52 protein-coding genes, 3 tRNA genes and 1 riboswitch (2 of these 56 only partly in view) are annotated in these 56248 nt (G+C 66.5%); of the genes, 29 read left to right on the forward strand and 26 right to left on the reverse strand.

Annotated elements, in window-relative coordinates:
- From CA2_RS00785 to CA2_RS00815, 7 genes are all read left to right on the forward strand, one after another.
- Positions 1-2338 carry the 3' portion of an AAA family ATPase gene (locus tag CA2_RS00785; protein WP_042411495.1) on the forward strand. 1118 nt of this gene lie to the left of the window's left edge, so 2338 of the gene's 3456 nt are visible here — the last part of the coding sequence; its start codon lies off the left edge, out of view; its stop codon occupies positions 2336-2338.
- A gap of 153 nt (positions 2339-2491) precedes the next feature.
- Positions 2492-4273: an NAD(P)/FAD-dependent oxidoreductase gene (locus CA2_RS00790; protein ID WP_042411496.1), complete on the forward strand. Its 1782-nt coding sequence runs from the start codon at positions 2492-2494 to the stop codon at positions 4271-4273.
- 24 nt (positions 4274-4297) lie between these two features.
- Positions 4298-4846, forward strand: coding sequence for a VUT family protein (locus tag CA2_RS00795; RefSeq protein ID WP_042411498.1), 549 nt, complete (start codon positions 4298-4300; stop codon positions 4844-4846).
- Positions 4847-5054: 208 nt separating this feature from the next.
- Positions 5055-5972, forward strand: coding sequence for an NAD(P)-dependent oxidoreductase (locus tag CA2_RS00800; protein WP_042411501.1), 918 nt, complete (start codon positions 5055-5057; stop codon positions 5970-5972).
- Between the two features lie 83 nt (positions 5973-6055).
- Positions 6056-6131: transfer RNA gene (locus tag CA2_RS00805), tRNA-Lys, on the forward strand.
- Positions 6132-6167: 36 nt separating this feature from the next.
- Positions 6168-6243, forward strand: a tRNA-Lys gene (locus CA2_RS00810).
- 45 nt (positions 6244-6288) lie between these two features.
- Positions 6289-6364, forward strand: a tRNA-Lys gene (locus CA2_RS00815).
- 256 nt (positions 6365-6620) lie between these two features.
- Here CA2_RS00815 and CA2_RS00820 read toward each other — a convergent pair.
- Both CA2_RS00820 and orn read right to left on the reverse strand, forming a co-directional pair.
- Positions 6621-8642 carry a DEAD/DEAH box helicase gene (locus CA2_RS00820; RefSeq protein ID WP_042411504.1) on the reverse strand — a complete coding sequence of 674 codons (2022 nt, stop codon included), beginning with the start codon at positions 8640-8642 and terminating at the stop codon, positions 6621-6623.
- Positions 8643-8959: 317 nt separating this feature from the next.
- The gene (orn, locus tag CA2_RS00825) at positions 8960-9574 is read right to left on the reverse strand and encodes an oligoribonuclease (protein WP_042411506.1); all 615 of its coding nucleotides are present in this window, start codon (positions 9572-9574) and stop codon (positions 8960-8962) included.
- Positions 9575-9603: 29 nt separating this feature from the next.
- Between orn and CA2_RS00830 the strand changes: the two genes are divergently transcribed.
- A complete protein-coding gene (locus CA2_RS00830; RefSeq protein WP_042411507.1) occupies positions 9604-10926 on the forward strand; it encodes a M48 family metallopeptidase in 1323 nt (440 codons plus the stop codon).
- Positions 10923-11903 carry a ribosome small subunit-dependent GTPase A gene (rsgA, locus tag CA2_RS00835; RefSeq protein WP_042411509.1) on the forward strand — a complete coding sequence of 327 codons (981 nt, stop codon included), beginning with the start codon at positions 10923-10925 and terminating at the stop codon, positions 11901-11903. Before CA2_RS00830 ends, rsgA begins: the two co-directional genes overlap by 4 nt.
- A 107-nt stretch (positions 11904-12010) precedes the next feature.
- Here the strand turns inward: rsgA and CA2_RS00840 are convergent, their stop codons facing one another.
- From CA2_RS00840 to rpsP, 6 genes are all read right to left on the reverse strand, one after another.
- Positions 12011-12997 carry a CobD/CbiB family protein gene (locus CA2_RS00840; protein ID WP_042411511.1) on the reverse strand — a complete coding sequence of 329 codons (987 nt, stop codon included), beginning with the start codon at positions 12995-12997 and terminating at the stop codon, positions 12011-12013.
- A 57-nt stretch (positions 12998-13054) separates the two neighbouring features.
- Positions 13055-13768, reverse strand: a complete 714-nt coding sequence (locus CA2_RS00845) for a CoA pyrophosphatase (protein WP_042411514.1) — start codon at positions 13766-13768, stop codon at positions 13055-13057.
- A gap of 74 nt (positions 13769-13842) precedes the next feature.
- Positions 13843-14232: a 50S ribosomal protein L19 gene (rplS, locus tag CA2_RS00850; protein WP_042411516.1), complete on the reverse strand. Its 390-nt coding sequence runs from the start codon at positions 14230-14232 to the stop codon at positions 13843-13845.
- Positions 14233-14343: 111 nt separating this feature from the next.
- On the reverse strand, positions 14344-15114 hold the full coding sequence (gene trmD, locus CA2_RS00855) for a tRNA (guanosine(37)-N1)-methyltransferase TrmD (protein WP_042411518.1): 771 nt from the start codon (positions 15112-15114) through the stop codon (positions 14344-14346).
- 13 nt (positions 15115-15127) lie between these two features.
- A complete protein-coding gene (rimM, locus tag CA2_RS00860) occupies positions 15128-15697 on the reverse strand; it encodes a ribosome maturation factor RimM (RefSeq protein ID WP_042411678.1) in 570 nt (189 codons plus the stop codon).
- Between the two features lie 81 nt (positions 15698-15778).
- Positions 15779-16033, reverse strand: a complete 255-nt coding sequence (gene rpsP, locus CA2_RS00865; protein ID WP_042411519.1) for a 30S ribosomal protein S16 — start codon at positions 16031-16033, stop codon at positions 15779-15781.
- A gap of 126 nt (positions 16034-16159) precedes the next feature.
- Here rpsP and CA2_RS00870 point away from each other — a divergent pair, with 126 nt between their 5' ends.
- A complete protein-coding gene (locus tag CA2_RS00870) occupies positions 16160-16684 on the forward strand; it encodes a GNAT family N-acetyltransferase (protein ID WP_042411521.1) in 525 nt (174 codons plus the stop codon).
- A gap of 7 nt (positions 16685-16691) precedes the next feature.
- Positions 16692-17138, forward strand: a complete 447-nt coding sequence (locus CA2_RS00875) for a TM2 domain-containing protein (protein ID WP_042411524.1) — start codon at positions 16692-16694, stop codon at positions 17136-17138.
- A gap of 104 nt (positions 17139-17242) precedes the next feature.
- On the opposite strand, the gene CA2_RS00880 is transcribed toward CA2_RS00875, so the two are convergent.
- The 3 genes from CA2_RS00880 to CA2_RS00890 form a co-directional block, all read right to left on the reverse strand.
- Complete coding sequence (locus tag CA2_RS00880) at positions 17243-18253, reverse strand: inorganic phosphate transporter (RefSeq protein WP_042411527.1); 1011 nt, start codon at positions 18251-18253, stop codon at positions 17243-17245.
- Positions 18254-18278: 25 nt separating this feature from the next.
- The gene (locus tag CA2_RS00885) at positions 18279-18926 is read right to left on the reverse strand and encodes a DUF47 domain-containing protein (RefSeq protein WP_042411531.1); all 648 of its coding nucleotides are present in this window, start codon (positions 18924-18926) and stop codon (positions 18279-18281) included.
- A 362-nt stretch (positions 18927-19288) separates the two neighbouring features.
- Positions 19289-20617: a replication-associated recombination protein A gene (locus tag CA2_RS00890; RefSeq protein ID WP_042411534.1), complete on the reverse strand. Its 1329-nt coding sequence runs from the start codon at positions 20615-20617 to the stop codon at positions 19289-19291.
- 339 nt (positions 20618-20956) lie between these two features.
- Between CA2_RS00890 and brnQ the strand changes: the two genes are divergently transcribed.
- A complete protein-coding gene (brnQ, locus tag CA2_RS00895) occupies positions 20957-22279 on the forward strand; it encodes a branched-chain amino acid transport system II carrier protein (RefSeq protein ID WP_042411537.1) in 1323 nt (440 codons plus the stop codon).
- 170 nt (positions 22280-22449) lie between these two features.
- Here the strand turns inward: brnQ and lolA are convergent, their stop codons facing one another.
- Together lolA and CA2_RS00905 are read right to left on the reverse strand one after the other, a co-directional pair.
- Positions 22450-23085 (reverse strand): outer membrane lipoprotein periplasmic chaperone LolA, encoded by a 636-nt coding sequence (lolA, locus tag CA2_RS00900; protein ID WP_042411539.1) that lies wholly within the window; start codon positions 23083-23085, stop codon positions 22450-22452.
- Positions 23086-23127: 42 nt separating this feature from the next.
- The gene (locus tag CA2_RS00905) at positions 23128-25452 is read right to left on the reverse strand and encodes a DNA translocase FtsK (RefSeq protein WP_042411541.1); all 2325 of its coding nucleotides are present in this window, start codon (positions 25450-25452) and stop codon (positions 23128-23130) included.
- A 308-nt stretch (positions 25453-25760) separates the two neighbouring features.
- Between CA2_RS00905 and trxB the strand changes: the two genes are divergently transcribed.
- From trxB to rpmG, 3 genes are all read left to right on the forward strand, one after another.
- Positions 25761-26708, forward strand: coding sequence for a thioredoxin-disulfide reductase (gene trxB / locus CA2_RS00910; protein ID WP_042411544.1), 948 nt, complete (start codon positions 25761-25763; stop codon positions 26706-26708).
- A 233-nt stretch (positions 26709-26941) separates the two neighbouring features.
- Positions 26942-27175, forward strand: coding sequence for a 50S ribosomal protein L28 (gene rpmB, locus CA2_RS00915; protein ID WP_003058229.1), 234 nt, complete (start codon positions 26942-26944; stop codon positions 27173-27175).
- Between the two features lie 20 nt (positions 27176-27195).
- Positions 27196-27366 (forward strand): 50S ribosomal protein L33, encoded by a 171-nt coding sequence (gene rpmG, locus CA2_RS00920; RefSeq protein ID WP_042411550.1) that lies wholly within the window; start codon positions 27196-27198, stop codon positions 27364-27366.
- Positions 27367-27540: 174 nt separating this feature from the next.
- On the opposite strand, the gene CA2_RS00925 is transcribed toward rpmG, so the two are convergent.
- A complete protein-coding gene (locus CA2_RS00925; protein WP_042411552.1) occupies positions 27541-29037 on the reverse strand; it encodes an aminotransferase-like domain-containing protein in 1497 nt (498 codons plus the stop codon).
- Positions 29038-29243: 206 nt separating this feature from the next.
- On the opposite strand from CA2_RS00925, the gene CA2_RS00930 reads away from it, so the two are divergent.
- Both CA2_RS00930 and CA2_RS00935 read left to right on the forward strand, forming a co-directional pair.
- Positions 29244-29669 carry a hypothetical protein gene (locus CA2_RS00930; RefSeq protein ID WP_042411555.1) on the forward strand — a complete coding sequence of 142 codons (426 nt, stop codon included), beginning with the start codon at positions 29244-29246 and terminating at the stop codon, positions 29667-29669.
- A gap of 60 nt (positions 29670-29729) precedes the next feature.
- A riboswitch (FMN riboswitch) is annotated at positions 29730-29884 on the forward strand.
- Positions 29885-30002: 118 nt separating this feature from the next.
- Positions 30003-30518 carry a 6,7-dimethyl-8-ribityllumazine synthase gene (locus tag CA2_RS00935; protein WP_042411557.1) on the forward strand — a complete coding sequence of 172 codons (516 nt, stop codon included), beginning with the start codon at positions 30003-30005 and terminating at the stop codon, positions 30516-30518.
- Positions 30519-31104: 586 nt separating this feature from the next.
- Here CA2_RS00935 and CA2_RS00940 read toward each other — a convergent pair.
- The gene (locus CA2_RS00940; RefSeq protein ID WP_156105922.1) at positions 31105-31470 is read right to left on the reverse strand and encodes a hypothetical protein; all 366 of its coding nucleotides are present in this window, start codon (positions 31468-31470) and stop codon (positions 31105-31107) included.
- Positions 31471-31642: 172 nt separating this feature from the next.
- Positions 31643-32413 carry an SOS response-associated peptidase gene (locus tag CA2_RS00945; RefSeq protein WP_042411561.1) on the reverse strand — a complete coding sequence of 257 codons (771 nt, stop codon included), beginning with the start codon at positions 32411-32413 and terminating at the stop codon, positions 31643-31645.
- 257 nt (positions 32414-32670) lie between these two features.
- Between CA2_RS00945 and CA2_RS00950 the strand changes: the two genes are divergently transcribed.
- Both CA2_RS00950 and CA2_RS00955 read left to right on the forward strand, forming a co-directional pair.
- Positions 32671-33162, forward strand: coding sequence for a helix-turn-helix domain-containing protein (locus CA2_RS00950; protein ID WP_042411563.1), 492 nt, complete (start codon positions 32671-32673; stop codon positions 33160-33162).
- A 119-nt stretch (positions 33163-33281) separates the two neighbouring features.
- On the forward strand, positions 33282-33611 hold the full coding sequence (locus CA2_RS00955; RefSeq protein WP_042411565.1) for a DHCW motif cupin fold protein: 330 nt from the start codon (positions 33282-33284) through the stop codon (positions 33609-33611).
- Positions 33612-33705: 94 nt separating this feature from the next.
- Here the strand turns inward: CA2_RS00955 and CA2_RS00960 are convergent, their stop codons facing one another.
- Complete coding sequence (locus CA2_RS00960; RefSeq protein WP_042411568.1) at positions 33706-34977, reverse strand: RsmB/NOP family class I SAM-dependent RNA methyltransferase; 1272 nt, start codon at positions 34975-34977, stop codon at positions 33706-33708.
- Between the two features lie 161 nt (positions 34978-35138).
- Between CA2_RS00960 and CA2_RS00965 the strand changes: the two genes are divergently transcribed.
- A complete protein-coding gene (locus CA2_RS00965; protein ID WP_042411571.1) occupies positions 35139-35438 on the forward strand; it encodes a DUF1653 domain-containing protein in 300 nt (99 codons plus the stop codon).
- Positions 35439-35463: 25 nt separating this feature from the next.
- On the forward strand, positions 35464-36102 hold the full coding sequence (locus CA2_RS00970) for an FMN-binding negative transcriptional regulator (protein ID WP_042411573.1): 639 nt from the start codon (positions 35464-35466) through the stop codon (positions 36100-36102).
- Here the strand turns inward: CA2_RS00970 and purN are convergent, their stop codons facing one another.
- Positions 36103-36684, reverse strand: a complete 582-nt coding sequence (purN, locus tag CA2_RS00975; protein WP_042411576.1) for a phosphoribosylglycinamide formyltransferase — start codon at positions 36682-36684, stop codon at positions 36103-36105.
- Positions 36685-36705: 21 nt separating this feature from the next.
- Between purN and CA2_RS00980 the strand changes: the two genes are divergently transcribed.
- The 3 genes from CA2_RS00980 (at position 36706) to CA2_RS00990 (ending at position 39915) form a co-directional block, all read left to right on the forward strand.
- On the forward strand, positions 36706-37383 hold the full coding sequence (locus tag CA2_RS00980) for a YceH family protein (RefSeq protein WP_042411577.1): 678 nt from the start codon (positions 36706-36708) through the stop codon (positions 37381-37383).
- 126 nt (positions 37384-37509) lie between these two features.
- On the forward strand, positions 37510-38691 hold the full coding sequence (locus tag CA2_RS00985; protein WP_042411580.1) for an acyl-CoA dehydrogenase family protein: 1182 nt from the start codon (positions 37510-37512) through the stop codon (positions 38689-38691).
- A gap of 105 nt (positions 38692-38796) precedes the next feature.
- Positions 38797-39915 carry an acyl-CoA dehydrogenase family protein gene (locus tag CA2_RS00990; RefSeq protein ID WP_042411582.1) on the forward strand — a complete coding sequence of 373 codons (1119 nt, stop codon included), beginning with the start codon at positions 38797-38799 and terminating at the stop codon, positions 39913-39915.
- Positions 39916-40000: 85 nt separating this feature from the next.
- Here the strand turns inward: CA2_RS00990 and CA2_RS00995 are convergent, their stop codons facing one another.
- Entirely contained in the window at positions 40001-40948 is a 948-nt protein-coding gene (locus tag CA2_RS00995) for a bestrophin family protein (RefSeq protein ID WP_042411585.1), read from the reverse strand.
- Between the two features lie 54 nt (positions 40949-41002).
- The gene (locus CA2_RS01000; protein ID WP_042411587.1) at positions 41003-41602 is read right to left on the reverse strand and encodes an HNH endonuclease; all 600 of its coding nucleotides are present in this window, start codon (positions 41600-41602) and stop codon (positions 41003-41005) included.
- Between the two features lie 159 nt (positions 41603-41761).
- Here CA2_RS01000 and CA2_RS01005 point away from each other — a divergent pair, with 159 nt between their 5' ends.
- The 4 genes from CA2_RS01005 (at position 41762) to CA2_RS01020 (ending at position 48301) form a co-directional block, all read left to right on the forward strand.
- The gene (locus CA2_RS01005) at positions 41762-42796 is read left to right on the forward strand and encodes a bifunctional riboflavin kinase/FAD synthetase (RefSeq protein WP_042411589.1); all 1035 of its coding nucleotides are present in this window, start codon (positions 41762-41764) and stop codon (positions 42794-42796) included.
- 102 nt (positions 42797-42898) lie between these two features.
- Positions 42899-45754 (forward strand): isoleucine--tRNA ligase, encoded by a 2856-nt coding sequence (gene ileS, locus CA2_RS01010; protein WP_042411593.1) that lies wholly within the window; start codon positions 42899-42901, stop codon positions 45752-45754.
- A 139-nt stretch (positions 45755-45893) separates the two neighbouring features.
- Complete coding sequence (lspA, locus tag CA2_RS01015; RefSeq protein ID WP_042411595.1) at positions 45894-46415, forward strand: signal peptidase II; 522 nt, start codon at positions 45894-45896, stop codon at positions 46413-46415.
- A gap of 230 nt (positions 46416-46645) precedes the next feature.
- Positions 46646-48301, forward strand: a complete 1656-nt coding sequence (locus CA2_RS01020) for a Na/Pi cotransporter family protein (protein WP_042411598.1) — start codon at positions 46646-46648, stop codon at positions 48299-48301.
- 70 nt (positions 48302-48371) lie between these two features.
- Here CA2_RS01020 and CA2_RS01025 read toward each other — a convergent pair whose 3' ends face one another.
- Both CA2_RS01025 and CA2_RS01030 read right to left on the reverse strand, forming a co-directional pair.
- Positions 48372-49175, reverse strand: coding sequence for an NUDIX hydrolase (locus CA2_RS01025; RefSeq protein WP_231907170.1), 804 nt, complete (start codon positions 49173-49175; stop codon positions 48372-48374).
- A 37-nt stretch (positions 49176-49212) separates the two neighbouring features.
- Positions 49213-50205: a quinone oxidoreductase family protein gene (locus CA2_RS01030; protein ID WP_042411604.1), complete on the reverse strand. Its 993-nt coding sequence runs from the start codon at positions 50203-50205 to the stop codon at positions 49213-49215.
- 98 nt (positions 50206-50303) lie between these two features.
- On the opposite strand from CA2_RS01030, the gene CA2_RS01035 reads away from it, so the two are divergent.
- Positions 50304-51215, forward strand: coding sequence for a DMT family transporter (locus CA2_RS01035; RefSeq protein ID WP_042411606.1), 912 nt, complete (start codon positions 50304-50306; stop codon positions 51213-51215).
- 76 nt (positions 51216-51291) lie between these two features.
- Here CA2_RS01035 and CA2_RS01040 read toward each other — a convergent pair whose 3' ends face one another.
- The 4 genes from CA2_RS01040 to CA2_RS18700 form a co-directional block, all read right to left on the reverse strand.
- On the reverse strand, positions 51292-52116 hold the full coding sequence (locus CA2_RS01040; RefSeq protein WP_042411609.1) for an SDR family oxidoreductase: 825 nt from the start codon (positions 52114-52116) through the stop codon (positions 51292-51294).
- A 20-nt stretch (positions 52117-52136) separates the two neighbouring features.
- Positions 52137-53072, reverse strand: coding sequence for a DMT family transporter (locus CA2_RS01045; protein ID WP_042411612.1), 936 nt, complete (start codon positions 53070-53072; stop codon positions 52137-52139).
- Between the two features lie 56 nt (positions 53073-53128).
- Positions 53129-54442: a DUF3422 family protein gene (locus tag CA2_RS01050; protein WP_042411615.1), complete on the reverse strand. Its 1314-nt coding sequence runs from the start codon at positions 54440-54442 to the stop codon at positions 53129-53131.
- Positions 54443-54565: 123 nt separating this feature from the next.
- A protein-coding gene (locus CA2_RS18700; RefSeq protein WP_042411617.1) for a methyl-accepting chemotaxis protein crosses the window boundary here: on the reverse strand, positions 54566-56248 show its 3' portion. The gene runs 57 nt beyond the window's last position; the window shows 1683 of its 1740 coding nt (coding positions 58-1740); the start codon falls outside the window, past its right edge — the gene reads right to left on this strand; the stop codon is at positions 54566-54568.

The following is a 56248-nucleotide window of genomic DNA, read 5'->3' on the forward strand; positions in this document are numbered from 1 at the left end:
TGCCCAGCTGGGCGAACACCTGGGCGGCTGGCGCGCCCAGGTGCAGCAGCGCCAGCATGCCCTGCAACAGCTGGCCGCGCAGCAGCGCAGCGCCGCGCAGCATGGCGCCGACGTGGACCAACTGCAGCGCACGTTGGCGGCGCAAGCGGCCCAGCTGCACACCGCCGCGCAGGCGGAAACTGCCGCCAGCGACGCCCTGCAGGCCGCCACGGCGGCGCTGCACCAGTTGCTGGCCCAGCACGACAGCGCCAGCCTGGCCGAGCTGCGTGCACGCTGGCAAGCCGCGCTGCAGGCGGTCGCCCAGGCCGAACAGCGCCAGGCGTTGGCCGCCACCCGGCGCGAACACGCCCAGCACCAGGCGCAGCTGGAGACCGCCCTCGCGGCCGGCACGGCCGAGCTCGACAAACAGACGGCCGCCCTGGCCGACCTGCGCCAGCGCTACGCCGCCCAGCGCGACGTGGTGGCCGACAAGCGCCAGTTGCTGGAGCAGGAGCGCCGCATCCAAAGCCTGGAGGCACACCGCCAGGCCCTGCAGCCCGGCCACGCCTGCCCCCTGTGCGGCGCACTGGAGCACCCGGCCGTGGCGGCCTACCAGGCGCTGGATGTCTCGGTCACGCAGACCGCGCTGAGCGCTGCCGAGGCGGCGCTGGAACAGTGCAAGGAACAGGGCGAAGCCGCCAAAGCCGCCCTGGCCGCCGCACAGCAACGCCAGTCGGGGCTGCACGACCAGCTCCAGCAACTGCACACCGCCAGCGCGCGCAGCGCCGCAGCCTGGCAGGCCCTGCCACCGCCCGAGGGCCCGACCGGCGACTGGCAGCAGCCCGGCCCGTGGGCCGAGGCACTGGCCCAGGCGCACCGCCAGGCCCACGCGGTACAGCACGCGCTGCAACAGGCCGAGGACGGCGAGCGGGCACTGCACACCGCCACGGCCGCCCACTACCAGGCGACCCAGGCACGGCACGACGCGGCCCACCAGCACGACGGCCTGCAACAGCGCCTGCACGCAGCGCAGCAGCGTGTGCAGCAGGCACAGCAGGCCGTGCAGCAGCAGGCCGACGCACTGGCCACGCTGGAGGCGCAGTTGGAAGCCAGCCTGGCAGACCACGGCCAGCACCTGCCCGATCCGGCCGCCACCGCCGCCTGGCTGGACGCCCTGCAGCACGCCTGGCAGCGCTGGCAGGACAGCGGGCAACAACTGCAGCAACTGAGCCCGCACTGGGTGCTGCTGCAGCAGGCCTGTGCCCAGGCCGAGGCCACCGCGGCCCAGTGGCAGGCGCTCAGCGCCGCGTGCCCCATGCCCACGGCCCTGGCATCGCCAGCGCCAGACCCGGCCACGCTGCCCGCCACCCTGGCCGATTGCGCCCCGGCGATTGCCGCGCAGGCCCAGCACCTGGCCCAGCTGCAAGGCCGGATCACCCAGACCCAGAGCGCCGTGGAGGCCGAGCAGGCCGCCGTGGCCCAGGCCCACAGCGCCTGGCTGCAGGCCCTGCAGGCCAGCCCGTTTGCCGATGTGCAGGCCTTCCAGCAGGCCTGCCTGCCCGAGGCCGAACGCCTGCGCCTGCAGCAGTGGCAGCGCACGCTGGCGGACGCCGTGCAAGCGGCGGCCACCTGGCGGGCCCAAGCGCTGGCGCAGCAGGCGCAACTGCAGGCCCAGGCCCTGACGGACCAGCCGCCCGAGGCCGTGCTGAACCAGCTGGAGGCCCTGGAGCTGCAACGCCGCGCCCAGACCGAGCAGCTCGGCGCCACGCGCGCGCGCCTGGAAGACGATGACCGTTACCGCGAGAACCAGCAGGCCCTGCTGGCGCAGATCGCCACCCAGGCGCAGGACAGCGAGCTGTGGCAGCGCCTGAACGCGCTGATCGGTTCGGCCCAGGGCGACAAGTTCCGCAAGTTTGCGCAGGGGCTGACGCTGGACCACCTGCTGCAGCTGGCCAACCAGCACCTGGCGCGCCTGCACGAGCGCTATGTGCTGCGGCGCAAGCCCACGGGCGAGCTGGAGCTGGACATCGTGGACCGCTGGCAGGGCGATGTGGCGCGCGACACGCGCACGCTGTCCGGCGGCGAATCGTTCCTGGTCAGCCTGTCGCTGGCCCTCGCGCTGTCGGATCTGGTGAGCCACAAGGTCTCGATCGACTCGCTGTTCCTGGACGAAGGTTTTGGCACGCTGGATGGCGACACGCTGGAGACCGCGCTGGCGGCCTTGGACGTGCTGAATGCCCGCGGCAAGATGATCGGCATCATCAGCCACGTCGAGGCGCTCAAGGAACGCATTCCCACGCAAATCCATGTCGAGAAGGGCGGTGGCGTGGGCCATTCCCGCCTGAGCATTCGCAGCTAAAAAGCCCGCCAGCGCTTGCCCTGCCTGCGCTGGCAGCTATGCATTTGTGCGATGCAGATTCCCAGCGCACTGCCCGGCCAAGCCGGGCGGGCGGGATGCGGGGGCGCGCTTTGCACTACCATGCCTGCCCTTGCTTGATAGGTACAAGCCACCATGATTCGCATCGCAGAACTGAAAATCCCGCTCTCGGCCCTGGAATACCACCCCGAGAACCATTCCGAATTCCTGCCCACCGCCCGCCTGACCGCCCTGGCGGCCGAGCGCCTGGGGATTGCCGCCGATGCGATCGCCCAGGTCCATGTGCACAAACGCAGCTTCGATGCGCGCAAGGCCGAGCTGCTGGCCGTCTACATCGTCGACATCGCCCTGGCCGATGCCAGCCAGGAAGCGGCGCTGCTGGAACAATTTGCCGAGCACCCCCACGTCCATCCCACGCCCGACATGGCCTGGACGCCCGTGGGCCAGGCCCCTGCGGACCTGCGGCACCGCCCCGTGGTCGTGGGCTTTGGCCCCTGCGGCATGTTTGCCGCCCTGGTGCTGGCGCAAATGGGTTTCCAGCCCATCGTGCTGGAGCGCGGCAAGACCGTGCGCGAACGCACCAAGGACACCTGGCGCCTGTGGCGCAAGCGCGAGCTGACGCCCGAGTCCAACGTGCAGTTTGGCGAAGGCGGTGCCGGCACCTTCTCGGACGGCAAGCTCTACAGCCAGATCAAGGACCCGCGCCACCTGGGCCGCAAGGTGCTGCAGGAGTTCGTGACCTATGGCGCGCCCCCGGAAATCCTGTATGCCGCCCACCCGCACATCGGCACCTTCAAGCTGGTGAAGCTGGTGGAAGGCATCCGCGAGGAAATCGTGCGCCTGGGCGGCGAGATCCGCTTCGAGCAGCGCGTGACCGACCTGCAGATTGCCGGTGAGGGCGAGGAGCGCCACGTCACGGCCATCGAGGTACTCAACCAGGCCACGGGCGAGGCATACACCCTGGAGACCGACCAGGTGGTGATGGCCCTGGGCCACAGCGCGCGCGACACCTTCACCATGTTCTACGAACGCGGCGTGTACATGGAGGCCAAGCCCTTCTCGGTGGGCTTTCGCATCGAACACCCGCAAAGCGTGATCGACCAGGCCCGCTGGGGCAAGCACGCCGGCCACCCCCTGCTGGGTGCCGCCGACTACAAGCTGGTGCACCACGCCCAGAACGGCCGCGCCGTCTACAGCTTCTGTATGTGCCCCGGTGGCACCGTGGTGGCCGCCACCAGCGAGCCCGGCCGCGTGGTCACCAACGGCATGAGCCAGTACTCGCGCGCCGAACGGAATGCCAACGCCGGCATGGTCTGCGCCATCGAGCCCAGCGACTACCCGCAGGACGCAGCTTCGTTCGCCTGGGCCTTCGACGGCAAGACCTATGGCGTGGAACACCAGCCGCCCGGCAGCCACCACCCGCTGTCCGGCGTGGTGTTCCAGCGCCAGCTGGAATCCAAGGCCTACGAGCTGGGCGGGTGCAACTACAACGCCCCCGGCCAGTTGGTGGGCGACTTCGTCGCCGGCCGGCCATCGCGCGAGGTGGGCCACGTGCCGCCCTCGTACAAGCCCGGCATCACCTGGGGCGACCTGCACCAGGCCCTGCCGGCCTTTGCCATCGAGGCCATGCGTGAAGCACTGCCCGCCTTCGGCAAGAAGCTGCGCGGCTACGACATGCACCAGGCCGTGCTGACCGGGGTGGAGACGCGCACCTCCTCGCCCGTGAAGATTACCCGGGGCGCCAACTTCCAGAGCGTGAACACCCGCGGCCTGTACCCGGCGGGTGAAGGCGCCAGCTACGCGGGCGGCATCCTGTCGGCCGGTGTGGACGGCATCAAGGTGGGCGAGGCCGTGGCCTGCGCCATCCTCGGCCTGGACGTGCCCTCGTCCGGCGTGCGCAACTCCGGCGCCTACTGAGCCCGCCGCAAAGGAAGCACCACCATGCGCTACCCCCACCCCAGCCGTTCGCAACTGACCCTGGCCGTACTGGCCATGGGCGTGGTCGTGCTGTCGTCCAACATCCTGGTGCAGTACGCCATCAACGACTGGCTGACCTGGGGCGCCATCACCTACCCTTTTGCCTTCCTGGTGACGGAGCTGGTCAACCGCGCCTTCGGCCCTGCCCAGGCGCGGCGGGTGGCCTGGGTCGGCTTTGCCGTGGCCGTGGCCGCATCGGCCCTCCTGGCGCCGGCACGCATCGCCGCTGCGTCCGGTCTGGCCTTCCTGCTGTCGCAGATGCTGGACATCGCGGTGTTCGACCGCCTGCGCCAAAGCCGCTGGTGGCGCGCACCGCTGATCGCCACCGTGCTGGGCGCCGTGCTGGACACCGGCGTTTTCTGGGGCGTGGGCTTTGCCGGCGAAGACCTGCCCTGGGTCACCTGGGCGCTGGGCGATCTGGGCGTCAAGCTGGTCATGGCCGTGTGCCTGCTGCTGCCGTTCCGCCTGCTGATTGGCACACGCGCGACCACCAACGCCGCCCCGTCGGCCTAGGCGGGTAACCGCCCATCCAGGATGGGCGGGACACAGCGGCCGGCCATCGCCTGCGCCGGATGCGACCCAGTCTGCGCAAGTTCATACAGTCGTTACTTTTATGCACTGCGCTTGCAAGCGATTTGCAAGCCTGCGTGAAAAAAAATCCTCATGATTGCGTCCTGGCATCTTTTGGCGCTGGTTTTTCAGCGCCATGCCGACGACAACAATGACGGAGACACCCTTGACCCCCTCCCCTACCTCCGGCCTGCGCATCGCCGTGCTGGGCTGCGGCCTGATGGGCGTGCCCATGGCCCGGCGCCTGCTGGCCGCCGGCCATGTCGTACACGCCTGGAACCGCACCCGCGCCAAGGCCGAGCCCCTGGCCGCGCTCGGTGCCTTCGTGCACGACACGCCGCGCCAGGCCTGCATCAAGGCCGACTACGTGATCAGCATGCTGGAGAACGGCCAGGTCGTGGGCGACGTGCTGTTCGGCATGGGCCAGGATGGCGCCATCCACGGCATGCGCGCCGGCACCCTGGTGGTGGACATGGCCTCCATCCAGCCGCGCGAAGCCCGCGACCACGCCGCCCGCCTGAGCGAGCGCGGCCTGCGCCACTTGGACGCCCCGGTCTCCGGCGGCACCGTGGGGGCGGAAAACGGCAGCCTGGCCATCATGGTCGGGGGCAAGGCCGAAGACTTCGAGGCCGCCCAGGCTCTGTTCGCCCCCCTGGGCCGGGCCACGCACGTGGGCCCGCACGGGGCCGGGCAACTGGCCAAACTGGCCAACCAGATGATCGTGGGCATCAGCATCGGCGCCGTGGCCGAAGCCCTGCTGCTGTGCGCCAAGGGCGGCGCCGACCCGGCCAAGGTGCGCGAGGCCATCACCGGCGGCTTTGCCGACAGCCGCATCCTGCAGCTGCACGGCCAGCGCATGGTGGAGCGTGACTTTGCCGCGCGCGGCAAAATGACGGTGCAGCTCAAGGACATGCGCAACGCCTTGGCCACGGCCCAGGAGATCGGTTTTGACGCCCCGATCACCAGCCTGTTCGAGCAGCTGTATGCCGACGGCGTGGAGCATGGCCTGGGCGATCTGGACCACAGCGGCCTGTTCGTGGAGCTGGCCAGCCGCAACGCGATGCAGTAAATCGACGGGAAAAAGACCGTACTTTCCCGAGGCCGCCAAATTTTTGGTGCATAATGGCGATCTTGCTTGATTGGCAATGAAGTGGGCTCTTAGCTCAGCTGGTAGAGCAGCGGACTCTTAATCCGTTGGTCGAGTGTTCGAATCACTCAGGGCCCACCACTTCCCCCTCCAAGCAGCGATCTGGTTGATCCAGTCGGGCTCTTAGCTCAGTTGGTAGAGCAGCGGACTCTTAATCCGTTGGTCGAGTGTTCGAATCACTCAGGGCCCACCAAATTTTCTATTCACTGCACCGCGCAGTGATCCTTCCGGTTGCGAAGGGCTCTTAGCTCAGCTGGTAGAGCAGCGGACTCTTAATCCGTTGGTCGAGTGTTCGAATCACTCAGGGCCCACCAAACACAAAAAGCCGTCTTGGTCACAAGACGGCTTTTTTGTTATGCACTCATAGATTCCATAGCTGCCCGCGCAGGCACCATAAGGATTTGGCGCTTGCATCAGGCTCCAACGATGGCCAGATCAGCGCCAACCGCTATGCTTTTCCCAACAGCGCACACATGACCACCGTGCAACAGGCATAAAAAAACCGGCCCAAAGCCGGTTTTTTTTATGCATGCACACCAGGGCTGCGCACCAGGCGCAACCCCAGTTGCATCAGCGGTCGCGCGAGAAGGTCTTGCGGCGGTCGCCACCAAAACCACCGCCATTGCGGTCATCACGGCCACCACCAAAGGACTTGCCTTCGCGACGCTCGCCGCCACCAAAGCCACCGCGGTCGCCACGGCCTTCAAAACGGGGACGATCGCCACCGAAAGGCTTGCGCTCGGCAAAGCCGCCTTCACGGCGCTGGCCGCCGCCGAAGCCGCCGCGATCGCCGCCACGATCTTCAAAACGGGGACGGTCACCACCGAAGCCACCGCGCTCTGGACGGTCACCAAAAGCGGGCTTGCGATCGGCAAAACCACCTTCACGGCGCTGGCCGCCACCGAAGCCGCCGCGATCGCCGCCACGGTCTTCAAAGCGGGGACGGTCGCCACCAAAACCACGCTGGTCACGGTCACCGCCAAAGCGGGGACGGTCACCACCGAAGCTGCCACGCTCACGGTCGCCACCAAAGCTACCTTCGCGGCGCTGGCCACCACCGAAACCACCACGGTCACCAAAGCCTGGCTTGCGGCCATAGCCGTCGCCGTCACGGCGACCACCAAAACCACCACGGCCACCGGCGCCGCCGCCACGACGGCCGTCGCGCTCACCGGCGGCCGGGAAGCGTTGCTGGGGTTCCAGACCCGGAATGACTTCGGCCTTGAACTGCTGGCGGGTGTAGCCTTCGATGTCGAACACGCGGCGACGGTCGCGGAATTCCGCAAACGTCACGGCCACGCCTTCGCGGCCGGCACGGCCGGTACGGCCGATGCGGTGGGTGTAGTCCTCGGCCTTCATGGGCAGGCCGTAGTTGAACACGTGGGTGATGGTGGGCACGTCGATGCCGCGTGCTGCCACGTCGGTGGCCACCAGCACCTGGATCTGGCCATTGCGCAGCGCCATCAGGCGGCGGTTGCGCAGACCCTGGCTCAGCGCGCCGTGCAGGGCGGCGGCGGAGAAGCCGGCTTCCTGCAGGTCGGTCGCCAGGCCGTCGCACTCCACCTGGGTGGAGGCAAACACGATGGCCTGGTTGATCGAGGTGTCACGCAGCCAGTGGTCCAGCAGCTTGCGCTTGTGCTGGGCGTTGTCGGCCCAGAACAGCACCTGCTTGATGTTGGTGTGCTTTTCCTGCGCCGTGGAGATGGTCACCTTCTTCACGTTGGCGCCACCTTCGTGCATCACGCGCATGGCCAACTGCTGGATGCGGGGCGCGAAGGTCGCGCTGAACATCATGGTCTGCTTGCGCTGCTCGGTCAGTTGGTTGACTTCGGCCAGGTCATCGGCAAAGCCCAGGTCCAGCATGCGGTCGGCTTCATCAACCACCAGGAACTGCACCTTGTCCAGCTTGATCTGCAGCGAACGCTGCAGGTCCAGCAGGCGGCCAGGCGTGGCCACCACCAAGTTGGCGTTCTGCAGCTTGGCGATCTGCACCTGGTAGGGCATGCCGCCCACCACGTTGGCAATGCGCATGCCGCGGCAGTGCTTGACCAGCTCAATCGCATCGTGCGCCACCTGCTGTGCCAGCTCGCGCGTGGGGCACAGGATCAGGGCGCCGGGCACGGCGGCCTTGAAGTTGCGGGGGTTGGTGGGGTCCTTGCGCTTGTTGCGCTTGGGTGCAGGTTCACCACGGGCCGCCGCTTCGGCCGCCAGACGGTCGTATTCCGCTTTGGCTTCGGCTTCTTCCTCGTTCTTCTGCTGAATCAGGGTGTTCAACATGGGCAGCAGGAAAGCAGCCGTCTTGCCGGAGCCGGTCTGGCTGGAAACCATCAGATCGATGAAAGCGCCGGCATCTTCGCCAGCCCCCATCGCCAGGGGAATGGCCTGTGCCTGCACGGGTGTGGGCTGGGTATAGCCCAGGTCACCCACGGCACGCACCAGCTCGGGCGCCAGGCCCAATTCTTCGAAAGGATTGGGACCTGCGGGCTCAGTGGCCTCCACCGTATCCACGTCGGCCAGCATCTGGTCCAGGGTAGCGTCCAAAGAGGTATCTGCAGCGGCCACCAGGCCCTGCTCATTCAGGATGTCGTTCATGTGTTCTCACGCGGAAAGCAAACACCAATGCCCAGCGGCAGTGCTGCTTTCTTGACGGTTAGGGAAACATCAACCGTCAAACAAAGCACTTCCACGCTGGTGGATGTGGTGGGCAGTCGTATCGGCATCGCTGGCGGCCCGTGTGGGGCGGCCATGGCGAGCGGGTGTCGGTGAGCCCGGTGAGTGATGGGAGATGCGCAAATGGCTGAAAAAAGCGCAGACCTTGCTCCAAGGTTGCGTTCAGACAAGATCGCTATTATTGCACGCCCTGCTTTTTTCTTCAATCCACAAGGGCTTATCCCCTGGGATTACACGCCTTATGGTGCGGGATCGGCCACCGCTTCCTCGGCCGGCACCGGGCTGAGGAAGTGCGCGCGGTAGTGCTGCAGCTCGTCGATGGACTCCAGCACGTCGGCCAGGGCGGTGTGGCGCTGGGCTTTCTTGAAGCTGCTGACCACCTCGGGTTTCCAGCGCCGCGCCAGTTCCTTGAGCGTGCTGACATCGACGTTGCGGTAATGCAGATAGGCCTCCAGCTTGGGCATGTAGCGCGCCAGGAAGCGCCGGTCCTGGCCGATGCTGTTGCCGCACAGCGGCACTTTGCCCTTGGGCACGTACTTGCTCAGAAAGGCGATCAGCTGCGCCTGCGCCTGCTCTTCCGTCACCTGCGAGGCCTTCACGCGCTCAATCAGGCCGCTGCGCCCGTGTGTGCCCTTGTTCCAGGCGTCCATGCCGTCCAGCAGGGCATCGCTCTGGTGGATGGCGAACACCGGACCTTCCACCCGCACATCGAGGTTGGCATTGGTGATCACCACCGCGATTTCGATGATGCGGTCGTGCTCGGGGTTCAGCCCCGTCATTTCGCAGTCCAGCCACACCAGGTTGAGGTCGGACTTGGGCAGCACAGGGGTTTCGGGGGAGGCGGCAAGAGACATCCGCAAATTGTCGCCTACACTCGCCGCCAATGCCGACACACAACGCCCTTTCCCCTTCGCTGCTGCTGACGCTGGCCTTCGCGCTGATGCTGGCCCTGCACCTGCTGGTGCAGATGTGGCTCAACACGCGCCAGGTGCGCCATGTGGCCCAGCACCGCCACCAGGTGCCGGCGGCATTCGCGCACCGGATCGCCCTGGCGGCCCACCAGAAGGCCGCCGACTACACCCTGGCCAAGGCCCGTTTCGGCCTGGTGCACATGGCCTGGGGGGCCGTGGTCCTGCTGGGCTGGACCCTGCTGGGCGGCCTGGACGCGCTGCACGCCGGCCTGCTGCAGTTCATGGCACCCGGCCTGGGCCAGCAACTGGCGCTGCTGGCAGCCTTCGCCCTGATCTCCGGGGCCCTCGACCTGCCATTCGCGCTGTACCAGACCTTTGTGCTGGAAGCGCGCTTCGGCTTCAACAAAAGCACGCCGGCGCTGTGGCTGACCGACCTGTGCAAGTCCACCCTGCTGGCCGCCGCCATCGGCCTGCCGATCGCCTGGGCCATCCTGTGGTGCATGCAGGCCACGGGCAGCCTGTGGTGGCTGTGGGCCTGGGGCTTCTGGACCGCCTTCCAGCTGCTGCTGATGTGGGTCTTCCCCAGTTTCATCGCCCCGCTGTTCAACAAGTTTGAGCCCTTGACCGACGCCACCCTGCAGGCGCGCGTCACCCAGCTGATGCAGCGTTGCGGCTTTGCCGCCAAGGGCCTGTTCGTGATGGACGGCAGCCGCCGCTCGGCCCATGCCAACGCCTACTTCACCGGTTTTGGCACGTCCAAGCGCGTGGTGTTCTACGACACCCTGCTCCAGCAGTTGAATGCCGACGAGGTCGAAGCCGTGCTGGCGCACGAGCTGGGCCATTTCAAGCACCAGCACATCACCAAGCGCATGCTGGGCATGTTCGCCGTCAGCCTGCTCGGCTTTGCCCTGCTGGGCTGGGTGTCGCAGCAGGCCTGGTTCTACGCCGGCCTGGGCGTGACGCCCAGCGTGGCCTTGGCCTTCGGCCAGCCCACCGACCAGCCGGGCCTGGCCCTGCTGCTGTTCGTGTTGGCCGTGCCGGTGTTCACCTTCTGGCTGTCGCCCCTGGTGGCCCATTTTTCACGCCGCGACGAATTCGAGGCCGATGCCTATGCCATGACCCAGGCCAACGGCGGCGCGCTGGCCAGCGCCCTGCTCAAGCTGTACCAGGACAACGCCTCGACCCTGACGCCCGACCCGGTGTATGCGCGCTATTACTACTCCCACCCGCCTGCGGTGGAGCGCCTGGCACGCATGCCAGCACCTGCCACCCCCCACCCCGTGAGCGCCGCATGAGCCGCAAGCACAGCAAAGCCGCCGTCGCCTCGGCGGCCGCCTCCACCGAAGGCCTGGTTGTCGGCAGCCATGGCCGCCATTGCATCGTGGAAACCGAGGACGGCAGCCGCCGCATCTGCCACCCGCGCGGCAAGAAGAGCCAGGCCGTCGTCGGCGACCGCGTGCTGTGGCAGGCCCCGCCCCCCGGCCAGGGCGAGGAAGGCACGATCGAGAAAGTGCTGGAGCGCAGCAACCTGCTGTACCGCCAGGACGAGATCCGCACCAAGATGTTCGCCGCCAACCTGGACCAGGTGCTGATCCTGATCGCGGCCGAGCCGGTGTTCTCCGAAAGCCAGCTGGCGCGCGCCCTGATCGCGGCCGAGGATGCCGGCATCCAGCCCATCATCGCGCTGAACAAGTTCGACCTGCCCGAAGCCTTTGCCCTGGCCTGGCAGCGCCTGGAGGCCTACCGCGCCCTGCAGCGCCCCGATGGCAGCCCGCACTACCCCGTCATCCCGCTGAACCTGACCAGCGACGACCCCGAGCAGAAAGAGGCCTTGATGGACCTGCTGGCCGGCAAGCGCACCTTCGTGCTCGGCCCTTCGGGCGTGGGCAAGAGCACGCTGATCAACCTGCTGGTGCCCGGCGCACAGGCGGCCACCAACGAGATCTCGCGCGTGCTCAACACCGGCAAGCACACCACCACCACCACCACCTGGTACTGGATGGACACCGCGCGCACCACGGCCCTGATCGACTCCCCCGGTTTCCAGGAATTTGGCCTGTACCACATCGCCCCCACCGACCTGCCGCGCTGCATGCCGGACATCGGCGCCCTGGCCAACCAGTGCAAGTTCTACAACTGCACCCACCTGCACGAGCCGGGCTGCGCCGTGATGGCCGAGGTGGACCAGGAAGGCAGCCCGCACTGCATCCACCCCAACCGCTACCGCATCTACGCCGAGCTGTTCGATGAGCTGAGCCAGATGCGCTACTGAAGCGACGGCACATGCCCCACAAAAAAAACCGCCAGGCAATCCCTGGCGGTTTTTTTATGGGAAATTAGCCTCTAACCCTTATGCAGCCTGCGCAGAGTGCTATCCAATCAGCCGATGAGGCGCGCCAGACTGAGCAGCGCCAGCAGCAGCATCCACACCACCACGCTGCGCCACACCAGGCCCACCAGAGCGCGCAGGTGGCCCACGTCGGCCTCACGCCCCGGGGTCACACCGGGGTCCTGCCAGCCGTCCTCGTCGTCGTACACGGGCGCGGTCTGCAGCTCCTCGCGCATCTTCAGCGCGTTGCCGCCCAGGCGCACGTTGATGGCGCCGGCGGTGGCCGCCAGAATCACGCCATCGTTGTCGTTGGGAAAGTGCTTGGTGTGAAAGCGCCAGCCATCGATCGCTTCCTCAAAGCTGCCCACCACGGCAAACCCCAGCGCCGTCATGCGCGAGGGCAGCCAGTCGATCACCGTCCATGCCTGCTTGGCCGATTGCTGCAGCCGCTCGCTCACCGGTGCGGCGCCACCAATCGACTTGCGCGACCAGTAGCGCGACAGGTATTCCGCCATGCGGTAAAGCACAGCGCCCGCCGGCCCCAGGCCCAGGGCCGCCAGCAGCGCAAACCAGAACAGCACGCCGAACACGTGGCGGTGGGCGCAAATGACCGAGTACTCGATCACATGGCGCACCACTTCACTGCGCGGGACCTCGGCCGCATCCACCTGGCGCCAGTCCGCCAGACCTTCGCGTGCCGCCTGCTCATCGCCGCTTTCCAGCGCGTCGCGGATGCGGGTGAAATGGTGGCTGAACTGGCGAAAGCCCAGGGTGACGTACAGCACGGCCACATTCCACAGCATGGCCGCCGGCCAGCCGACCCAGCGCATCAGCAGCCAGTACACCCCGACGACCAGCAGCACGGGTGGCACCATGGCCAGTCCCCAGGCCACCCAGCCATGGTGTTCACGACCCGCATCGAAGTTACGACGCACCGACACCGACCAGGCCCGAACGCCAGCGTGCACCGGGTTGCCCCGTGACAGCGGACGGGCCTGCTCCAGCAAGAGAGCAAGCAAGATGGCAAAGAAACTCATGGGACGATGATAGCGGCAAGCCTTCGCCTTGCCACCCCCGCGCCAGCGCGGGCCGCCTCAAGCCACCATGAAACGGTAGAAGTTGCGCAGCATGCCCGCCGTGGCGCCCCAGATGTAGCGCTCGCGCCCGGCATCCAGGTACGGCATGGAAAACCACTCGCGCTCCTGGCCCTGCCAGTGCAGCCGGTGGCGCTGGTGGTGGGCCGGATCGAGCAAGAAGCGCAGCGGCACCTCGAACACATCCGCCACTTCGTAGGGGTTGGGATGCAGCGGCGCATCGGGCTGCACCAGGGCCACGACCGGGGTGACCATGAAGGCCGTGCCGGTCTCATAGACCGGCAGGCTGCCCAGCACCTCGACCTGCCCGGGATCCAGACCAACTTCCTCCTGGGCCTCCCGCAGGGCCGTGGCCGTGGCATCGGCATCTTCCGGGTCCTGCCGCCCACCAGGAAAGGCCACCTGCCCGGAATGCGTGGACAGCTGCTCCGTGCGCTGGGTCAGCAGCACCGTCAGCTCCTCGCGCAGCACCAGGGGCACCAGCACCGCCGCATGCGCCGGCGTGCGCGGGGCAAAGCGTGCCTCCTTGCGGACTTCGGGCTGCCACCGCGGCGGATGGGCGAAGCGCGCGCGCAAGGCCTGGGGGGTTTGGCCGGCGGCGGGCACGGCCGGCAGATGGCTGTCGGTACCGATGACCGGCACCTGGCGCGGATCGAAGTTGGGGATGCTGGCGGTCAGCGACGCTGGCTGCCGGGACGCGGGCGAGGGGGTCAACAAAGCTTCTCCACGGGCATAAAAAAAGCCGCCACAGCGAACTGTAGCGGCTTTTGCCTGACAAGGCTGCGCGATTACTCGGCAGCTGCAACAGCAGTCTTGTTGACGCGTTGTGGCAGCTTTTCCTTGATACGTGCCGACTTGCCGCTGCGCTGACGCAGGTAGTACAGCTTGGCACGACGCACATCACCGCGGCGCTTGACTTCGATGCCAGCGATCAGGGGAGAGTAAGTCTGGAACGTACGCTCCACACCTTCGCCGCTGGAAATCTTGCGCACGATGAACGCGCTGTTCAGGCCACGGTTACGCTTGGCGATCACCACGCCTTCGTAAGCCTGCACGCGCTTGCGATTACCTTCCACCACGTTCACGGACACGATGACGGTGTCACCAGGCGCGAAAGCAGGGATGGTCTTGTTCAGGCGAGCAATTTCTTCTTGCTCCAGAGTTTGGATCAGATTCATGATTCATCCATCTTGATCTTGTCCGCGCCAGAATTGGCAAGCGCCGGGATTGGTGCTATGGCTGCATTCAAACCGATGCAGCGGCCGGATAGAGGATCAAAGAACCCAGCATTATAGCTGGGACGCGTTTTTTGCCAAAAACCCTTCGTCTTTGGCATTCAACAAGCCCTGGGCGCGGGCCTGTGCGATCAATTCTGGGCGGTGCTGCGCCGTGATGCGCAGGCGCTGGTCACGGCGCCAGCGCTCGATGTTGCCGTGGTGGCCCGACAGTAACTCGGGCGGCACCGGCTGGCCTTGCCAGACTTCGGGGCGGGTGTAATGCGGGCAGTCCAGCAGCCCGTCCAGCGCGGGGTTGAAGCTGTCCTGCTGGAAGCTGCCCGCGTCGTTGAGCACCCCGGGCTGCAGCCGCGTGACCGCATCCAGCAGCACCAGGGCCGCCAGCTCGCCGCCGGAGAGCACGAAATCCCCCAGGCTCAGCTGGTGGGTGACGTACTGATCGATGAAGCGCTGGTCGATGCCCTCATAGCGGCCGCACAGCAGGATGGCACCCTGGCTCTCGGCCCAGTCGGCCACCACCTCGTGCTTGAGGGTCTGGCCGATCGGCGAGAACAGCACCACCGGCGCCGGCGCGGATGCTCCGCCCTCGGCGTGCGCCGCACGGATGGCCTCCAGGCACAGCTGCAGCGGCTCGGCCATCATCACCATGCCAGGGCCACCGCCGAACGGGCGATCGTCCACGCGGCGGTAGTTGCCTTGGGCATAGTCGCGCGGGTTCCACAGATGCACCGCCACCTGCCCGGAAGCATAGGCACGGCGCGTCACTCCGCTTTCCAGGAAAGGGGCGAACAGCTCGGGGAACAGGGTGATGATGTCGAAACGCATGCGTGCCAAGGGCTCAGTAGTCGGGCTGCCAGTCCGCGATGATGGTTTTGGCGACCACATCCACCTTGTCGATGTAGGCATCGACAAAGGGAATCATGCGCTCGCGCTCCTTACCACCTTCTTCGTAGGCCAGCACCAGCGTGGTCTGGGGCCCGGTGGCCAGCAAATCCTTGACCACGCCCAGGTCCACGCCTTCACGGTTGCTGACTTGCAGGCCCATCAGGTCGACCCAGTAGTACTCGCCGTCCTCGGCCTGGGGGAAATGCTCGCGCGCCACGAAGATGCGGGCACCGCGCAGGGCCTCGGCCGCATTGCGGTCCAGCACGGCGGGCGAAGTGGCCACGATGGTGTCCGAGTGCGGGCGCACCTGCTTGACCGGCAGCAACACCGTGCCCGTGAAATGCTTGGCGCCTTTTTCGGCCGGTAGCAAGAACCACTGCTTGGCGGCGAACAGGGCCTCAGGATCCGCACTGTAGGCAATGACCTTGAACCAACCCTTCACCCCCCACGCATCGGCAATGCGGCCAATTTCCACCGCATCGTCCGGCAGTGCGGTGGGCTCCAGTTCAGGCATGTGGCTCATGACAATCTTCAAAAGACGAAAAAAGAAAAAACGGGTTCCGTCAGACTAGCCAACGGAACCCGTTTTCAATGGGGGTGCTGATTAGGCAGCAGCCTTGGCGGCAGCTTGCTTGAGCAGGCGTTCGACGGTGTCGGAAGCCTGGGCGCCAACGCCCTTCCAGTAGGTCACGCGGTCCAGCGCAATGCGCAGACCTTCTTCAGCGCCACGGGCGGTGGGGTTGTAGAAACCCACGCGCTCAATGAAAGCGCCATCGCGACGAACGCGCTTGTCGGTCACGACGATGTTGAAGAAAGGACGTGCCTTGGAGCCGCCGCGGGAGAGTCGAATAACGACCATGATTTATCCTTCGGGTGGTCGCAGCAAATTTGCTGCAAGAGTTTTTCACGGCGTTTGAGACACGCGACATGGCCACCCGGCCAGCGACACGCCGAAAACGCAAGATTATATAGGGTTCTGATTTTTATGCCTAACGTCCGCCCCAGCCAACCCCTGGATTTGACCGCCATCACGGCCATTTACCGCCACCACGTGCTGCACGGCACCGGCACCTTCGAGATCGAGCCGCCCTCCTTGGCCGACATGACGACCCGCCGCCAGGACGTGCTGAACAAGCACCTGCCCTGGCTGGTGGCCGAAGGCGAGGACGGCAGCATCCTGGGCTATGCCTATGCCAACTGGTTCAAGCCGCGCCCGGCCTACCGGTTCTCGGCCGAGGATTCCATCTACGTGTCGGATCAGGCCCGCGGCCAGGGCATTGGCCGCTTGCTGCTGGATGCGCTGTGCCGGGAGTGCGAAGCCGTCGGCGTGCGCAAGCTGATCGCCGTGATCGGCGACAGCACGAATGCCGGATCGGTGGGCGTGCACCGCGCCGCGGGCTTTGCGCATGTGGGCACGCTCAGCGCCGTGGGCTGGAAGTTCGACCGTTGGCTGGATGTGGTGATGATGGAGAAGTCCCTAGGTGCCGGCGCCAGCACCTCACCCGAATAATGGGGGCATGAAGAACAAGACCGTTGCAGCGTGGTTGGCATTCGTCGGAGGCCCCCTGGGGCTGCACCGGTTTTATCTGCATGGGATGGGCGACACCCTGGGCTGGGCCCTGCCCATTCCCACGGCGCTGGGGCTGTATGGCATCCAGCGCGTGCAACAGTTCGGCCAGGATGACCAGCTCAGCTGGGTGCTGATTCCGCTGCTGGGCTTCACCATCGCCGCCTGCGCCCTGGTGGCCATCCTTTACGGTCTGCGCCAGCCGCAGCAATGGAACGCCCGCTTCAACCCGCAGGCCAGTGCCGATGCGCCGGCCGGCCATACCAACTGGTTCACGATTGCCGCCATCGCGGCCGCCCTGATGGTGGGGGCGGCGGTGCTGATGGCCAGCCTGGCCTACAGCTTCCAACACTACTTCGAATACCAGATTGAGGAAGCGCGCAAGATTTCCCAATGAGGACTTGGCTGCTTCCAACAGGGTAGCAGCTTGCGCAGAAAGAAAAAGGACTTCAGAGCCATTCCACTCTGAAGTCCTTTTTGTATTAGCGCCAGGCGCTCTTTTTAATAGAGCTGCAGGCTGACCCAGTAGGCCACGGCCGCCACGAAGGCGCTGGCGGGGATGGTCAGAATCCAGGCCCAGACAATGTTGCCGGCCACGCCCCAACGCACCGCGCTCATGCGCTGGGTGGAGCCCACGCCGACGATGGCGCCGGTGATGGTGTGGGTGGTGGAGACGGGCACGCCCAGGAAGGTGGCGAAGAACAGCGTCATCGCGCCCCCGGATTCGGCACAGAAGCCGCCCACGGGCTTGAGCTTGGTGATCTTCTGGCCCATGGTCTTCACGATGCGCCAGCCGCCGAACATGGTGCCCAGACCGATCGCCGCGTAGCAGCTGACGATCACCCAGATGGGCGGGCTGGATTCGGTGCTCGACATGTAGCCCGTGCCCAGCAGCAGCAGCCAGATGATGCCGATGGTCTTTTGCGCATCGTTGCCACCGTGGCCCAGCGAATAGGCGCCGGCCGACACCAGTTGCAGGCGGCGGAACCACTTGTCCACCTTGCTGGGGCGCGTGCGGCGGCAGATCCAGGCGACGATCACCATCATCAGCGAACCGAACAGGAAGCCCAGCAGCGGCGAGATGAAGATGAAGGCCAGGGTCTTGAGGATGCCACTGGCAATCAGCGGACCGGTGCCGGCCTTGGCCACCACAGCGCCGACGATGCCGCCGATCAGCGCGTGCGAGGAGCTGGAGGGGATGCCGTAGTACCAGGTGATCAGGTTCCAGACGATGGCGCCGGCCAGGGCGCCGAAGACCACGTGGGTGTCCACGATCTCCGGATTCACGATGCCCTTGCCCACCGTGGCAGCCACGCTGAGGTGGAACACGAAGATCGCCACAAAGTTGAAGAAGGCGGCAAACACCACGGCCTGCGTGGGTTTGAGCACGCCGGTAGAGACGACGGTTGCGATCGAGTTCGCCGCATCATGAAAGCCATTCATGAAGTCGAAGATCAGCGCCATCGCCACCAGCAGAATGACCACCCACAGGGCGGCTTGTACGGTTTCCATGGTCAGGATTCCCCGTGCTGGTCGATCAGGAGTTTTCGAGGACGATGCCCTCGATGGTGTTGGCGACGTCCTCGCACTTGTCGGTGATGGTTTCCATCAGCTCGTACACACCCTTGAGCTTGATCAGTTCGCGCACATCCTGCTCTTCACGGAACAGCTTGCTCATCGCGGCGCGCAGCACGCGGTCGGCGTCCGATTCCAGGCGGTCGATTTCCTGACAGGTCTTCAGGGCGGCCTCGGCCACCGACTGGTCGGCGATCTGGTTCAGCAGCTTGACGGCATCGCGCACGCGCTCGCAGCACTTGAGGCTCAGGTCGGCCAGGCGCGTCATCTCTTCGGTCATCTGGCGGATGTCGTACAGCGCCATGGCTTCGGCCGAGTCCTGGATCAGGTCCACCACGTCGTCCATGGTGTTGATCAGGCCGTGGATGTGCTCACGGTCCAGGGGCGTGATGAAGGTCTGGTGCAGGGTCTTGGTGACTTCGTGGGTCACACGGTCGGCGGCGCGCTCGGCGTTGTCGACATCGCTGTTGTACTTCTCACGCAGGTGCGTATCGTTGTAGTTGGCCACCATCTGCGAGAACGCACGTGCGGCTTCCACGATGCGCTCGGCATGTTGGTTGAACATTTCGAAAAAATTGCCTTCGCGGGGCAAGAGCTTGCCAAACAGCATGAACGCTCCTCCAAGAGTTATGTATAGCGTTGGAAACTAGAAAGCCTACGCGTGGCACACACGTAGGCTGCTGGATCTGTGGGAATGCGCGCAGCGCGCCATTCCTGTCGTTCCGGCGGGGCGACGCAGGTGTCGCCGTTCCGGGTTGTGGCACCGGCCAAGGCGGCTGGTTGCCGCGCATTGTCCATGACAAAACAGTGAATATTTAATTAAATTTTTATGACAAATGTGTGACGAAGCATGAAACAACAAAAAAGAACGCAAGCGCACACTCATTGATCAAATTCGAAAAAAATTGAACATTTTGTCGCCGCAGCGAGGGCATGCCTGCCGCACCGCGGTGGCGCGATGCAGGCCGCCCCTCACGGCTTGCGCTGCTGCTCTGCGGCCTCGTTGAGCTGGCGCAGTTGCGCCAATTTTTCACCGATCTTGATCTCCAGGCCGCGCGGCACGGGTTGGTAGAAGTGGGGATTGTCCAGCCCCTCGGGAAAGTAATCCTCCCCGGCCGCAAAGCCACCTTCCTCGTCGTGGGCGTAGCGGTAGCCCTTGCCCCAGTCCATGTCCTTCATCATCTTGGTCGGGGCATTGCGCAGGTGCATGGGCACGGGCCGCGTGCTGTCGGCTTTGACCAGGGCCTTCATCTGGTTGTAGGCCTGGTAGCCGGCATTGCTCTTGGGCGCCACGGCCAAGTAGAGCACGGCCTGGGCCAGCGCCAGTTCGCCCTCGGGGCTGCCCAGGCGCTCATAGGTTTGCGCCGCCTCGTTGGTGATCTGCATGGCGCGCGGGTCGGCCAGGCCGATGTCCTCCCAGGCCATGCGGATCAGGCGTCGGGCCATGTAGCGCGGATCGGCGCCGCCATCGAGCATGCGCACCAGCCAGTACAGCGCGGCATCGGGATCCGAGCCGCGCACCGATTTGTGCAGCGCGCTGATGGTGTCGTAGAACTGCTCGCCGCCCTTGTCGTAGCGGCGCATGCGCTCGCCCAGCACCTGCAGCAGCCAGGCGTCGGTGATGCTGCCCACCTGGGCCTGCTCGGCCGTGATGGCCAGGGTCTCCAGCGTGTTCAGCAGGCGCCGTGCATCGCCGTCGGCATAGGCAATCAACCGCTCCAGCGCTTCATCTTCCATAGCTGGCACCGCTTGCAGCGCCTGGGCTTTTGCCACAATTTGCTTCAAGTCGTCCGCCGTCAGGCTTTGCAGCACATAGACCGCCGCGCGCGACAGCAGGGCCGAGTTGACCTCGAAGGACGGGTTTTCCGTCGTGGCCCCGATGAAGGTGAACAGGCCGCTTTCCACGTGCGGCAGGAAGGCGTCCTGCTGGCTTTTGTTGAAGCGGTGCACCTCGTCCACGAACACGATGGTGCGCTGCGGCATCAGGCCGCTGCGCGCCAGCTCGGCCCGCTCCACGGCTTCGCGGATGTCCTTGACCCCGCCCAGCACGGCGCTGATGGCGATGAACTGCGCATCGAAGGCATCGGCCATCAGGCGGGCGATGGTGGTCTTGCCCACGCCGGGCGGGCCCCACAGAATGCAGCTGTGCGGGCGGCCCGACTCGAAGGCCAGCCGCAGCGGCATGCCCGCGCCCAGCACCTGCTGCTGGCCCACGACCTCCGCCAGGCTGCGGGGGCGCAAACGCTCGGGCAGGGGGGCATGCAGGGCCGAATCCCCCCCGCCGGATGTGACCTTGGACAAATCAGCTGCGCCTTTCAGGGTTGTTTTGGAGTTCGCCATATAACAGAACTTTATATGCGGCAAAATAGGTAAATCAGCGGATCACTACCCGTCATGCGCGATGCTTACCTGCGTTACCCATGATGGCTGTAGCCCGTGGACCGAAGCCACAAGCTTAATCGGCACGGAAACCCCTCGCCATTTGCTGCCCCTGCGACCCTCGGCCGGCAAGGCACCCTGCTCCTGTCGGCGCCGACATCCGGCCCGCAGCGTACGCGCACGGAATCCGCATTCGTCGCTCTGCAACGCGGCTCGCACGCACGGCTGTGCTGCGGCCCTCTGGTTTTAGGTTTTTTCCCCATGACAACACTCAAGACGCGGGACATTCTTGCCCTCGGCTTCATGACTTTTGCGCTCTTTCTGGGCGCTGGCAACATCATTTTCCCGCCCAGCGTGGGCCTGGCCGCTGGTGAATTCCAATGGTCTGCCGCCCTGGGCTTTTTGCTGACCGGCGTGGGCCTGCCCCTGCTGGGCGTGGTCGCGCTGGCGCGCGTCGGCGGGGGGCTGGACACGCTGACCAGCCCCATCGGCAAGCTGGCCGGCACCCTGATGGGCCTGTCCATCTACCTGACGATCGGCCCCTTCTTTGCCACGCCGCGCACGGCCACCGTGTCGTTCGAGGTGGGCATGGCCCCGTTCACCGGCAACACGCCCGAGGCGCTGCTGCTGTTCACCATCGGCTACTTCGCACTGGTGATGGTGCTGTCGCTGTTCCCCGGCAAGCTGATGGACAACATCGGCAAGATCATCACCCCGGCGCTGATCGTGGTGCTGTCCATCCTGGGCATCGCCGCTTTCGTGGCCCCGGCCGGTGACATCGTGACCACGCCCGCGCCCGACTACGCCTCGGCCGGCCAGGCCCTGGCCCAGGGCTTCCTGCAGGGCTACCAGACCATGGACGCGCTGGCCTCCCTGGTCTTCGGCATCATCATCGTGGCCGCCATCAAGGCCGCCGGCGTGACCGACACCCGGCTGCACACGCGCTACACCATCCTGGCGGGCCTGATCGCCGCCACCGGCCTGGGCCTGGTCTATGTGTCCCTGGTCTACCTGGGCGGCATGAGCGGCTCGGTAGTGGAAGCCGGCGCCAGCGGCGTCAAGATCCTGAACACCTACGTGGACAACACCTTCGGCACCGCCGGCAGCTTCCTGCTGGCCGCCGTGATCCTGCTGGCCTGCCTGACCACGGGCGTGGGCCTGGTCAGCTCCTGCTCGGCCTATTTCAGCGAACTGCTGGGCGTGAAGTACCGCACCGTGGTGATCGTCATGTCGGTCTTCAGCACCGCCGTGGCCAACCAGGGGCTGGAGCAGCTGATCACCGTGGCCGTGCCCGTGCTGGTGGCCATCTACCCCGTGGCCATGGCGCTGATCGCGCTGGGCCTGATGTCCAAGCTGTTCCAGCACCAGGCGCGCGTGTTCATCCCCGTGATGGGCATGGCCTTGCTGTTCGGCATCGTGGACGCCCTCAAGGCCATGGGCTTTGGCAGCATCGTGCCCGCCGCGCTGGGCAGCCTGCCTGGCAGCGCGCTGGGCCTGGGCTGGCTGCTGCCCGTGGCGGCCACCCTGGCCCTCAGCGCCGTGCTGGACCGCATGCGCCCCGCGCCTGCAGCCACCACGGCCTGATCCGGCAGACGCCACAAAAAAAGCCCTGCAGCCACAAGCTGCGGGGCTTTTTGCATGGGACGCTCACACAAACAGAGCAATTGACGCGCACTGTGCCTGCATTTCAGGCCACATACATACTGAAACCTAGACGCCAAGCGCGCAAGGCGCTATCGCATTAATACCAGCCATCACTGCTGCATGACGTCGGCCCCCGCGGGCACTTCGAACTTGAAGTGCCCGGCCGGCAGCGCGGGCAGCAGCTTGAGCTGGCTGAACCGGATCACCGAGCGCTGGCCGAAGCCGTCCAGGATGTCCATGGCCGCCAGGGTCTCGCCCTGGAAGCCCACGCGCACGCTCTTGAGCTGGCCGTCCGACGCCTTGGGCACGGCCTCAACCCACTGCAGGCCGTCGGCATCGGGCACGGGCTTGAGCGTGAAGTCCTTTTGCAGGCCCGACAGGTCGCTGGCCGACGCCAGGATCGCCGCCGGCGTGCTGCCCAGGGCATCGGCCTGCTTGCGCTGCGTGACCTGGTTCAGGTCCACGTCGTACAGCCACACCGTCTTTCCATCAGCAACGATGGTCTGGGCAAACGGCTTGGTGTAGGTGAACTTGAACTGACCGGGCCGCTGGAACGTGAAGTCACCGCTGCTGGTCTTGGTGCGCGGCGCCTGCCCTTCCTTGGCCGGTGCGGTCACGGTCTGCGTGAACTGCGCCTGCCCGGCCTTGGCCGTGCGCATGAAGTGTTCCAGGCTCTGCAGGCCATCGGCCCAGACCACGGCCGGCAGCAGCACACTCGCGGCCAGCACCCCCAACGACTTTGTCATATCCATCCTGTCCTTTCGCCCAGCAGCCAAGGCTGTCAGGTCTTATTCCGGCCGTGCAGGCACCAGCACTTCGCGCTGGCCGCTGCTGGTGAGGGCACTCACCAGCCCTGCCTGCTCCATCTGTTCCAGCAGATTGGCCGAACGGTTGTAACCAATGCGCAGCTTGCGCTGCACGTACGAGATGCTGGCCTTGCGGTCCTTGAGGACGATTTCCACGGCCTGGTCGTACATCGGGTCCTTCTCGCCCCCTTCACCACCACCTTCACCGTCCGGACCACCGTCTTCCGACAGGGTCGACTCCAACACCCCTTCGATGTAATCGGGCTCGCCTTGTTCCTTCAAATAACTCACCACCCGATGTACTTCATCGTCTGACACAAAGGCCCCATGCACACGAATGGGCAGCCCCGTGCCGCTGGCCATGTACAGCATGTCGCCCATGCCCAGCAGGGACTCGGCCCCCATCTGGTCCAGCACGGTGCGGCTGTCAATCTTGCTGCTGACCTGGAAGGCAATGCGTGTCGGAATGTTCGCCTTGATCAGGCCGGTGATCACGTCCACGCTGGGGCGCTGGGTGGCCAGGATCAGGTGGATGCCGGCCGCGCGCGCCTTCTGCGCCAGGCGGGCGATCAGCTCTTCGATCTTCTTGCCCACCACCATCATCAGGTCGGCCAGCTCATCGATGACGATGACGATGTGCGGCAGGCGGTCCAGGGGCTCGGGCGACTCCGGCGTCAGGCTGAAGGGGTTACCAATGATTTCACCCTTTGCCGTGGCTTCACCGATCTTGGTGTTGTAGCCGGCCAGATTGCGCACGCCCAGCTTGCTCATCAGCTTGTAGCGGCGCTCCATCTCGGCCACGCACCAGTTCAGGCCGTTGGCGGCCTGCTTCATGTCGGTCACCACGGGCGCCAGCAGGTGCGGAATGCCTTCGTAGACCGACATTTCCAGCATCTTGGGGTCGATCATCAGCAGGCGCACGTCCTTGGCCTCGGCCTTGTACAGCAGCGACAGGATCATGGCGTTGATCCCCACCGACTTGCCCGAGCCGGTGGTACCGGCCACCAGCACGTGGGGCATCTTGGCCAGGTCGGCCACCACGGGCTTGCCCTCGATGTCCTTGCCCAGGCCCATGGTCAGCAGGCTCTTGGCCTCGTGGTAGACCTGCGAGCCCAGCACCTCCGACAGGCGGATCGACTGGCGCTTGGTGTTGGGCAGCTCCAGCGCCATATAGTTCTTACCGGGGATGGTCTCGATCACGCGGATGGACACCAGCGACAGCGAGCGCGCCAGGTCCTTGGCCAGATTGACCACCTGCGATCCCTTGACGCCCGTGGCCGGTTCGATCTCGTAGCGCGTGACCACCGGGCCGGGCGTGGCCTGCACCACACGCACGTCCACGCCGAAGTCCTTGAGCTTTTTCTCGATCAAGCGGCTGGTCATCTCCAGCGTCTCGGGCGACACGGTTTCCTGCTTGGCCGGCGCGGCATCCAGCAGGTCCACCTGCGGCAGGCTGCCTTCCTGCATCTGCGAATCCTGGAACAGCGGCTTCTGGCGCTCCTTGAGCACACGCTCGCTGGGCTGCGGCGGCGCAGCCGTGGGCGTCACGATCAGCACCGGCTCGTGGTGGTGCTCCTCGATTTCGCTGCGCTCCTCGGCAACCACCTTGGCGCGCTCCTTGGCGGCCTTGCGGCCTTCGGCCTCGTCCTTGACCTTTTCCCGCTGCTGCTGGTTCAGGCGCACCAGGGTCTCGATGCGGCGGCCCAGGCCCTCGGCAGCGCGGCCCCAGGAAAAGCGGAACACCAGCGACAACGCCACCACCAGCAGCGCAATCCCGATCAGGCCCGAACCGGTGAAGCCCAGCCAGCGCACGCCAATCAGACCCAGGGTGTAACCCACCACACCACCGGCATGGCCGGGCAGCACACTCTCAAACCGGTACAGGCGCGACCACTCCAGCGCGCAGCTCACGCCCAGCAGCAGGGCCACGCCGGCCCACCACTGCAGGCGCTCGCCCACCGGGGTTTCCAGCATGCTGTGGCCGCGCATCCAGCGCAGGCTGGACGCGCACAGCACATACAAGGCGATCAGCAGCAGCCACCAGGCCGACAGGCCAAAGCCGAAATACCAGGCATCGGCGAGCAATGCGCCCAAACGGCCCATCCAGTTGTTCACCATGACCACGTCACTGCTGCCCGATGTGGACCACGCGGGGTCCAGGGGCGAGTAGCTGACCATCGCCATCAGCCAGAACAGCAGGCCCAGCGCCCCGGCGGTCAGGCAGATTTCATGGCCAAAGCGCGCCAATCCCTGGCGGGGCGCGGTCTTGGCCAGATTGGCATTCAGTGCATTCGAGGAATAAGTCATACGCAGTCGGGAGCTTACCTTAGGCGTGCGAGGCGCTACACAAATGGTTGCAACGCCTGTGCAAGCACTTGCAACAACCACGCGGGCGTGCGCGCACCGCCCGCAGCCCGGCGGTGGCCGCCGCACAGGCCGGTGCCGTTAGCTTCTGGCTATGCGCGTGTTTAGGGATACCTTGCCCAGGAATTTCCCCAGCTTTCTACAATGCATGGCTACCCCGTGCAAGCGGTGACACCTGCCCGACAGGTGCCGTGCGATTGTTCAACCGGTGTGGCGCATGCGCGCAACACCTCCCCCTTCGAAAAGCAACGATGTCCACCAACCAACACGCCAAAGTCCTGATTCTGGGTTCCGGCCCTGCCGGCTACACCGCGGCCATCTACGCAGCCCGCGCCAATCTGAACCCCATGCTGGTGACCGGCATGGCCCAGGGCGGTCAGTTGATGACCACCACCGAAGTGGACAACTGGCCCGCCGACGTCAACGGCGTGCAAGGCCCCGAACTGATGCAGCGCTTCATGGAGCACGCTGAGCGCTTCAAGGCCCAGATGGTGTTCGACCACATCCACAGCGTGGACCTGTCCCAGCGCCCCTTCACCCTGACCGGCGACAGCGGCACCTACACCTGCGACAGCCTGATCATCGCCACCGGCGCCTCGGCCAAGTACCTGGGCCTGCCTTCGGAAGAGGCCTTCATGGGCCGCGGCGTGTCCGGCTGCGCCACCTGCGACGGTTTCTTCTACCGTGAGCAGCCGGTGTGCGTGGTCGGTGGTGGCAACACCGCCGTGGAAGAAGCCCTGTACCTGTCCAACATCGCCAGCAAGGTCACCCTGGTGCACCGCCGTGACAAGTTCACGGCCGAGCCCATCCTGGTGGACAAGCTGATGGAGAAGGTCAAGGAAGGCAAGATCGAGCTCAAGACCCACTTCACCCTGGACGAAGTGCTGGGCGACCAGTCCGGCGTGACCGGCATCCGCATCAAGAGCACGCAGGATGGCCACACCGAGGACGTGGCCCTGCAAGGCTGCTTCATCGCCATCGGCCACTCGCCCAACACCGACATCTTCAAGGGCCAGCTGGAACTGGAAAACGGCTACATCGTCACCCAGGGTGGCCGCAAGGGTTATGCCACGCAGACCAGCGTGCCCGGCGTGTTCGCCGCCGGCGACGTGCAGGATGACGTGTACCGCCAGGCCATCACCAGCGCCGGCACCGGCTGCATGGCCGCGCTGGATGCCCAGCGCTTCCTGGACCAGTAAACCGCGCATGCCCGGGCGTGCGGCAGGCTAAAACCCTGTCGGCCCACGCCTTTTTCCAGAAAGCCCGTATAATCGCGGGCTTTGCTGCATTTAGCGCCTGTTCTTACAGGTTGTGGGGTGTGACAAATTCGGGCTACCGCCACCCTTTATCTGGCGAGGTGAGGCCTGCTGGCACATTGCGCTGACCGTGCAATCTCCGTGCTGGCGGCCGTTTCAAATATCGGAGTGTCCAAATGGCACGCGTATGTGAAGTTACGGGCAAGAAGCCCATGGTGGGCAACAACGTTTCCCACGCCAACAACAAGACCAAGCGTCGTTTCCTGCCCAACCTGCAGTACCGTCGTTTCTGGGTTGAGAGCGAAAACCGCTGGGTGCGCCTGCGTGTTTCCAGCGCTGCCCTGCGTCTGATCGACAAGAACGGCATCGACTCCGTGCTCGCAGACATGCGTGCCCGTGGCCAGGCTTAATTTCCTCAAGGAGCATAAAAATGGCTGCTAAAGGCGGACGCGAAAAGATCAAGCTGGCTTCCACAGCTGGCACCGGTCACTTCTACACCACGACCAAGAACAAGAAGACGATGCCTGAAAAGATGTCGATCATGAAGTTCGACCCCAAGGCTCGCAAGCACGTCGAGTACAAGGAAACCAAGCTGAAGTAATTCAGCCGTTTCTTCGGACAAGAACCGCCGACAGCGCAAGCTGCAGGCGGTTTTTTGTTGCCTGCGCCCTGGGTGGATGGCACAAGGCAGCCGCTGTCGACCCGTGCGTGGACTGGCAAGTGCGAGCCCACATCTCAGGCGGCCCTACCCCAACACCTGGCCGTACCCCAACCCTCAACCGCGCGGCGCCTGCCCCAGTTGCTGGCAGGCCATGGCCCCCAGCAGCTGCAGCGCCTGTTCCACGGCGGCATCCACCGGGTGGGTGCAGGCCAGCCGCAGGCAGTGTTCGTAGCGCCCGGAGTTGGAGAACATGCTGCCCGGCGCAATCCGGATCCCCTGGTCCAGGGCATCGCCGAACAGCCGGGCGCTGGAAAAGCCTTCGGGCAGCTCCAGCCACAGGCACAGGCCACCGCCCGGCAGGCTCATGCGCGTGCCGATAGGGAAGTGGCGCGCCACCAGCCGGGCCATGGCCTCGCGCTGCTGCTTGAGCTGCGCCTTCAGCCGCTCCAGGCTGCGCTGGTGCGTGGGTGAACCCAGCACCTCGGCCACCACCAGCTGCCCCAGGGTCTGGGTGTTGCGGCTCTGGGCGAACTTGAGCATCTGCACCCGGCCATGCCAGCGCCCGGCATTCATCCAGCCCTGGCGCAAGCCCGGCGCCAGGCTCTTGTTGAAAGCCTGGCAATAGATCACCTGGCCCGCCACGCTGTCCCAGGCCTTGAGGGGCTTCACCGGCTGCGTGCCCTCAACGAACAGCCCATAGGAATCGTCCTCGATCAGCGCCGCCCCGTAACGCGCGCACAGAGCCACCAGCCGGGCCTTGTGCGCATCCGGCATGCGCGTGCCCAGCGGCATCTGCAGCTCGGGCACCACCACCACGGCCTTGAGGCGCGGCTGGGTCTGGAAGGCCAGCTCCAGCGCCTCCAGCGACAGCCCCGTGCGCGGGCTGCACGGAATCTCCAGCGTCTGCAGCTGCAGCGACTCCACCACCTGCAGCAGACCGTAATAGGTGGGCGATTCCACCGCCACCATGTCGCCCGGCTCAGCCACGGCTGCCAGCGCCAGGCTCACGGCTTCGGAATTGCCGGTGGTCGCCAACACATCGCCGGGGGCCACGCGGATGCCTGCCGCCAGCGCGTGCCGGGCCATGGCCTGCTGGAACAGCGGATGGTTGCCCTGGTTGGCCAGCAGCGAGCGGCCCTGCGTCAGCAGTTGCGAGTGTTCGCGCAGCAGGCGCGCCACGGTCTTGTTCAGAAAGCGGTGGTCGAACAGCTCCGGCGGTGGCGTGCAGCCGCCCACATCGAGGTGCACCTGGGCCTGGCGCCCACGCTCCAGCAACAGGGAAATGTGTTCGTTGATGCCCACAAAGTGGGCCTGGGCGCCGGGCTGCACTGGCTGGCTCAGGTCCGGTTCGCGGGTCAGCGCCACCCCATCAAGCGCCCGCGCATCACGCACAAAGTAGCCCACGCGCGGGCGCGCCTCCAGGTGCCCCTGCTCCTCCAGGTGGCGCAGCATCTGCAGGGCGGTGGACAGGCTGACCTGGTGGCGGCGCATCAGCTCGCGCACGGAGGGCATGCGCTCGCCCGCCTGCAGGGTCCCCAGACCCATGGCCTGGGCATAGTCACCCGCCAGGCGGCGGTACAGGGGCAGTGAAACGGCAGCAGCCAGGGTCATGGGCCGGATTTCCAACAGACAGCAGAGCCGCCATCATGCCCCAGGCCTCTGCTGCGCAACAGATACAGATGCAGCGCAGAACCACCAGAACAGCAGTCCGCCAACCTGCACTGCTGCGGTGCGCCTGGCCCGCGGCTGTGCCTGTCGCGATGGCCCGCCGCAACCTACGCTGGAGCCCTTGTTTCACACCGTTTGCGCAGGCCCTTATGTCTTCGTTGCCTCCCCCGCCATGCCCCGGCCAGATCCCCAGGGCCGACCGCACCACCCTGTATCGCATCCCCCATGGCCTCCCCCACAGCCTGGCGCTGCCCGCCGGGGCCGAGGTGTTTTGCGCCAGCGGCCAGTTGCTGCTGCAGACCACCCCACTGAGCGGGTTGGACGGCGGCCCCAGCCTGTCGCTGCACCTGCACACCGGCCAGAGCTGGCGGGCCCCGTGCGCGCTGTGGCTGCAGGCCACGGCCCTGCAGGGCCCGGCCCGGCTGCAATCCACGCTGCCCTCCTCCCCGGTCGGCCCCGCGCCATCCGGCACAGCGCCGACTTCAGACACCGTCTGGGCGCGCCTGGGCGCCACCGTGGCGCGCTGGTGGGGGCAACGGCCCTTGCGCCAGCGCAAGGCACAGTTACCTGGGTGACCACCAGTGCCATGCCGGCGGCCTACAATGGCTTTGTCGCCTGGCGAACCACCAGGCGACATACGTTCTCAGGGCGGGGTGAAACTCCCCACCGGCGGTATGCAGCCCCGTGCTGCGAGCCCGCGAGCGCTTGGCGAAGCCTGCTTCGCCAAGGTCAGCAGATCTGGTGCGATGCCAGAGCCGACGGTCACAGTCCGGATGAAAGAGCAACGTGAAGACCTGTCCTCCAGCCTGCCGCTGGGTGCGGGCGTGCTTGCGCGCGCCAGCACCGGCCTGGGCTGCGTCTGCCTTCGCGCGCCCTGATTCATTTGTTGCACGTCTTGAAAGACACACATGAATCAGACTTTGACACCTTCCCAATCCTCCCAGGCCGCCTTGGCCACGGCCCGCATCGCCATCGTCAGTGCCAACTGGCACAGCGACATCGTGCACCAGGCCCGCAACGCCGCCGCCGCACGGCTGCAGGCGCTGGGCGCCGCGCCCGCCCGCATCCACCAGGTGGAAGTGCCGGGCGCGTTCGAAATCCCGCTGATGGCGCAAAAGCTGGCCCAGTCCGGCCAGTTCAACGCCGTCATCGGCTGCGCCATCATCGTCAACGGCGGCATCTACCACCACGACTTCGTCTCTGCCGCCGTGGTCGAGGCGCTGATGCGCGTGCAGCTGGACACGGGCGTGCCCGTGTTCTCGGTGGCGCTGACGCCCCACAACTTCCAGCCCTCGGACGAGCTGCAAGGTTTCTTCCACGCGCACTTTGTGAAAAAGGGCGAGGAAGCGGCCAATGCCTGCGCCGAGACCCTGGCCGCCCACGCGGCCGTGGATGCGCTGCTGGGCGAAGCGGTCACGGCTTAAAGTCTTTTCAGCATTTTCTGGCTCTGGCGCTCATGGGGATTGCGCTGACAGCTATCAAAACTATGGATGGCACCCGCCCTGCGTGGCACGGCGTGCCGTGCAGGGCAAGGGCCAGAAACTCGCCCTGGCGGGCTGGGCACGGGAGGGTCTGCGAGCAAGCCCGTGCGCCGCACGCTGGCGTGGGGCGGTGTTCACCGTGCCTGGCGGGGTGAACACAGGCCCACGCAGCGCATCGGCCCAAGGCGGCCGGGCACCACCAGCGGCCCTGCAGCATCGCCAGGTTCCCACCGCAACGGCAAGTGGCAGGCTGGCCCCGCGGCGCGCACAGCGCTGGCGCGTGCAGGCAATCGGGGGAACGGCTGTGCACCGCATGGCGCGCTGAAAAGTGTTTTGCAGATGTGCTCCGCACACCGCCCTCGCACCGGATCTGGAATTGCAGCCCAAAAGACAGCCAACGCACGCCCAATAAGCGTTGACTGCTATGAAAAATCAAAGCCTGTTGCCACCCAGCCTGCAACAGGCTTTTCTGTGCGTCTGCCGCGCGTGGGCGGCAGACCACCACGGACCGCGCCCACCCAAGGCGGCTTCAGCGGTTCTGCCTGCCACGGCACATTTTTCGCAGTGGACGGCCGATGCGGTAGAGCACGTAGAGCACCCCCAGACTGATCACCACCCAGGGCAGGAACTGGGACACGGAGACAAACTTCCAGAGGGGCCCCTCGCCCACATAGTCAGGGCTGCTGCGCAGGGACAGGTGCAGCACCAGCGAGGCGGCGGCGCCGCCGCCGATGGCCGCGAGCATCGCCTTTTCGGCCCACGGCCGGAGCGCGTAGTGCAGTGCGACCACGGCAAACAGCAGGTAGCAAGCCAGAGACAGCCAGGCCAGGGCGTCAAAGGCGACGGAGTGCACAGGTGCCAGGGCATGCGCCCAGGCTTGGAAGGAAGTGAGCATGGCATCCACCGGGGCTAAAGGTATGGCGGCATCGCGGCATGGGGGTGGGGTGTCAGCCATCCCTGCTCGCCGCGGGAACGAGCCGGGAATCGTCGGTGCCCCGCAGCCGCTTGAACATCCAAGAGAAATAAGGCACTCACGCAGGCCCAGCCTGCGCCAGCTGCTATCCCCATCAATCAAACAGACCCTTGGGCTTTTTGTCTTTCTTGTGCTCCACCGGGTTGGCCAGCAGCCAGTTCGCCGGGTACGCCCGCATGAACTCGCGCGCCTTGTCCTGGCGTGTGGTCAGCCAGGCGTCGTAGGTGCCCTCGCCCAGGATGGCCGGCATGCGGCGTTCCGCCCCCTGCGGGCCATAGCGGCGCATCAGCGCATGGCTGTTGGCGTTGAGGGTCAGCACGGCATAGCTCAGCAGCTCGGCCCCGGTGTCCGGGTCGGTCCATTGGCTCCACACGCCCGCCACGCCCATGGGCTGGCCGTCCACGCGGGCGATGCGCGTGGGAATGGCCTTGCCGGTGCGCACATCGTCCACATAGAAGGCCTGCATGGGGATGATGCAGCGCTGGCCGGCCAGCCAGGCATCGCGGAAGGCCTGGGTGGTGCTCACGGTTTCATTCAGCGCCACCAGCAGCTTGGGCGCGCGCAGCTTGGCGTCCTTCTCGGACTTGACCCAGCTGGGCACCAGGCCCCACTGGGCAGACACCCATTCGCGCGCGACCTGGGGGGCGGCTTTTTTGGCCGGCTCTGCCACGGAGGTGCCCTCGGGGGCTGCAGCGGCGGGATCGGCCGGCTCCACGGATTCTGCCACCGGCAGCAGCTGGCCACGGATGAAGCCGGACATGCGCCGGGCGCGCATCTGGCGCTCGGCGGGCAGTTCGGCGGGGGAAACTTTGAAAAAGTCGGTCCACAGCGCAAGCGTGGCGAGGTTTTCGTATTGGGTCGTCATAGCCGGCTATCGTACGCTGCGCCCGTGCCGCGCGGACCCGGCCGGGCGAGTCCCCTTGCGCCACCCCTGGACGGCCACCCACCACGCCGGCAGGCCCTGGGCTCACCGACAATCGCGCTGTGCGCCCGTGGCGCCAGCGACCTGACAGGCCCGACAGCGCGGCTGTCACCCCGGTGTCGTGCCCGTGTCGCCCTGCTGGCGTGGCGCTGTGCCTGGCGGGCCGGCATGCTCACAGGACGTGATGAAAAGGAATCCCCATGCAGGTACAGAAACTTAGGCTGCAACGCGGCTGGTCCCAACAACAGCTGGCCGAACTCAGCGGCCTGAGCGTGCGCACCATCCAGCGCATCGAGAACGGCAGCGCGGCCAGCACGGAATCCTTGAAGTCACTGGCGTCGGTCTTCGAGATCGACTTTTCCACCCTGTCCAGTGAGCCCGCCATGCCCGACACCCCGACCTCGTCCCCCAGCCACACACCCAGTGCCAGCCAGCAGGAACAGCTGGCCTTGCTGGAGGTGCGCAAGCTCAAGGGCTTTTACCTCCATCTGGCGCAGTACGTGGTGGTGATCGCGGCGCTGTGCGCCATCAACCTGCTGACGACGCCGCACCGGCTGTGGTTCTACTGGCCCGCCCTGGGCTGGGGCATCGGCATCCTGGCGCATGCCGCTGCCATTTTTGGCTGGCTGCCGTTTCTGGGGGTGGGCTGGGAAAAGCGGCAGGTGGAAAAGCGCCTGGGTCGCCCGCTCTGAATGCGCCCCCAGGCGATGGCCCGCATACCCAAGGGCTAGGCCCAGGACAGTGCCAGGCCGATAAGCTGGCAGCCTGACCACCCCCGTCGCCGCACGCGGCGCCTTCCGGAGTTTCTGGCATGCACATCAGCGCCATCCCCTTTGGCACGACCGACTGGTCGCGCATCCCGCCGACCGAACACCCGGGCGAGCACGGCACCGCCTACTGGCGCACCCAGCAGTTTGGCGACCTGCGCGTGCGCATGGTCGAGTACACGCCCGGCTATGTGGCCGACCACTGGTGCGTCAAGGGCCACATCCTGCTGTGCCTGGAGGGCGAGCTGCACACCGAGCTGGAGGATGGCCGCCGCTTCACGCTGACGCCTGGCACCAGCTACCAGGTGGCCGACCATGCGGAACCGCACCGCTCGTCCACCACCACCGGGGCCAAGCTGTTCATCGTGGATTGAGGCAACCGGGGCGCCAGGCCCGGGCGGCCGGCGCGGGCACGACGATCGAGCCCAGCGCCTGCGGGACCGTGCCGGGGCCTGGCCCTGCGCGGATTTACTTGCGTTCCCAGACGGCGGCGAAGAAACCGTCGGTCTGGTGGCTGTGCGGCCACAGGCGCACATAGCGGGTGCCGCTCTCGCCGCCGGCACACAGGCTGGCGGCGTGTTCCACCTTCAGCTGCTCCAGGGTCTGGCCCGCATCCAGCGGCACGAAGTCGGGGTGCGCCTGCTGGAAGGCTTCGGCAATCCGTTCGTTCTCTTCGGGCAGCACCGAGCAGGTGGCATAGACCAGACGGCCGCCCGACTTCACCATGCGCGCGGCGCTGCTCAGGATGGACTGCTGCTTTTCGGTCAGCTCGTGCACGGCCTGCTCGTCCTGGCGCCACTTCAGATCGGGGTTGCGGCGCAGCGTGCCCAGGCCCGAGCAGGGCGCATCCACCAGCACGCGGTCGATCTTGCCGGCCAGGCGCTTGACGCGCTCGTCGCGCTCGTGCGCCAGGGCGGCGGGGTGCACGTTGGACAGGCCGCTGCGCGCTAGGCGCGGCTTGAGCGCCTCCAGGCGGTGGGCGGACACGTCGAAGGCGTACAGGCGCCCGGTGTTGCGCATCTGCGCGCCGATCGCCAGGGTCTTGCCACCGGCACCGGCGCAGAAGTCCACCACCATCTCGCCACGCTTGGCGTCCAGCAGCAGGGCCAGCAGTTGCGAGCCTTCGTCCTGCACTTCCAGACGGCCTTCCTTGAAGGCGTCCAGCTTGGTCAGCGCGGGCTTGTCTTCGACGCGCAGGCCCCAGGGCGAGTACGGCGTGGCGACGGCCTGGATGCCGGCGGCCGCCAGCTCCTTTTGCACGGCTTCGCGCTTGGCATGCAGGGCGTTGACGCGCAGGTCCAGCGGCGCGGGCTCCAGCATGCTGGCGGCCAGGGCCTCGAACTGGTCGCCCACCTGGGCCTGCAGGGCATCGGCCATCCACTGCGGCAGGTTGTGGCGGTGCTGGGGCAGCAGCTCTTCGGGCCGGACGGCGTCGCACTGGTCCAGCCACTTGGCTTCCTGCTCGCTCAGCGCGGCCTTGAGGAAATTGCGCGGGGCGTGGAAGCCCAAAATGGCGAGGCGGCGCTCCTTGGGGCCGCTGCCCGAACGGGCCAGCGATTCAAACAAGGTCTTCTTGCGCAGCACGGTGTACGCGGTTTCGGCCAGGGTGGCGCGCTCGCGCGGCCCCAGGTTGCGGTGGTCGCGGAAATAGCGGGACACCACGGCGTCGGCAGGGTGTTGGAATTGGAGGGTCAGCTTGACCAGTTCGGCGCAAGCGTCGAGGAGGGCTTTGGGATGCATAGCCCGTATTGTCCCATTGCCACCAAATCCCGGTGCTGCGCTGGCTGCTGCGGCGTGGCACCATCCGGGCTGGCGTGGCTGGGCGCCCAGGGGCTTAAGGCCTTTTAGGCCTGCAGCCCAATACCCACCTGCGCTGACAGCTCCACTTTTGATACTGCTCCATGGCTTCCGAACACCTGCCCCCGCTGATCACCACCCCGCCCGGCCTGTACCGCCACTACAAGGGCATGCTGTACGAGGTGATCGACACCGTGCGCCACAGCGAGACGCTGGAGCCGCTGACGCTGTACCGCGCCCTGTACGGCGAGCGCGGCCTGTGGGTGCGCCCGGCGGCCATGTTCCAGGAGACCGTGGTGATCGACGGCGTGGCCCAGCCGCGCTTCACCCGGCTGCCGCCCGCCGGGGCTGGCACTGACACGGACCTGACGCACAGCCCCACCACCCCCATGCCGGCGGCATGATGGGCGTTTTGCTTGCGCGCCTGCCATGTACCTGCCTGCCCATTTCGCGGCCAGCACCGCCGATGCTTACGACCTGATTCGCCAACACCCCCTGGGTGCGCTGGTACACCAGCATGCCGGGGGTCTGGACGCCAACCATCTGCCGTGGGAACTGGAAACCCCGGAGGCTGCGCCTGCACGCCTGATCGGCCATGTGGCGCGCGCCAACCCGCTGCTGGAGCAACTGCACGATGGTGTTGACGTGCTTGTCATTTTTCAGGCGGAGCAGGCGTACATCTCGCCGAACTGGTATCCCAGCAAGCACGCGACGCACCAGCAGGTGCCCACCTGGAATTACCGCGTGGTGCATGTGCATGGCCGCCTGCAGTTGCACGACGACCGGAAATGGGTGCTGGGCGCCGTGGGCAAGCTGACCCGCACGCACGAGGCGCGCACACAAGGCGTTGTGCCCCACGCGGCAGGCGCCTGGAAAATCAAGGATGCCCCGCCCGACTACCTGGAAAGGCAGCTCGCGCACATCGTCGGCATTGAAATCGCCATCACATGCCTGCAAGCCAAGTTCAAGCTCAGCCAGAACCGCAGTGCCGAAGACCGGCATGCGGCAGCCACATCGGTCGCCGCCGCAGGCCACCCTGCGCTGGGAGCGGCCATGCAGGGCGATTGATCAGCGTTGTTGCAGCAAGGCGGCCACGGCGCGGGGGTAGATGATGTGCTCCTGCGTGAGCACGCGCGCGGCCAGGGTCTCGGCCGTGTCGTCGGGCAGCACGGGCACCACGGCCTGGTCCAGGATGGGGCCCACGTCCAGCTCGGCCGTCACGCCATGCACGGTGCAGCCCGCAAACTTGCAGCCGGCATCGATGGCCCGCTGGTGGGTGTGCAAGCCGGTGAAGGCCGGCAGCAGCGAGGGATGGATGTTGACCATGCGGCCGGCGAAATGCTGCACGAAGCCGGGCGTCAGGATGCGCATGAAGCCGGCCAACACCACCACGGCGGGCTGGTAGGGGTCGATGCGCTGAGCCAGTGCGGTGTCGAAGTCCTCGCGGCTGGCAAACTCCCGGTGATCCAGCACCTCGGTGGCAATCCCCTGTTCCCGGGCAAAGACCAGGCCCTTCGCGTCGGCCTTGTTGCTGACCACGGCGGCCACGCGGGCGCCATAACGGCGTTCCCAATCCTGCTGCTTGGCCGCCTTCACAATGGCAGCCATATTGGACCCGCCGCCCGAGATCAAAATCACGATGTTTTTCATTGCGCCGCAATTATCCCAGCCATGACCTTCGACCATCAGAACCTGCCCCTGTCCCCGACTGAAGCGCGTGTGCTTGCCACCTTGATGGAAAAGGCCCGCACCGTTCCGGACAGCTATCCGCTGACCCTCAACAGCCTGGCCAGCGGCTGCAACCAGAAAACCAGCCGCGAGCCGGTGATGCAGCTCAGCGACGCCGAAATCCTGGCCACGCTGGACGCGCTGCGCGACCGCCACCTGGTGATTGAGGTCAGCGGCCAGCGCGCCATGCGCTGGGAGCACAACTTCGAGCGTGTGCTGGGTGTGCCCAGCCAGGCCAGCGCCCTGCTGGGCCTGCTGATGCTGCGCGGCCCGCAGACCGCGGCCGAGCTGCGCACCAATGCCGAGCGCTGGCACCGCTTTGCCGACACCGGCTCGGTCGAGGCCTTCCTGGAAGAGCTGCAGGACCGCAGCGCGGACAAGGGCGGGGCCCTGGTACAGCTGCTGCCCAAGGCCCCGGGCGCGCGCGAGGCGCGCTGGGCCCACCTGCTGTGCGGCGCACCCGTGCTGCCCCTGCCCTCCGCCAGTGCAAGTGGCAGTGGCAGCAGCGCCACAGCGCTTACCGGCGCCGAGGCGCAGCGCCTGGAAGCGCTGGAAGCCCGCGTCGCCGCCCTGGAAGCCCAGGTGCAACGCCTGTGCGCAGCATTGGGCGATTCCGTTTAGCGGAACACAGACACCGACGCGACAACTTTGCGCGTTCCCCCTGTTGCCGGGGCCCGGTGGTCGCAGGCAAGCTCTTTGGTGAACGGCGGGCCCTGGTCCCGCCTGGCTTACCAAGGAGACCGCCACATGGATTTGGCATACACGCCCGAAGAACAGGCCTTCCGCGAAGAAGTCCGCGCCTGGATCAATCAGCACCTCGACCCCACCCTGGCCGCCAAGGTGCGCAACGGCCTGCGCCTGGAGCGTGACGACATCCAGGGCTGGGCCAAGATCCTGGGCAAGAAGGGCTGGCTGGCCTATGGCTGGCCCCAGGAATTTGGCGGCCCCGGCTGGGGTGCGGTGCAAAAGCACCTGTTCGCCGAGGAGCTGGCTCGCGCCGGCGCGCCGGCCATCCTGCCCTTCGGCCCGGTGATGGTGGCGCCCGTGATCATGGCCTATGGCACGCCCGAGCAGCAAAAGCGCTTTCTGCCCGGCATCGCCAGCGGCGAGGTCTGGTGGAGCCAGGGCTATTCCGAGCCGGGCTCCGGCTCCGACCTGGCCAGCCTGAAGACGCGCGCCGAGCGCCACGGCGACCACTACCTGGTCAACGGCCAGAAAACCTGGACCACGCTGGGCCAGCACGGCGACTGGATCTTCAACCTGGTGCGCACCAGCAACGAGGGCAAGCCCCAGACCGGCATCAGCTTCCTGCTGATCGACATGAAGAGCCCCGGCGTGACCGTGCGCCCGATCAAGCTGCTGGACGGGGAGTGCGAGGTCAACGAAGTCTTCTTCGACAACGTGAAGGTGCCCGCCGACCAGCTGATCGGCGAAGAGAACAAGGGCTGGACCTATGCCAAGCACCTGCTGGCGCACGAGCGCACCAACATCGCCGACGTGAACCGCTCCAAGCGCGAGCTGGAGCGCCTCAAGCGCATCGCCAAGCAGGAAGGCGTGTGGGAGGACCACCGCTTTCGCGACCAGATCGCCCTGCTGGAGGTGGACATCGTGGCGCTGGAAATGCTGGTGCTGCGCGTGCTGTCGGCCGAAAAGAGCGGCAAGAACCCGCTGGACATTGCGGGCCTGCTGAAAATCAAGGGCAGCGAAATCCAGCAGCGCTACGCAGAGCTGATGATGCTGGCCGCCGGACCCTACAGCCTGCCCTTCATCGAAGAGGCCATGCACGCCGGCTGGCAGGGCGACTTCCCCGGCGGCACCGTGGGCAATGCGCCCCTGGCCGGCACCTATTTCAATATGCGCAAGACCACCATCTACGGCGGCTCCAACGAAGTGCAGCGCAACATCGTGGCGCAGACCTTGTTGGGCTGATGCCGCACGGCGCCACCGCTTCACGCCCCCTTCGGCAGGGGGCTCCCGATTGAGCTTCGCTGGGCGCTGCGGCGCCAACCCGCCGCCCAGCCACAGGAGACAGGTATGGATTTCGATTTTTCTGACGACCAGCAGCAACTGCGCGATGCCGCCCGCCGCTGGGTGGACAAGGCCTACACCTTCGAGCACCGGCGCGCCGCCGTGGCCGCCGGCGGCTTTCGCCGCGAGGCCTGGGACGCCCTGGCCGAGCTGGGCCTGACCGCCCTCAACGTGCCCGAGGCCCACGGTGGCCTGGGCCTGGGCGCCGTGGACGCCATGGTGGTGATGGAGGAAATGGGCCGCGGCATGGTGCTGGAGCCCCTGGCCCAGAGCTTCATCACCGCCAAGGTCCTGGCCCAGCACGCCCCCGCTGCGGTGCAGGCCGACTGGCTGCCGCGCGTGGCCGCGGGCGAGGCCCTGGTGGTCCTGGCCCACCAGGAACGCCGCGCCCGCTACCGCCTAGATCAATGTGAATCCAAAGCGGCGCTAACGCCCGATGGATATGCGCTGACAGCTCACAAAAGCATAGTCCCCGCCGGCGACCAGGCCGACGCCTTCCTGGTGCCTGCGGTGCTGGACGGCCAGATCGCCCTGTTCCTGCTGGAGCGCGCGGCCCCCGGTGTCCGCACGCGGGGCTACCTCACCCAAGACGGCAGCCGGGCCGCCGAGCTGGAGGCCAAGCGCAGCCCGGCCACCCTGGTCACCACCGAAGGCCTGGCCGCGCTGGAGCTGGCCGTGGACACGGGCAGCGCCGCGGTCTGTGCCGAGGCCGTGGGCGTGATGGACCAGGTGCTGGCCATCACCGCCGACTACCTGAACCAGCGCAAGCAGTTCGGTGTGGCGATTGCCAGTTTCCAGGCGCTGCGCCACCGCCTGGCCGACATGAAGATGCAGCTGGAGCTGGCCCGCTCCATGAGCTATTACGCCAGCCTGCAGCTGGACCAGCCCGCCGAGCAGCGCCGCCGCGCCATCGCCCGCGCCCGCGTGCAGCTGGGCCAGTCCATGCGCTACGTCGGCCAGCAGGCGGTGCAGCTGCACGGCGGCATCGGTGTGACGGACGAGTACATCGTCAGCCACCAGTTCAAGAAACTGACCCAGCTGGAGATGACCTACGGCGACAGCCTGCACCACCTGGGCGAGGTGGCGGCGCGCATGCAGGCCACCGCCGGCGTGGTCGACCACTGAGTGCACGGCATCCCCGAGTCAAAAAGCCCCGCAGTGCGGGGCTTTTTTGTGGTCTGTGCGTGTGGCGCGTGGCCCCGGCGCTGGCTCAGGTCAAGCGGTAGTCCACTGGCTGGGTGGGGGCCGGAATGTCGGTGTCGCCCAACAGCTGCAGCAGGTTCATCTCCATGCCGCGGCACAGGGCGTCCAGTGGCAGGTCGTTGTTGTCGGTGCCGAAGGGCTCTTCCAGCTCGTCCCCCAGGGCGTCCAGGCCGAAAAAGGTGTAGGCCACGATGGTGACCACAAACGGGGTCATGAACCCCGTGATGTCCACCAGCCCAAAGGGCAGCAGGAAACAGTACAGGTGCGCCGTGCGGTGCACCAGCAAGGAGTAGGAAAACGGCATGGGCGTGTGCCGCAGGCGCTCGCACGAGGCGGCGGCAAAGGTCATCTGGGTCAGGGTCTCGTCCAGCTTGGTGGCCATGCAGGGGTCGATCTGCCCGGCACGGATGCACTGCGCCAGGTCGTGGGCATTGGCCTGGACGATGGCATCGCCGCGGTGCGCCAGCGGCAGCCCGCGCACCTTCTCCCAGTCGGCGGTGGTCAGCCAGCGCTCCACCGAGCGGTCGTCCACATGGTCGCGCAGCTGCTCGCGCAGGGCGTGGGCATGGGCAATCGCCCGGTGCACCATGCGCACACGCACATCGCCATCGCGGTTGCGTGGGTCCAGCACCTGGGGGCTGTCGATCAGACTCAGGCACTGGCGCGCCAGGGTCCGGGCGCGGATGTTCAGATCGCCCCAGAGCTTGCGGCCTTCCCAGTAGCGGTCGTAAGCGGTGTTGTTGCGAAAGCCCAGAAAGATGGCCAGCGGCAGACCAATCAGGGTGAAGGGGATGGGCGTGACCGTGATCTTGATGTCGAACAGGTAGCCATGCGCCAGGGTGACCAGCACCGCCAGCAGTATGTTCAGACACAGTTTCCAGCGGATGCGCTGCAGCACCGACCCCCGCAAAGTGAGGAACAGGGACAGCCCGGTGGGGCGCTCGCGAACGATCATGGCAAACCAGATTAAGGGTAAACCCTAGATTTCACCATAAGCCATGGCCGATTTTCAGGCCTGGGTGCAGTTTTCAAACTCAGACACATGGTCATCGCCCTGCGCCAGCCGCGAGGACTTGGGCACGTGCATGCGCAGGAATTCCATCTGGTCGGCCAGGATGCGCCGGTTGCGCAGGATGAAGTCCTCCCAGATGCTGGGCACGTAGGGGGCATACAGCAGCGGCATGCGTGCCTGCTCGGGCGTGCGCGGGCCCTTGCGGTGGTTGCAGGATTTACACGCCGTGACCAGATTCATCCAGTGGTCCCGGCCCTGCTGGCACACCGGCACGATGTGTTCGCGCGTCAGGTGCGCGGCGTCGTACAGCTTGCCGCAGTAGGCGCAGACATTGCGGTCGCGGGCGAACAGCTTGGTGTTGGTAAGTCCCGGCGTGAGTGCGTGCGGATTGATGCGCGGCACCCCACGGGTGCCGATGATGCTGTGCACTTCAATCACCGACTGCAGGCCCGTCACGGCGTTGTGGCCGCCACGGAACAGCGCCACCGGGTGCCCCAGGGTCCAGCGCACATCGTCGGCGGCGTAGTACAGCACCGCCTCTTCCAGCGTGAGCCATGACTGTGGCAAACCATGGGCGGACAGCATCAAGACTCTCACGTTCAGCCTCCTTGCAGACCACTGCGAACGCCCGCCGTCGCCCACAGTCGGGCCAACTTCGCCGTCCTTCTGAAGCGCAATATACTTGCTTTCGGTGACAAACAGCCACCAACCACGCGGGGCTGCAGGCCGTGTCAGCTATAAAAAACAAAGCGACAGATGAAAATTTTCCGAGGATTCAAGCACCCTGGACTGGCGCCAGAATGTGCCGTCACGATTGGCAATTTTGACGGTGTGCACCGCGGCCACCAGGCCATGCTGGCCCTGCTGTCGGCCGAGGCGGCGCAGCGTTGCATCCCCACCTGCGTGCTGACGTTCGAACCTCACCCGCGCGACTTCTTCGCGGAGAAATTCAAGAAGCCCGAGCTGGCCCCGGCGCGCGTGGGCACGCTGCGCGACAAGCTCTCGCAGCTCAAGCTGTGCGGCGTCGACCAGGTGGTCGTGCTGCCCTTCAACGCAGCCCTGGCCAGCCAGTCGCCCGAGGCCTTCATCCAGGACGTACTGGTGCAAGGCCTGGGGGCGCAGTACATCCTGGTGGGCGACGACTTCCGCTTCGGCGCCCAGCGCGCCGGCGACTACGCCATGCTGGATGCGGCCGGGCAGCGGCAGGGCTTTGACGTGGCGCGCATGAACAGCTACGAGGTGCATGGCGAACGCGTGTCCAGCACCACGGTGCGCGCCGCCCTGGCGGCCGGCGACATGGCCGCCGCCGCGCAGATGCTGGGCCACCCCTACACCATCTCCGGCCATGTGGTGCACGGCCGCAAGCTGGGGCGGCAGCTGGCCGAGTCGGCGCCCGGCGCCAGCGACGGCTTTCGCACGCTGAACCTGCGCTTCAACCACTGGAAACCGGCCGCCAGCGGCATCTTTGCCGTGCTGGTGCATGGCCTGGATGCGCAGCCGCTGCGCGGCGTGGCCAACCTGGGCATCCGCCCCTCGCTGGACCCCAACGACGTCAACGGCGGCCGCGTGCTGCTGGAGACGCACTGCCTGGATTGGCCTGCCGCCCTGGGTGGCGAAGGGGCCTACGGTAAAATCATCCGCGTGGAACTTTTGCACAAACTGCACGACGAGCTCAAATACGACAGTCTGGCCGCCCTGACCGCAGGCATCGCCCATGACTGCGACGACGCGCGCGCGTTCTTCGCCACGTATACCGAAACCCGTCGCCAGACCACGCGCGACCGAATTTGACGCTCGCTCCCGTCAGCTCGGGCGCCGGCATCGCGCCCGGCGCTCTTCCCCTGCTTTTTTCGCCCGGCTGCAGCCAGCCTGGCACGCCCTCAAGGTTCCCCCATGTCTGATTCCAAAGCCCACAAGCCCGAAGCGTCCGCCTACCGCGCCACGCTGAACATGCCCGACACCCCCTTCCCGATGCGCGGCGACCTGCCCAAGCGCGAGCCCGCCTGGGCCAAGGAATGGGACGAGCAAGGCGTGTACAAGAAGCTGCGCGTGGCCCGCGCGGGCGCGCCCAAGTTCATCCTGCACGATGGCCCGCCCTACGCCAACGGCAAGATCCACATCGGCCACGCCGTGAACAAGGTGCTCAAGGACATGATCGTCAAGAGCCGCCAGCTGGAAGGCTATGACGCGCTGTACGCGCCCGGCTGGGACTGCCACGGCCTGCCCATCGAGAACGCCATCGAAAAGCTGCACGGCCGCAACCTGCCACGCGACGAGATGCAGGCCAAGAGCCGCGCCTTCGCCACCGAGCAGATCGCGCAGCAGATGGAGGACTTCAAGCGCCTGGGCGTGCTGGGCGACTGGGACCACCCCTACAAGACCATGAACTACGCCAACGAGGCCGCCGAGCTGCGCGCCTTGAAGCAGGTGATGGAGCGGGGCTTTGTCTACCGCGGCCTCAAGCCCGTGTACTGGTGCTTTGACTGCGCCTCCTCGCTGGCCGAGTTCGAGATCGAATACGCCGACAAGCAGTCGCAGACGCTGGACGTGATGTTCCCCGCGGCCGATCCGGCCAAGCTGGCGGCGGCCTTTGGCCTGCCTGCGCTGAACAAAGAAGCCTTTGTGGTGATCTGGACCACCACCGCCTGGACCATCCCCGCCAACCAGGCGCTGAACGTCAACCCCGAGCTGGAATACAGCCTGGTGGACACCGAGCGCGGCCTGCTGATCGTCGCCTCCGCCCTGGTCACCAAGTGCCTGGAGCGCTGGAAGATCGCCGGCAGCGTGGTCGCCACCGCCCAGGGCCAAGCGCTGGACCACATGCCCTTCAAGCACCCGCTGGCGCACGTGGACAAGGGCTTTGACCGCATCTCGCCCGTGTACCTGGCCGACTACGCCACCGCCGACGACGGCACCGGCATCGTGCACTCGGCCCCGGCCTATGGCGTGGACGACTTCAACAGCTGCGTGTCCAACGGCATGGACTACAAGGACATCCTGAACCCCGTGACCGGCAACGGCGTGTACGCGGCCGATCTGCCGCTGTTCGGCGGCCAGCACATCTGGAAGGCCGTGCCCGTCATCCTCGACGCACTCAAGGTCGCGGGCCGCCTGATGGACACCACCGGCCTGACCCACAGCTACCCGCACTGCTGGCGCCACAAGACGCCTGTCATCTACCGTGCGGCCGCACAGTGGTTCATCCGCATGGACGAAGGCGAAGGCGTCTTCACCGACCCCGCACAAAAGCCCGAGAAGACGCTGCGCCAGATCGCGCTGGAAGCCATCGAACAGACCAGTTTCTACCCCGAGAACGGCCAGGACCGCCTGCGCGCCATGATCGCCGGCCGTCCCGACTGGTGCATCTCGCGCCAGCGTTCCTGGGGCGTGCCCATCCCCTTCTTCCTGCATGTGGACACGGGCGCGCTGCACCCCCGCACCATGGAAATCATCGACCAGGCCGCAGCCATGATCGAGCAAGGCGGCATCGAGGCCTGGAGCCGCGTGACCGCTGAGGAAATCTTGGGTGCGGAAGAGGCCCAGCACTACACCAAGAGCACCGACATCCTGGAAGTCTGGTTCGACTCCGGCTCCACCTTCTGGCACGTGCTGCGCGGCACCCACCCCGAGCACCACCACGACCATGGCCCCGAGGCCGACCTGTACCTGGAAGGCCACGACCAGCACCGCGGCTGGTTCCACAGCTCGCTGCTGCTGGCCTCGGCCATCTTTGGCCGCGCGCCCTACCGCGGCCTGCTGACCCACGGTTTCACCGTGGACGGCCAGGGCAAGAAGATGTCCAAGTCGCTGGGCAACACCGTGGCGCCACAGGACGTGTCCAGCAAGATGGGCGCGGAAATCATCCGACTGTGGGTGGCCTCGACCGACTACTCGGGCGACCTGGGCATCGACGACAAGATCCTGGCCCGCGTGGTGGACGCCTACCGCCGCATCCGCAACACGCTGCGCTTCCTGCTGGCCAACACCAGCGACTTCGATGCCGCGACCGACAGCGTGGCCTACCAGGACCTGCTGGAGATCGACCAGTACGCGCTGGCGCGTGCGGCCGAGCTGCAACAGGACATCCTGGCGCACTACAAGGTCTACGAGTTCCACCCCGTGGTCGCCAAGATCCAGCTGTTTTGCTCCGAAGACCTGGGCGGCTTCTACCTGGACGTGCTCAAGGACCGCCTGTACACCAGCGCGCCCAAGAGCCTGGCCCGCCGCTCGGCCCAGACCGCGCTGCACCAGATCACGCACGCGCTGCTGCGCTGGATGGCGCCCTTCCTGTCGTTCACGGCCGAAGAAGCCTGGAAGATCTTTGGCTCCAGCGAATCCATCTTCCTGGAGAAGTTCACCGACCTGCCGGCCGGCGACGAAGCGCTGCTGGCCAAGTGGCAGCGCCTGCGCGAGATCCGCGACGTGGTGAACAAGGACATCGAGGACGTGCGCGCCACCGGCGCCGTCGGCGCCTCGCTGCAGGCCGAAGTCACGCTGACGGCCGAGCCCGAGGACCTGGCCCTGCTGCAATCGCTGGGCGACGACCTGAAGTTCGTCTTCATCACCTCCGCCGCACAGGCGGTCGCCGGTGAGGCACTGAGCACCAGCGTCAAGGCCAGCGAACACGCCAAGTGCGAGCGCTGCTGGCACTACCGCGACGACGTGGGCGTGAACCCCGAGCACCCCACCCTCTGCGGCCGCTGCGACAGCAACCTGCACGGCGCAGGTGAAGCGCGCAGCAAGGCCTGAGGCGCGCAGGCGCTCTCATGAATAATGAGAGCGCCTCGCGCTGGTGTTCACTTGATTTCACAATATTTTCATTGCGAAACCAAGAAAAAACATACGCTAGCAGCTATTGATTTTCAAGCACCTCGTTCAAAGGCATGCCATGAGCTCCTCGGCCTCCCTCCCCCACGGCGCCACCCGCAAGCCGGCGTACTGGCCCTGGCTGCTGTGGGCCACCCTGTTGATCGGCATCGACCAGTTCACCAAGCAGTGGATCCTGAGCTTCTACGCCTACGGTGACTGGACGCCCATCACCGGCTTCTTCAACATCGTGCGCGCGCACAACACCGGCGCGGCCTTCTCCTTCCTGGCCGAGCATGGCGGCTGGCAGCGCTGGCTGTTCGTGGGCATCGGCGTGATCGCCACGCTGCTCATCGTCTGGCAGCTGCGCAAGCACCCGGAGCAGAAGTTCTTCTGCTTCGCCATCGCCAGCATCCTGGGCGGCGCCATCGGCAACGTGGTCGACCGCCTGATGCACGGCTATGTGGTCGACTTCCTGGACTTCCACTGGGGCGGCTGGCACTACCCGGCATTCAACGTGGCCGACATCGCCATCTGCACCGGCGCCGCCTGCCTGGTGCTGGACGAAGTCCTGCGCAGCCGCCGCGCCCGGCGCTCCGCTTGAGCGCACTCCCGCCCCGGACCCAGCCCGCTGCTGCAGCGGGCTTTTTTTATGAGTTCGCACACTGGCCCGAGGCATTCGCCGGACTACCTCCAGCAGGCCACGGCCTGCTTTTTGCATGCCTAGTGCTAAACCCTGTATACAAATCGCACCCTGCCGTGCGTTATTGAGTCTGTCTGGCACGCGGCTGCATGACTGCGGCGTATAGTCCCAAGCTCCCTTGTCGAGCACCCATGAAGCATTTACTGAATCTTTTAGCCGCCATTGCCCTGCTGGTCTGGGGCACCCAACTGGTTCGCACCGGCGTTCTGCGCGTCTTCGGTGCCAATCTGCGCCAATTCATTGCCCGCGGGGTCAGCAACCGGCTGCGCGCCGTGCTGTCGGGGGTGGGGGTGACGACGATTGTCCAGTCCAGCACGGCCACGGCGCTGATCGTGTCCTCCTTCGTGGGCCAGGGCATGGTGTCGCTGACGGCCGCACTGGCGGTGATGCTGGGCGCCGACGTGGGCACCAGCGTGATGGCGGTGGTGTTCTCGCTGGACCTGTCGTGGCTGTCGCCGCTGTTCATCTTTGTCGGCGTGGTGATGTTCATCTCGCGCCAGGACACCACCGTGGGGCGTGTGGGCCGGGTGTTCATCGGCCTGGGGCTGATGCTGCTGGCGCTGCGCCTGATCACCGAATCGACCACCGTGCTCACGCAAAGCCCGGTGATGGTGACGCTGCTGGAGGCCCTGACCAGCGACATCACCATGGAGGTGCTGACCGGCGCCCTGATCGCCATCATTTCCTACTCCAGCCTGGCCACCGTGCTGCTGGTGGCCACCCTGGCCGCCTCGGGCGGCATCCCCGTGGATGTGGCCCTGGGCCTGGTCATCGGCGCCAACCTGGGCAGCGGTCTGCTGGCGGTGCTGACCACGCTGAAGACCAGCGTGCAGACGCGCCAGGTGCCGCTGGGCAACCTGATGTTCAAGATGATCGGCGTGGTGCTGATGATCCCCCTGGTCAACCCCTGGTTCCACCACATGCGCCATGTCGTGCCCGATGTGGGTTCGCTGGTGGTGCTGTTCCACCTGGCCTTCAACACCGTGGTGGCGCTGGTGTGCATCTTGCTGACCGGCAAGGTGGCCTGGCTGGTGCAGAAGATCCTGCCCGTGCAGGTGCCTTCGCCCTCGACCTCGCGCCCGCACCACCTGGATGCCTCGGCGCTGAGCACGCCCTCGCTGGCCATCTCTTGCGCCGCGCGCGAAGCCCTGCACCAGGCCGACGTGGTGGAGTCCATGCTGATCGGCCTGCAGCAGGTCTGGCAGACCGATGACCAGAAGCTGGCCCAGGACCTGCGCAAGCTGGACGACGAGGTCGACCAGTTGTACTCGGCCATCAAGTACTACATGACCAAGATCTCCCGCGCCGAGCTGGACGAAACCGAAGGCCGCCGCTGGACCGACATCATCAGCTTCACCATCAACATGGAGCAGGTGGGCGACCTGATCGAGCGCGTGCTGCAAGACGTGGAGGACAAGAAGATCAAGAAGGGGCGCCAGTTCTCGCAGGCCGGCCTGGAAGAGATCAACCGCATGCACGGCCACCTGCTGGCCAACCTGCGCCTAGCGATGAGCGTCTTCCTGAACGGCAATGTGCGCGACGCGCAGAAGCTGCTCGAGGAAAAGGCGCGCTTCCGCGATCTGGAGCTGGCCTACTCGGCCAACCACCTGGACCGCCTGTCGGAAAACACGGTGCAGAGCATCGAGACCAGCTCGCTGCACATTGACCTGATCAGCGACCTCAAGCGCATCAACTCGCTGCTGTGCTCGGTGGCCTACCCGATCCTGGAATCGACCGGCGCCCTGGCCCCCAGCCGCCTGCGCGAGCCGGTCGGCACCCCGCACTGAGCCGGCCCCCTGCCGCCATGAAAAAAGCCGCTGTCTCAGCGGCTTTTTTGTGGGCCATGCACGCTGCGGCTCACAGCTGCAGGTACTGCGCCAGGACCAGGCTGGCCTCGGGCGTGAACTGCCCCTGCACCAGCCACTCCATCAGGGTGGCACGGTCGATGCACTGGAACTGCTGCACCTCGCCATCCTGGTTGACGGGCTGCAGACCGGCCGGCACCGTGGCGCTGAACCAGTCGATGCGCTCGCGCATGTAAGCCACGCCGCCGGGCACCTCGTCACTGGGGCAGGCCAGCTGCACCTGACCGCCGTGCTGCACGTGCAGCAGCTGCGCCACGTCCAGGCCGGCTTCCTCCAGGGTTTCGCGGGCCAGGGCCTGCTCCAGGGTGTCGGTGGCCGCCACCATGCCACCCATCAGCGTGTCCCACTTGCCGGGGTGATTCGGCTTGTGGTCGCTGCGCTGCTGCACCCACATGTGTCCATCGGGCGCCAGGCCCACCAGGTGCACGGCGTGTGTGGCCACGCCCAGCACGCGCACGGCCCCGCGCTCCACCGTGGCCACGCGCTGACCCTGGGGCGTGCAGACGGCGATCTGCTCATCGCGCCAGGGGCCGCTGAGTCCGGTCTCGCGCAGGCGGTGCGCCAGCGCGTTCAGGCCGAAGCTGGCGTCGGGGGCGGTCACGCTCCAGACCTCCCCCAGGCCGGGGGTCTTCTTCTGGGAGATCACGATGCGCTGGCCCAGCAGGCAATCCACCCCGACCGTATCCAGAAAACCCTGGGCCACCGTGCCGATGACCTGTCCGTTCCACAGCAGTGGCATGCGCGGTTGTGCTGGCGGGCGCTGGGCCTCGTCGCGGAGCTTTTCCAACCAATTCATCATCTCTCCTCGTGGAACTACCAAGGGCGCCGGCGCCTTACAGGGTCAGGATCGTCGACCCCGTGGTCTGCCGGGCTTCCAGCGCCTCGTGCGCCGCGCGCACTTCTTCGAGGGCGTAACGCTGCGCTATGTGAATCTGCACCTTACCGCTGGCCACCACCTCGAACAAGTCGTCCGCCATGGCCTGTGTGGCATCGCGGCCATGGGCGTAGACAAACACGCTGGGACGTGTCACGTACAGGCCCTTGGGCGCCAGCGCCGCCAGGCTGATGGGCGGCACCGGGCCCGAGGCGTTGCCGAAGGAGACCATCAGGCCGAAGCGGCGCAGGCAGGCCAGCGAACCTTCCCAGGTGTCCTTGCCAACGCTGTCGTAGACCACCTTGACACCCTGGCCCCCGGTGATGGACTGCACCTCGGCGGCAAAGTCCTGGCTGCGGTAATTGATAGCATGCGACGCACCATTGGCAAGGGCCAACTGGCATTTTTCATCAGATCCTGCCGTGGCGATCAGCTGCAGGCCCAGGGCCCGGGCCCACTGGCAGGCGATCAGGCCCACGCCGCCGGCGGCGGCATGGAACAGCACATGGTCACCGGGCTGCAGGCCCTGGGCGGGCAGGCACTGCTTGAGCAGGTACTGCGCTGTCAGTCCCTTGAGCATCATGGCGGCGCCGGTCTCGAAGCTGATGCTGTCGGGCAGCCGGCAGACCTGGGCAGCCGGCATCACGCGGCGCTCGCAGTAGCTGCCGGGCGGGTTGCTGGCGTAGACCACGCGGTCTCCGACTTGGAGATGGGTCACCCCGTCACCCACGGCCTCCACCACGCCTGCGCCTTCCATGCCCAGCTGCAGCGGCAGGGGCAGCGCGTACAGGCCGGAGCGCTGGTAGACATCGATGAAATTCAGGCCGATGGCATGGTGGCGCAGCAGGATGTCACCGGCGCCGGGCTGGCCCACGTCGCGCTGCACCAGTTGCAGCACGTCGGGGCCGCCGTGGTGGGTGATCTGGATGGCTTTGCTGGTTGCGGTGGTCATGCGGTGGTGTCTCCTGTGTCTGTATGCATGCGGGCAAGACACCCATCGTGCCACGTCCGGGACCCAGGTTTGTGACACATGCGCGCTACCATTCGTTGATGAGTTCCCCATTGACATTCAGCACGGTGGCCATGCTGACCCTGGCTCCGCTGTTCTGGGCGGGCAATGCCATTGTTGGTCGCCTGGTCCATGACCTGATATCCCCCTTCACCTTGAACCTGCTGCGCTGGTGCCTGGCCTTTGTGCTGTTGCTGCCGCTGGCTGGCCAGGTGCTACGCAAGAACAGTGCCATCTGGCAGTGCTGGAAGCAGTACGCCCTGCTGGGCATGCTGGGCATCGGCAGCTACAACGCCCTGCTGTACCTGGCGCTCAAGACCTCCTCGCCGATCAACGTCACCCTGGTCAGCTCCAGCATGCCAATCTGGATGCTGCTCATCGGCCGCCTGTGGTTCGGCACGACGATCGGTGGCCGCCAGGCGGCCGGTGCCGTGCTGTCGGTGCTGGGGGTGGCCGTGGTGCTGAGCCGCGGCGATGCCCAGCAGCTGCTGGCCCTGCAGCTGGTGCCCGGGGACTGGTTCATGCTGCTGGCCACCATCGTCTGGTCGCTCTACAGCTGGCTGCTGGCACGCAGCAGCGCGACCATGCCCGGCCAGGAGGCGGTGCGTGGCAACTGGGCGGCGTTCCTGATGGCGCAGATGGTCTTCGGCATCGCATGGTCGGCCGTGCTGACCGGCGGCGAAGTGGCCCTGGGCGGCTTCGTGCTGCAGCCCAACGCCACGCTGGCCGCGGCCATGCTGTTCATCGTGCTGGGGCCGGCCATCCTGGCCTACCGCTTCTGGGGCGAGGGGGTCAAGCGCGCCGGACCGGCCACCGCCGGCTTTTTTGCCAACCTGATTCCGCTGTTCACGGCCCTGCTGTCCATCCCCGTGCTGGGCGAGGTGCCGCAGCTCTACCACGCGCTGGCTTTCGTGCTGATCGTGGGCGGCATCGTGGTGTCCTCGCGCCGCTAGCCCGTGGCCGCCCCGGCCCTGCGCACAAAAAAAGCAGCCCACGGGCTGCTTTTTGTTTGGGGGGCGTAGTGCCGGCTCAGTAGGTGCCGGGGTACAGGCCGCCGTCGGGCAGGATGTTCTGCCCCGTCATGTAGCCCGCCTGCACGCTGCACAGGAAGGCGCAGATGGCGCCGAACTCCTCGGCCGTGCCAAAGCGCTTGGCCGGAATCTGCGCGGCCTGCGCCTGGCGGATGGCCGCCAGGTCCTTGCCGGTCTTGGTGGCCGCAGCCTGGTGGGTGGCGGCCAGGCGGTCGGTGTCGAACTTGCCGGGCAGGATGCTGTTGATGGTCACGCCCTGGGCGGCGATGCCCGAGCGCGCCAGGCCCGCGACGAAACCGGTCAGGCCGCTGCGCGCGCCGTTGGACAGGCCCAGGATGTCGATGGGCGCCTTGACCGCGCTGGAAGTGATGTTGACGATGCGGCCAAAACCGCGCGCGGCCATGCCGTCCACCGTGGCCTTGATCAGCTCGATGGGGGTCAGCATGTTGGCGTCCACGGCCTTGATCCAGGCGTCGCGGTCCCAGTCGCGGAAGTCACCGGGGGGCGGGCCGCCGGCATTCGTCACCAGGATGTCGACATCCCGGCCCGGGCCACCGGCCACGCTGAACACGGCCGCGCGCCCTTCGGCGCTGGTGATGTCGCAGGCCACGGCCAGCACTTGGGCGGCTGGTTGGCCGCTGGCCTTTGCACGCTCTGCGCTGATCGCTCTCAATTGTGCAGCAGCCTCCTGCAGCGGGCCGTCGGTGCGCGCGTTGATGACCACGTGCACGCCTTCCTGCACCAGGGCCTTGGCGCAGCCAAAACCCAGGCCCTTGCTGGCCCCGCACACCAGGGCCCATTTGCCTTGAATGCCCAAATCCATGTTGTTTGCTCCTTCGCGTTTTACTTCGTCATGCCGGGCTTCTTGGCCCAGCGCGTGAACACAAAAATCCCCACCATCACCAGGCTGGTGCCGGCCACCATCCAGGCGTTGAGCTGTTCGTCCAGCAGCCACACGCCCATCAGGATGGTGGACAGCGGGCCGATCATGCCGGTCTGCGCCGTCATGCCGGCGCCGATGCGCTCGATGGCCATCATCACCATCAGCACCGGGGCCACGGTGCAGGCCGTGGAATTGAGCAGCGACAGCCACAGCACCTGCGGCGCGACCTGCATGGCCGACAGCGGGTGGGTCAGCAGGAACTGCGCGATGCAAAAGCAACACGCCACGCTGGACGCCAGCCCGACCAGCCGCAGCGAGCCCAGGCGCTTGACCATCTCACCGCTGTAGACCATGTAGATGGCGTAGCTGATGGCGCTGCCCAGCACCAGCAGGCTGCCCAGCACGACATCGGTGCCCTGGGCGCCGACTTCGTGGCCGAAGACCAGCAGCACGCCGCAGTAGCTCAGCAGCATGCCCGCGCACTGGCCCCAGGTGATGCCGCGCTGGTAGACCACCCAGCCGAAGATCACCACCAGCGTTGGGTTGAGGTACAGGATCAACCGCTCCAGCGCCGCCGTGATGTAGGCCAGCCCGGCAAAGTCCAGGTAGCTGGCCAGGTAGTAGCCCGAGAAGCCCAGGCCCAGCACGCCCAGCCAGTCCTTGCGCGTCAGCGGCGGCTGGCCGCGGCCGGCCCACCAGGCCATGAGCAGGAACACCGGCAGCGCAAACAGCATGCGGTACATCAGCAGCGTGACGGCATCCACCCCGTAGCGGTAGGCCAGCTTGACGATGATGGCCTTGCCGCTGAAGGCAATCGCCCCCAGCAAGGCCAGCGTCAGCCCCAGCGCTACGCCTTTTTGAGCGCCTTGCGCTGGCGAATCAACACTTTCAGACACTTTAAACCTTCAAAACCAATGAACATCAGCGCCAGGCGCTACTGTTTTATGCAATTTCAATGCTTGTCGCCGAACAGGCGATGGTGCAACCGGCGCAGCGACCACCACACGCTGAGCGCCACCACGGGGATGGCGGCGGCAGCCGTCAGCTCGGGCGACAGCGGCCAGCCCAGCTTCTGCGCGCCCTTGCTCAGGTAGGCGATCAGGCCGGTGATGTAGTAGGTGATGGCGGCGACCGACAGCCCCTCCACCGTGGACTGCAGCTTCAGCTGCATGCCCTGGCGGTGGTTCATGGCCTCCAGCACCAGCTGGTTGCTTTGCTGCTGCTCGATCTCCACGCGCGTGCGCAGCAGGTTGCTGACGCGCGAGACACGTTCGGACAGCGCGTTCTGGCGGCGCGAGGCCCACTCGCAGGTGCTGCGCGCGGGCGACAGGCGGCGTTCCATGAATTCACGGATGGTCAACAGGCCCGACAGGCGCTCTTCCTGCAGGTCGTGGATGCGGCGGTCCACCAGCTCGAAATAGGCCTTGCTGGCCGAAAAGCGCGAGTGCGTGGCGGCGTATTCACTCTCTACCTCACCGGCCAAGCGCGTCAGCCGGTCCAGCAACAGGGGCTCCTCGTCGCGCCGCGCCTCGCGGATGGCCTTGGCCAGATCGGCCAGTTCCCTTTCCACCGTGCCCAGCACCACCGCCGCCTTGCGCGCGGCGGGCAGGCCCAGCAGCGCCGCCATGCGGTAGGTCTCGATCTCCAGCACGCGCTGCACCAGCCGCCCCAGGCGGCGGGCGCTGACGCTGTCCGAGGGCTTGACCAGGATGCGCGAGTAGCCATCGGCGTGGATGGCAAAGTCCGTGCACACCTCGGTATGGCCCAGGTGCACCGTGGCACCGGCCAGGGTGTCGTCATTGAGCATCTGCTGCACCAGGTGTTTGATGCCCTGGCCCTCGCACTGCGGGTCCTTCACGATCCACAGGTGCACGCTGCTCAGGCACTGGCCCGGCAGGTCCTTGAGCCACTGCTGGGGCACCTCTTCCATCGCCGTCTGGGGGCTGCGGGCATTCAGCACCGCCTCGGTCGGCATGGGCACCATGAAGGTCCAAGTGACGAACTCGGTGTGCAGCTCCCAGCGCAGGCGGAACGCACCGAAATCCATGCGCAGGTGGGTGCAATCGGCATCCGGCCCGGTGCGGTGGTGGTTGTGCATCAGGGTCGCCAGGTGGGCACGGCTGGCCTCGCGCTGGGCGGGATCGGTCAGCATCACCAGGTGCGCAATCGCAGCGGGGCCTTGCACCGGCTCTGCCGGGCGGGCATGCACTTCGTTGTGCAGCAAGGCACGCAAGGGGTGTTGGGAAGGCTGGGGCAGAACAGGCATGAAACGGTGCGGGGCAGCAGCAAACAAGCGCTTATTGTGGGGCTTTCCCCAGGCGTGCGACGGCGCAAACCAAGTAGCCCCGCATCGCGGGGCGCCCTGCGGGCCGCGCACGGGGCTGCAGCGTCAGAAGGTTTCCCAGTCGTCGTCCGGGCTGGCGGCTGGCTTGGCCGACGCCACCGCGCGCGGTGCCACCACGACCTTGGGCGCGGCCGGCGCACGAACGGTGGGAGCGGTCGCCACGGGCGCACGCGCGACCACCTGGGGCACCGGTGTGGACGTGGCCGGAGGTGCGGTCATGGCCTGCACCGCCGCGGTCGAAGCCCCGACCTGGAAGACCGCCATGGTCTGCATCAGCCGCTGGGCCTGCTCGTGCATGGCCTTGGCCGCGGCGCTGGATTCCTCCACCAGGGCGGCGTTCTGCTGCGTCATCTGGTCCAGGTTGCTCACCGCCTGGTTGACCTGGCCAAAGCCGTCACGCTGTTCGTTCGCGGCGGCCGTGATCTCGCCAATCAGGTCCGTCACACGGCGCACGCTGGCCACGATCTCCTGCATGCTCTGGCCGGCCTGCCCCACCTGGTCCGCGCCCACCGCCACCGTGCCTACGCTGGCTTCGATCAGGCCCTTGATTTCCTTGGCCGCCTCGGCGCTGCGCTGCGCCAGGGTGCGCACCTCGCCGGCCACCACGGCAAAACCACGGCCCTGCTCACCGGCACGCGCGGCTTCGACGGCGGCGTTCAGCGCCAGGATGTTGGTCTGGAAGGCGATGCCATCGATGACGCCGATGATGTCACCGATCTTGCGGCTGGAGGCATGGATCTGGTCCATGCTGTGCACCACCTGCTGCACCACCGCACCGCCGCGCTCGGCGGCCTGCACCGCCGTGGCCGCCAGCTGGTTGGCCTGGCGCGAGGTGTCGGCCGACTGGTGCACCGTGGCCGTCAGCTGCTCGATGCTGGCGGCGGTCTGCTCCAGGTTGGCCGCGGTCTGCTCGGTGCGGGTCGACAGGTCTGCATTGCCCTTGGCGATTTCCGCCGCGGCGTCGGACACCTCGCCCACGCCGCTGCGCACTTCGGACACCACCTGGCGCAGGCGCTCGGCCATCGCGTCCAGGGCATTCATCAGGTGGCCAAACTCGTCGCGCCGATCGGTCTTGGCCGCCACGTTCAGATCCCCGCCACCGATGGTGGCGGTCAGTTGCACGGCCTGCTGCAACGGGCGTGTGATATTCACCACCAGCCAGCGCGCCATCACCACCGCGACCAGCAGCAACAGGCCGGCCACGCCCCAGCCGACCATGACGCTGCGCTGGCGGCGGGCCTCGGCACGCTGCGTGACCACGTCCAGCTGGTCAATCTGGTACTGCACGAACTCATCGAACGCCTGCGAGTACTTCACGCCCATGGCGGCATAGTCCCCGAAGGCGAAATTGGCACGGGCGTTGTAGTCGTCCAGGTCCAGGTTCTGCTCGGTCTCGGCACGCCGGGTCTGCACCGCGTCGCGCGCCTGCAGGACGCGCGCGAATTGCGCCCGGTCGGCGTCATCGTGCAGGGCGGCCTCCATGGCCTGCAAGGCTTCGGTCGCCGCCACCCGCCGTTGCTCGAAGCGCTTTTCCAGCTCGATCTGCAAGCGGTTTTCGTTGGTGGCGAACTGCGCGATGCCCAGCTCCAGCCCGGTCATGGCCGCGCCGCGCATGTGCTGGGCCAGCGCAATCTTGCGCTCGATCTGCTGCACGTCTGTGCTTGCCTGCTCCAGGGCCTGTTCGGTATTGCTGCGCACCCATAGGTTGGACAGCATCATCACGACCAG

Source organism: Comamonas aquatica NBRC 14918 (assembly GCF_000739875.1).
GTDB classification, from domain to species: Bacteria; Pseudomonadota; Gammaproteobacteria; order Burkholderiales; family Burkholderiaceae_C; genus Comamonas; species Comamonas aquatica.

Excerpts from the sequence above, each read along its gene's own strand:
- CA2_RS00880 (WP_042411527.1), bottom strand. The coding sequence starts at position 18,253 with ATGGAAACCGTACAAGCCGCCCTGTGGGTGGTCATTCTGCTGGTGGCG.
- CA2_RS00875 (WP_042411524.1), top strand. The coding sequence starts at position 16,692 with ATGAAGAACAAGACCGTTGCAGCGTGGTTGGCATTCGTCGGAGGCCCC.
- rpmB (WP_003058229.1), top strand. The coding sequence starts at position 26,942 with ATGGCACGCGTATGTGAAGTTACGGGCAAGAAGCCCATGGTGGGCAAC.
- purN (WP_042411576.1), bottom strand. The coding sequence starts at position 36,684 with ATGAAAAACATCGTGATTTTGATCTCGGGCGGCGGGTCCAATATGGCT.
- CA2_RS00945 (WP_042411561.1), bottom strand. The coding sequence starts at position 32,413 with ATGACGACCCAATACGAAAACCTCGCCACGCTTGCGCTGTGGACCGAC.
- CA2_RS00925 (WP_042411552.1), bottom strand. The coding sequence starts at position 29,037 with ATGACCCTGGCTGCTGCCGTTTCACTGCCCCTGTACCGCCGCCTGGCG.
- CA2_RS00795 (WP_042411498.1), top strand. The coding sequence starts at position 4,298 with ATGCGCTACCCCCACCCCAGCCGTTCGCAACTGACCCTGGCCGTACTG.
- CA2_RS01025 (WP_231907170.1), bottom strand. The coding sequence starts at position 49,175 with ATGAATTGGTTGGAAAAGCTCCGCGACGAGGCCCAGCGCCCGCCAGCA.
- CA2_RS00970 (WP_042411573.1), top strand. The coding sequence starts at position 35,464 with ATGTACCTGCCTGCCCATTTCGCGGCCAGCACCGCCGATGCTTACGAC.
- CA2_RS00935 (WP_042411557.1), top strand. The coding sequence starts at position 30,003 with ATGAATCAGACTTTGACACCTTCCCAATCCTCCCAGGCCGCCTTGGCC.
- CA2_RS00905 (WP_042411541.1), bottom strand. The coding sequence starts at position 25,452 with ATGACTTATTCCTCGAATGCACTGAATGCCAATCTGGCCAAGACCGCG.
- trmD (WP_042411518.1), bottom strand. The coding sequence starts at position 15,114 with ATGCGTTTCGACATCATCACCCTGTTCCCCGAGCTGTTCGCCCCTTTC.
- CA2_RS00870 (WP_042411521.1), top strand. The coding sequence starts at position 16,160 with ATGCCTAACGTCCGCCCCAGCCAACCCCTGGATTTGACCGCCATCACG.
- CA2_RS00990 (WP_042411582.1), top strand. The coding sequence starts at position 38,797 with ATGGATTTCGATTTTTCTGACGACCAGCAGCAACTGCGCGATGCCGCC.
- CA2_RS01005 (WP_042411589.1), top strand. The coding sequence starts at position 41,762 with ATGAAAATTTTCCGAGGATTCAAGCACCCTGGACTGGCGCCAGAATGT.
- orn (WP_042411506.1), bottom strand. The coding sequence starts at position 9,574 with ATGTCTCTTGCCGCCTCCCCCGAAACCCCTGTGCTGCCCAAGTCCGAC.
- CA2_RS01030 (WP_042411604.1), bottom strand. The coding sequence starts at position 50,205 with ATGACCACCGCAACCAGCAAAGCCATCCAGATCACCCACCACGGCGGC.
- CA2_RS00930 (WP_042411555.1), top strand. The coding sequence starts at position 29,244 with ATGTCTTCGTTGCCTCCCCCGCCATGCCCCGGCCAGATCCCCAGGGCC.
- CA2_RS00940 (WP_156105922.1), bottom strand. The coding sequence starts at position 31,470 with ATGCTCACTTCCTTCCAAGCCTGGGCGCATGCCCTGGCACCTGTGCAC.
- rpsP (WP_042411519.1), bottom strand. The coding sequence starts at position 16,033 with ATGGTCGTTATTCGACTCTCCCGCGGCGGCTCCAAGGCACGTCCTTTC.
- rimM (WP_042411678.1), bottom strand. The coding sequence starts at position 15,697 with ATGAGCCACATGCCTGAACTGGAGCCCACCGCACTGCCGGACGATGCG.
- CA2_RS00985 (WP_042411580.1), top strand. The coding sequence starts at position 37,510 with ATGGATTTGGCATACACGCCCGAAGAACAGGCCTTCCGCGAAGAAGTC.
- CA2_RS00965 (WP_042411571.1), top strand. The coding sequence starts at position 35,139 with ATGGCTTCCGAACACCTGCCCCCGCTGATCACCACCCCGCCCGGCCTG.
- rplS (WP_042411516.1), bottom strand. The coding sequence starts at position 14,232 with ATGAATCTGATCCAAACTCTGGAGCAAGAAGAAATTGCTCGCCTGAAC.
- CA2_RS00885 (WP_042411531.1), bottom strand. The coding sequence starts at position 18,926 with ATGCTGTTTGGCAAGCTCTTGCCCCGCGAAGGCAATTTTTTCGAAATG.
- CA2_RS00955 (WP_042411565.1), top strand. The coding sequence starts at position 33,282 with ATGCACATCAGCGCCATCCCCTTTGGCACGACCGACTGGTCGCGCATC.
- lspA (WP_042411595.1), top strand. The coding sequence starts at position 45,894 with ATGAGCTCCTCGGCCTCCCTCCCCCACGGCGCCACCCGCAAGCCGGCG.
- CA2_RS00800 (WP_042411501.1), top strand. The coding sequence starts at position 5,055 with ATGACGGAGACACCCTTGACCCCCTCCCCTACCTCCGGCCTGCGCATC.
- CA2_RS01050 (WP_042411615.1), bottom strand. The coding sequence starts at position 54,442 with ATGCCTGTTCTGCCCCAGCCTTCCCAACACCCCTTGCGTGCCTTGCTG.
- CA2_RS01040 (WP_042411609.1), bottom strand. The coding sequence starts at position 52,116 with ATGGATTTGGGCATTCAAGGCAAATGGGCCCTGGTGTGCGGGGCCAGC.
- CA2_RS01035 (WP_042411606.1), top strand. The coding sequence starts at position 50,304 with ATGAGTTCCCCATTGACATTCAGCACGGTGGCCATGCTGACCCTGGCT.
- rsgA (WP_042411509.1), top strand. The coding sequence starts at position 10,923 with ATGAGCCGCAAGCACAGCAAAGCCGCCGTCGCCTCGGCGGCCGCCTCC.
- lolA (WP_042411539.1), bottom strand. The coding sequence starts at position 23,085 with ATGACAAAGTCGTTGGGGGTGCTGGCCGCGAGTGTGCTGCTGCCGGCC.
- CA2_RS00995 (WP_042411585.1), bottom strand. The coding sequence starts at position 40,948 with ATGATCGTTCGCGAGCGCCCCACCGGGCTGTCCCTGTTCCTCACTTTG.
- brnQ (WP_042411537.1), top strand. The coding sequence starts at position 20,957 with ATGACAACACTCAAGACGCGGGACATTCTTGCCCTCGGCTTCATGACT.
- CA2_RS00980 (WP_042411577.1), top strand. The coding sequence starts at position 36,706 with ATGACCTTCGACCATCAGAACCTGCCCCTGTCCCCGACTGAAGCGCGT.
- CA2_RS01020 (WP_042411598.1), top strand. The coding sequence starts at position 46,646 with ATGAAGCATTTACTGAATCTTTTAGCCGCCATTGCCCTGCTGGTCTGG.
- ileS (WP_042411593.1), top strand. The coding sequence starts at position 42,899 with ATGTCTGATTCCAAAGCCCACAAGCCCGAAGCGTCCGCCTACCGCGCC.
- trxB (WP_042411544.1), top strand. The coding sequence starts at position 25,761 with ATGTCCACCAACCAACACGCCAAAGTCCTGATTCTGGGTTCCGGCCCT.
- CA2_RS00790 (WP_042411496.1), top strand. The coding sequence starts at position 2,492 with ATGATTCGCATCGCAGAACTGAAAATCCCGCTCTCGGCCCTGGAATAC.
- CA2_RS00830 (WP_042411507.1), top strand. The coding sequence starts at position 9,604 with ATGCCGACACACAACGCCCTTTCCCCTTCGCTGCTGCTGACGCTGGCC.
- CA2_RS00820 (WP_042411504.1), bottom strand. The coding sequence starts at position 8,642 with ATGAACGACATCCTGAATGAGCAGGGCCTGGTGGCCGCTGCAGATACC.
- CA2_RS00960 (WP_042411568.1), bottom strand. The coding sequence starts at position 34,977 with ATGCATCCCAAAGCCCTCCTCGACGCTTGCGCCGAACTGGTCAAGCTG.
- CA2_RS00840 (WP_042411511.1), bottom strand. The coding sequence starts at position 12,997 with ATGAGTTTCTTTGCCATCTTGCTTGCTCTCTTGCTGGAGCAGGCCCGT.
- rpmG (WP_042411550.1), top strand. The coding sequence starts at position 27,196 with ATGGCTGCTAAAGGCGGACGCGAAAAGATCAAGCTGGCTTCCACAGCT.
- CA2_RS00950 (WP_042411563.1), top strand. The coding sequence starts at position 32,671 with ATGCAGGTACAGAAACTTAGGCTGCAACGCGGCTGGTCCCAACAACAG.